52 protein-coding genes and 6 tRNA genes (1 of these 58 only partly in view) are annotated in these 55,287 nt (G+C 72.5%); 20 read left to right on the forward strand and 38 right to left on the reverse strand.

Going from position 1 to position 55,287, the window contains the following annotated elements; genetic code table 11:
• Positions 1-136: 136 nt before the first annotated feature.
• From ACIP5W_RS14465 to ACIP5W_RS14495, 7 genes are all read right to left on the reverse strand, one after another.
• Complete coding sequence (locus ACIP5W_RS14465; RefSeq protein WP_401471964.1) at positions 137-2,875, reverse strand: Tat pathway signal sequence domain protein; 2,739 nt, start codon at positions 2,873-2,875, stop codon at positions 137-139.
• A 103-nt stretch (positions 2,876-2,978) separates the two neighbouring features.
• Entirely contained in the window at positions 2,979-3,593 is a 615-nt protein-coding gene (locus tag ACIP5W_RS14470) for a hypothetical protein (protein ID WP_401471967.1), read from the reverse strand.
• A 10-nt stretch (positions 3,594-3,603) separates the two neighbouring features.
• On the reverse strand, positions 3,604-4,479 hold the full coding sequence (locus ACIP5W_RS14475; protein ID WP_401471970.1) for a carbohydrate ABC transporter permease: 876 nt from the start codon (positions 4,477-4,479) through the stop codon (positions 3,604-3,606).
• On the reverse strand, positions 4,476-5,432 hold the full coding sequence (locus tag ACIP5W_RS14480; protein ID WP_401471973.1) for a carbohydrate ABC transporter permease: 957 nt from the start codon (positions 5,430-5,432) through the stop codon (positions 4,476-4,478). The genes ACIP5W_RS14475 and ACIP5W_RS14480 overlap by 4 nt, the downstream gene beginning before the upstream one ends.
• Positions 5,433-5,446: 14 nt before the next feature.
• Positions 5,447-6,736 carry an extracellular solute-binding protein gene (locus ACIP5W_RS14485; RefSeq protein WP_401471976.1) on the reverse strand — a complete coding sequence of 430 codons (1,290 nt, stop codon included), beginning with the start codon at positions 6,734-6,736 and terminating at the stop codon, positions 5,447-5,449.
• 981 nt (positions 6,737-7,717) lie between these two features.
• Positions 7,718-7,789 (reverse strand) — tRNA-Val (locus ACIP5W_RS14490).
• Positions 7,790-7,867: 78 nt separating this feature from the next.
• Positions 7,868-8,326 carry a TIGR02611 family protein gene (locus tag ACIP5W_RS14495; RefSeq protein ID WP_401471979.1) on the reverse strand — a complete coding sequence of 153 codons (459 nt, stop codon included), beginning with the start codon at positions 8,324-8,326 and terminating at the stop codon, positions 7,868-7,870.
• Between the two features lie 191 nt (positions 8,327-8,517).
• Here ACIP5W_RS14495 and ACIP5W_RS14500 point away from each other — a divergent pair, with 191 nt between their 5' ends.
• Together ACIP5W_RS14500 and ACIP5W_RS14505 are read left to right on the forward strand one after the other, a co-directional pair.
• Positions 8,518-8,931: an SsgA family sporulation/cell division regulator gene (locus tag ACIP5W_RS14500; protein WP_004002642.1), complete on the forward strand. Its 414-nt coding sequence runs from the start codon at positions 8,518-8,520 to the stop codon at positions 8,929-8,931.
• Between the two features lie 275 nt (positions 8,932-9,206).
• Positions 9,207-9,767, forward strand: a complete 561-nt coding sequence (locus tag ACIP5W_RS14505; RefSeq protein WP_363089128.1) for a CGNR zinc finger domain-containing protein — start codon at positions 9,207-9,209, stop codon at positions 9,765-9,767.
• A gap of 61 nt (positions 9,768-9,828) precedes the next feature.
• On the opposite strand, the gene ACIP5W_RS14510 is transcribed toward ACIP5W_RS14505, so the two are convergent.
• Complete coding sequence (locus ACIP5W_RS14510; protein ID WP_401471982.1) at positions 9,829-9,981, reverse strand: hypothetical protein; 153 nt, start codon at positions 9,979-9,981, stop codon at positions 9,829-9,831.
• 223 nt (positions 9,982-10,204) lie between these two features.
• A complete protein-coding gene (locus ACIP5W_RS14515) occupies positions 10,205-10,651 on the reverse strand; it encodes a hypothetical protein (RefSeq protein WP_401471985.1) in 447 nt (148 codons plus the stop codon).
• Positions 10,652-10,886: 235 nt separating this feature from the next.
• On the opposite strand from ACIP5W_RS14515, the gene ACIP5W_RS14520 reads away from it, so the two are divergent.
• A complete protein-coding gene (locus ACIP5W_RS14520; protein WP_401471988.1) occupies positions 10,887-11,429 on the forward strand; it encodes a DsbA family protein in 543 nt (180 codons plus the stop codon).
• Between the two features lie 6 nt (positions 11,430-11,435).
• On the opposite strand, the gene ACIP5W_RS14525 is transcribed toward ACIP5W_RS14520, so the two are convergent.
• The 3 genes from ACIP5W_RS14525 to ACIP5W_RS14535 all read right to left on the reverse strand — a co-directional run bounded on the left by ACIP5W_RS14525 (position 11,436) and on the right by ACIP5W_RS14535 (position 14,192).
• A complete protein-coding gene (locus tag ACIP5W_RS14525; protein ID WP_401471991.1) occupies positions 11,436-12,254 on the reverse strand; it encodes a GNAT family N-acetyltransferase in 819 nt (272 codons plus the stop codon).
• 76 nt (positions 12,255-12,330) lie between these two features.
• Positions 12,331-13,152, reverse strand: coding sequence for an aminotransferase class IV (locus ACIP5W_RS14530; RefSeq protein WP_401471994.1), 822 nt, complete (start codon positions 13,150-13,152; stop codon positions 12,331-12,333).
• On the reverse strand, positions 13,149-14,192 hold the full coding sequence (locus tag ACIP5W_RS14535; protein WP_401471997.1) for a chorismate-binding protein: 1,044 nt from the start codon (positions 14,190-14,192) through the stop codon (positions 13,149-13,151). Before ACIP5W_RS14535 ends, ACIP5W_RS14530 begins: the two co-directional genes overlap by 4 nt.
• A 177-nt stretch (positions 14,193-14,369) precedes the next feature.
• Between ACIP5W_RS14535 and ACIP5W_RS14540 the strand changes: the two genes are divergently transcribed.
• The 5 genes from ACIP5W_RS14540 to ACIP5W_RS14560 all read left to right on the forward strand — a co-directional run bounded on the left by ACIP5W_RS14540 (position 14,370) and on the right by ACIP5W_RS14560 (position 14,826).
• Positions 14,370-14,442: transfer RNA gene (locus ACIP5W_RS14540), tRNA-Gly, on the forward strand.
• Positions 14,443-14,480: 38 nt separating this feature from the next.
• A tRNA-Cys gene (locus ACIP5W_RS14545) sits at positions 14,481-14,554 on the forward strand.
• A 1-nt stretch (position 14,555) separates the two neighbouring features.
• Positions 14,556-14,627, forward strand: a tRNA-Val gene (locus ACIP5W_RS14550).
• A 19-nt stretch (positions 14,628-14,646) separates the two neighbouring features.
• Positions 14,647-14,718, forward strand: a tRNA-Val gene (locus ACIP5W_RS14555).
• Positions 14,719-14,754: 36 nt separating this feature from the next.
• Positions 14,755-14,826 (forward strand) — tRNA-Val (locus ACIP5W_RS14560).
• 55 nt (positions 14,827-14,881) lie between these two features.
• On the opposite strand, the gene ACIP5W_RS14565 is transcribed toward ACIP5W_RS14560, so the two are convergent.
• The 3 genes from ACIP5W_RS14565 to ACIP5W_RS14575 form a co-directional block, all read right to left on the reverse strand.
• Positions 14,882-15,169: a zf-TFIIB domain-containing protein gene (locus ACIP5W_RS14565; RefSeq protein WP_401472000.1), complete on the reverse strand. Its 288-nt coding sequence runs from the start codon at positions 15,167-15,169 to the stop codon at positions 14,882-14,884.
• An 81-nt stretch (positions 15,170-15,250) separates the two neighbouring features.
• The gene (locus ACIP5W_RS14570; protein ID WP_401472003.1) at positions 15,251-16,201 is read right to left on the reverse strand and encodes a phosphotransferase family protein; all 951 of its coding nucleotides are present in this window, start codon (positions 16,199-16,201) and stop codon (positions 15,251-15,253) included.
• A 351-nt stretch (positions 16,202-16,552) separates the two neighbouring features.
• A complete protein-coding gene (locus ACIP5W_RS14575) occupies positions 16,553-16,735 on the reverse strand; it encodes a hypothetical protein (protein ID WP_363089137.1) in 183 nt (60 codons plus the stop codon).
• A gap of 597 nt (positions 16,736-17,332) precedes the next feature.
• On the opposite strand from ACIP5W_RS14575, the gene ACIP5W_RS14580 reads away from it, so the two are divergent.
• Positions 17,333-18,805: a protein kinase gene (locus ACIP5W_RS14580; RefSeq protein WP_401472619.1), complete on the forward strand. Its 1,473-nt coding sequence runs from the start codon at positions 17,333-17,335 to the stop codon at positions 18,803-18,805.
• Here the strand turns inward: ACIP5W_RS14580 and ACIP5W_RS14585 are convergent.
• The 8 genes from ACIP5W_RS14585 to ACIP5W_RS14620 all read right to left on the reverse strand — a co-directional run bounded on the left by ACIP5W_RS14585 (position 18,772) and on the right by ACIP5W_RS14620 (position 30,274).
• Positions 18,772-19,590: a TrmH family RNA methyltransferase gene (locus tag ACIP5W_RS14585; protein WP_401472007.1), complete on the reverse strand. Its 819-nt coding sequence runs from the start codon at positions 19,588-19,590 to the stop codon at positions 18,772-18,774. The genes ACIP5W_RS14580 and ACIP5W_RS14585 overlap by 34 nt on opposite strands.
• A 78-nt stretch (positions 19,591-19,668) precedes the next feature.
• Positions 19,669-20,901 carry a uroporphyrinogen-III C-methyltransferase gene (cobA, locus tag ACIP5W_RS14590; RefSeq protein WP_401472011.1) on the reverse strand — a complete coding sequence of 411 codons (1,233 nt, stop codon included), beginning with the start codon at positions 20,899-20,901 and terminating at the stop codon, positions 19,669-19,671.
• A 145-nt stretch (positions 20,902-21,046) separates the two neighbouring features.
• Positions 21,047-25,033, reverse strand: coding sequence for a nicotinate-nucleotide--dimethylbenzimidazole phosphoribosyltransferase (gene cobT, locus ACIP5W_RS14595; RefSeq protein WP_401472014.1), 3,987 nt, complete (start codon positions 25,031-25,033; stop codon positions 21,047-21,049).
• Positions 25,034-25,379: 346 nt separating this feature from the next.
• Complete coding sequence (gene cbiE, locus ACIP5W_RS14600; RefSeq protein ID WP_401472017.1) at positions 25,380-26,618, reverse strand: precorrin-6y C5,15-methyltransferase (decarboxylating) subunit CbiE; 1,239 nt, start codon at positions 26,616-26,618, stop codon at positions 25,380-25,382.
• A 94-nt stretch (positions 26,619-26,712) separates the two neighbouring features.
• Positions 26,713-27,351, reverse strand: coding sequence for a GNAT family N-acetyltransferase (locus ACIP5W_RS14605; protein WP_401472020.1), 639 nt, complete (start codon positions 27,349-27,351; stop codon positions 26,713-26,715).
• A 192-nt stretch (positions 27,352-27,543) separates the two neighbouring features.
• Complete coding sequence (locus ACIP5W_RS14610; protein ID WP_401472023.1) at positions 27,544-28,386, reverse strand: MetQ/NlpA family ABC transporter substrate-binding protein; 843 nt, start codon at positions 28,384-28,386, stop codon at positions 27,544-27,546.
• Between the two features lie 86 nt (positions 28,387-28,472).
• On the reverse strand, positions 28,473-29,225 hold the full coding sequence (locus ACIP5W_RS14615) for a methionine ABC transporter permease (RefSeq protein WP_401472026.1): 753 nt from the start codon (positions 29,223-29,225) through the stop codon (positions 28,473-28,475).
• A complete protein-coding gene (locus ACIP5W_RS14620; protein ID WP_401472029.1) occupies positions 29,222-30,274 on the reverse strand; it encodes a methionine ABC transporter ATP-binding protein in 1,053 nt (350 codons plus the stop codon). The genes ACIP5W_RS14615 and ACIP5W_RS14620 overlap by 4 nt, the downstream gene beginning before the upstream one ends.
• A 588-nt stretch (positions 30,275-30,862) precedes the next feature.
• Between ACIP5W_RS14620 and ACIP5W_RS14625 the strand changes: the two genes are divergently transcribed.
• Both ACIP5W_RS14625 and ACIP5W_RS14630 read left to right on the forward strand, forming a co-directional pair.
• Positions 30,863-31,222: a hypothetical protein gene (locus ACIP5W_RS14625; RefSeq protein WP_401472032.1), complete on the forward strand. Its 360-nt coding sequence runs from the start codon at positions 30,863-30,865 to the stop codon at positions 31,220-31,222.
• A gap of 1 nt (position 31,223) precedes the next feature.
• Positions 31,224-31,637 carry a hypothetical protein gene (locus ACIP5W_RS14630; protein ID WP_401472035.1) on the forward strand — a complete coding sequence of 138 codons (414 nt, stop codon included), beginning with the start codon at positions 31,224-31,226 and terminating at the stop codon, positions 31,635-31,637.
• An 11-nt stretch (positions 31,638-31,648) separates the two neighbouring features.
• On the opposite strand, the gene ACIP5W_RS14635 is transcribed toward ACIP5W_RS14630, so the two are convergent.
• The 3 genes from ACIP5W_RS14635 to ACIP5W_RS14645 all read right to left on the reverse strand — a co-directional run bounded on the left by ACIP5W_RS14635 (position 31,649) and on the right by ACIP5W_RS14645 (position 33,971).
• The gene (locus ACIP5W_RS14635) at positions 31,649-32,146 is read right to left on the reverse strand and encodes a GNAT family N-acetyltransferase (RefSeq protein WP_401472037.1); all 498 of its coding nucleotides are present in this window, start codon (positions 32,144-32,146) and stop codon (positions 31,649-31,651) included.
• Positions 32,147-32,191: 45 nt separating this feature from the next.
• Positions 32,192-32,707 (reverse strand): RNA polymerase sigma factor, encoded by a 516-nt coding sequence (locus ACIP5W_RS14640; protein ID WP_401472622.1) that lies wholly within the window; start codon positions 32,705-32,707, stop codon positions 32,192-32,194.
• 64 nt (positions 32,708-32,771) lie between these two features.
• The gene (locus ACIP5W_RS14645; RefSeq protein WP_401472040.1) at positions 32,772-33,971 is read right to left on the reverse strand and encodes a glycerophosphodiester phosphodiesterase; all 1,200 of its coding nucleotides are present in this window, start codon (positions 33,969-33,971) and stop codon (positions 32,772-32,774) included.
• A gap of 414 nt (positions 33,972-34,385) precedes the next feature.
• Between ACIP5W_RS14645 and ACIP5W_RS14650 the strand changes: the two genes are divergently transcribed.
• A complete protein-coding gene (locus ACIP5W_RS14650; RefSeq protein WP_401472625.1) occupies positions 34,386-35,057 on the forward strand; it encodes a lysophospholipid acyltransferase family protein in 672 nt (223 codons plus the stop codon).
• A 99-nt stretch (positions 35,058-35,156) separates the two neighbouring features.
• On the opposite strand, the gene ACIP5W_RS14655 is transcribed toward ACIP5W_RS14650, so the two are convergent.
• From ACIP5W_RS14655 to argH, 4 genes are all read right to left on the reverse strand, one after another.
• On the reverse strand, positions 35,157-36,680 hold the full coding sequence (locus tag ACIP5W_RS14655) for an MFS transporter (protein WP_401472043.1): 1,524 nt from the start codon (positions 36,678-36,680) through the stop codon (positions 35,157-35,159).
• The gene (locus ACIP5W_RS14660) at positions 36,677-37,228 is read right to left on the reverse strand and encodes a TetR/AcrR family transcriptional regulator (protein WP_401472046.1); all 552 of its coding nucleotides are present in this window, start codon (positions 37,226-37,228) and stop codon (positions 36,677-36,679) included. Before ACIP5W_RS14660 ends, ACIP5W_RS14655 begins: the two co-directional genes overlap by 4 nt.
• A gap of 81 nt (positions 37,229-37,309) precedes the next feature.
• Positions 37,310-38,281, reverse strand: a complete 972-nt coding sequence (locus ACIP5W_RS14665; RefSeq protein WP_401472049.1) for an aldo/keto reductase — start codon at positions 38,279-38,281, stop codon at positions 37,310-37,312.
• A gap of 76 nt (positions 38,282-38,357) precedes the next feature.
• Positions 38,358-39,785 carry an argininosuccinate lyase gene (gene argH / locus ACIP5W_RS14670; RefSeq protein WP_401472052.1) on the reverse strand — a complete coding sequence of 476 codons (1,428 nt, stop codon included), beginning with the start codon at positions 39,783-39,785 and terminating at the stop codon, positions 38,358-38,360.
• A 258-nt stretch (positions 39,786-40,043) separates the two neighbouring features.
• Between argH and ACIP5W_RS14675 the strand changes: the two genes are divergently transcribed.
• The 6 genes from ACIP5W_RS14675 to ACIP5W_RS14700 all read left to right on the forward strand — a co-directional run bounded on the left by ACIP5W_RS14675 (position 40,044) and on the right by ACIP5W_RS14700 (position 45,937).
• Positions 40,044-40,916: a hypothetical protein gene (locus ACIP5W_RS14675; protein WP_401472055.1), complete on the forward strand. Its 873-nt coding sequence runs from the start codon at positions 40,044-40,046 to the stop codon at positions 40,914-40,916.
• Between the two features lie 111 nt (positions 40,917-41,027).
• Positions 41,028-41,609 carry a pyridoxamine 5'-phosphate oxidase family protein gene (locus tag ACIP5W_RS14680; protein ID WP_401472058.1) on the forward strand — a complete coding sequence of 194 codons (582 nt, stop codon included), beginning with the start codon at positions 41,028-41,030 and terminating at the stop codon, positions 41,607-41,609.
• Between the two features lie 118 nt (positions 41,610-41,727).
• Positions 41,728-42,435, forward strand: a complete 708-nt coding sequence (locus ACIP5W_RS14685) for a L,D-transpeptidase (protein ID WP_401472061.1) — start codon at positions 41,728-41,730, stop codon at positions 42,433-42,435.
• A 171-nt stretch (positions 42,436-42,606) separates the two neighbouring features.
• Entirely contained in the window at positions 42,607-43,989 is a 1,383-nt protein-coding gene (locus ACIP5W_RS14690; protein ID WP_401472064.1) for a ferric reductase-like transmembrane domain-containing protein, read from the forward strand.
• Between the two features lie 57 nt (positions 43,990-44,046).
• The gene (locus ACIP5W_RS14695; protein WP_401472067.1) at positions 44,047-45,141 is read left to right on the forward strand and encodes an FMN-binding protein; all 1,095 of its coding nucleotides are present in this window, start codon (positions 44,047-44,049) and stop codon (positions 45,139-45,141) included.
• Between the two features lie 4 nt (positions 45,142-45,145).
• Positions 45,146-45,937 carry an FAD:protein FMN transferase gene (locus tag ACIP5W_RS14700; RefSeq protein WP_401472628.1) on the forward strand — a complete coding sequence of 264 codons (792 nt, stop codon included), beginning with the start codon at positions 45,146-45,148 and terminating at the stop codon, positions 45,935-45,937.
• A 205-nt stretch (positions 45,938-46,142) separates the two neighbouring features.
• Here ACIP5W_RS14700 and ACIP5W_RS14705 read toward each other — a convergent pair whose 3' ends face one another.
• The 5 genes from ACIP5W_RS14705 to argC are packed head-to-tail and all read right to left on the reverse strand — an operon-like array spanning position 46,143 to position 50,982.
• Complete coding sequence (locus ACIP5W_RS14705) at positions 46,143-46,685, reverse strand: arginine repressor (protein WP_401472070.1); 543 nt, start codon at positions 46,683-46,685, stop codon at positions 46,143-46,145.
• A 7-nt stretch (positions 46,686-46,692) separates the two neighbouring features.
• Positions 46,693-47,904, reverse strand: a complete 1,212-nt coding sequence (locus ACIP5W_RS14710; protein ID WP_401472073.1) for an acetylornithine transaminase — start codon at positions 47,902-47,904, stop codon at positions 46,693-46,695.
• Entirely contained in the window at positions 47,901-48,809 is a 909-nt protein-coding gene (gene argB, locus ACIP5W_RS14715; protein ID WP_401472076.1) for an acetylglutamate kinase, read from the reverse strand. Before argB ends, ACIP5W_RS14710 begins: the two co-directional genes overlap by 4 nt.
• On the reverse strand, positions 48,806-49,957 hold the full coding sequence (gene argJ / locus ACIP5W_RS14720; protein ID WP_401472079.1) for a bifunctional glutamate N-acetyltransferase/amino-acid acetyltransferase ArgJ: 1,152 nt from the start codon (positions 49,955-49,957) through the stop codon (positions 48,806-48,808). The genes argB and argJ overlap by 4 nt, the downstream gene beginning before the upstream one ends.
• Positions 49,954-50,982, reverse strand: a complete 1,029-nt coding sequence (gene argC, locus ACIP5W_RS14725; protein ID WP_401472082.1) for an N-acetyl-gamma-glutamyl-phosphate reductase — start codon at positions 50,980-50,982, stop codon at positions 49,954-49,956. The genes argJ and argC overlap by 4 nt, the downstream gene beginning before the upstream one ends.
• Before the next feature lie 223 nt (positions 50,983-51,205).
• On the opposite strand from argC, the gene ACIP5W_RS14730 reads away from it, so the two are divergent.
• Positions 51,206-52,084: a GyrI-like domain-containing protein gene (locus ACIP5W_RS14730; RefSeq protein ID WP_401472085.1), complete on the forward strand. Its 879-nt coding sequence runs from the start codon at positions 51,206-51,208 to the stop codon at positions 52,082-52,084.
• Positions 52,085-52,559: 475 nt separating this feature from the next.
• Entirely contained in the window at positions 52,560-53,003 is a 444-nt protein-coding gene (locus tag ACIP5W_RS14735) for a DUF6314 family protein (RefSeq protein ID WP_401472088.1), read from the forward strand.
• On the opposite strand, the gene ACIP5W_RS14740 is transcribed toward ACIP5W_RS14735, so the two are convergent.
• The 3 genes in view from ACIP5W_RS14740 to ACIP5W_RS14750 are tightly spaced (at most 31 nt apart) and all read right to left on the reverse strand, a layout consistent with a single transcriptional unit that may run on beyond the window.
• A complete protein-coding gene (locus ACIP5W_RS14740; RefSeq protein WP_401472091.1) occupies positions 52,985-53,578 on the reverse strand; it encodes a histidine phosphatase family protein in 594 nt (197 codons plus the stop codon). The two genes, ACIP5W_RS14735 and ACIP5W_RS14740, sit on opposite strands and share 19 nt — an antisense overlap.
• Positions 53,579-53,609: 31 nt before the next feature.
• Positions 53,610-54,071, reverse strand: coding sequence for a GNAT family N-acetyltransferase (locus ACIP5W_RS14745; protein WP_401472094.1), 462 nt, complete (start codon positions 54,069-54,071; stop codon positions 53,610-53,612).
• Positions 54,072-54,081: 10 nt separating this feature from the next.
• Positions 54,082-55,287: the 3' portion of a PLP-dependent aminotransferase family protein gene (locus tag ACIP5W_RS14750; protein ID WP_401472097.1), read on the reverse strand. It continues 258 nt past the right edge of the window; 1,206 of the gene's 1,464 nt are visible here — the last part of the coding sequence; the start codon falls outside the window, past its right edge — the gene reads right to left on this strand; its stop codon occupies positions 54,082-54,084.

A 55,287-nucleotide genomic window follows, 5' to 3' on the forward strand; every position in this document is an offset into this window, starting at 1 on the left:
CGTGCTCCCGGTGTGCCGGCCGGAAGTCCTCGTACTGGACGTACTCGGGCTTTCGGCCGGTGCGGCGAGAGGGCGTGCCGGGCGTCGCGACGGGGTGAACGCTGCCTGTTGCGGCGCTGGCTCCTGGGAGAACCGGTCACGACGGCATCCGGTCCCCGAGGAGTGCCAGGTTCTCGATGGCGGCGAGGCCGTAGAGCGCGGTGTCGTTGGTGGACACCCAGGCGGCCTCGCTGCCCGGCACCAGGGTGGCGGGCCCGCTCAGTGCCTCCGTCCGCCAGGGCGCGGACTCCTTGTAGCCGTCGGAGTTGTAGAACTTCTCCCAGGCCCGCTTGGCGAGTTTGTCGTCCCCGGTCTGGACGGCGGCGTACGCGTCGAGGCGGGAGTGGCCCTGGAACAGCAGCAGGGTGCCGAAGTTGGAGCCGTAGCGGGCCGCCTGCTCGGCCTTGGTGGCGTTGAAGTAGCGGCAGTAGTCGAAGTAGGCCTCGTCGAACTTCGGCATGTCCACGAGGTGGATCAGCTCGGCGCACAGCTCGTTGAGGCCGAAGACGGCCGAGAGGTGCGAGACGCCGACGGCGGGCTTCTCGGCGACGGCGAACTTCCCGGTGTCCAGGTCGTAGAGGCCGGTGCCCTGGACGAAGCCGTTGGGCTGGGCGGCGATCGTCTCCATCGTCGACAGCACGCGCGCCCTGGCCTTCTCCCATTTGGGGCCCTTGCGCTCCCACTCCGTGAGCCAGGCCGACACCAGGCCGCTCCAGTCCGTGCCGAAGCCGATCGACAGGGCGTGCCGGTCGGGGGTGTACGGCTCGGTGCGGATCTTGCGGATCGGGTCCAGGACGAGGAACGTCTCGTCGGAGTCGAAGTTGGCGTGCATGAGGTCGCCGACCCGCTCGTCCGCCGTGAGGAAGTAGTAGTAGCGGCGGTACGTCGTGTTGGCGATGCGCTGCTGTTTGGCGCTGTCGGCGTAGTGCTGGACGCCGTGCCGGGTGCCGAGGCCGGCCCACTGGCCGAGGTGGTACACGTCCACCTCGCCGGTGTGCCGGGTCATCGCCTCGGCGAAGCGGAAGATGTCCGACCGGCCGCTGCGCAGGTACGCGAACCAGAGCCAGAGGTCCGGCGACAGCTCGGAGTTGTCCCAGGCGTAGCCGCCGATGTCGTAACGCCACTGGTGCCGCACGGTGTCGTAGGTGTGCATGATGTCGCCGTAGTCCCAGAAGCCGTACCAGCGGCGCTGCTCCACCTGGTCCTTGTAGTAGGTGAAGAGGAAGTCGAGGTGGTCCTCGATCTTCGCCTTGGCGGGGGTGGAGCGGTCCGGCTCGGAGTAGAGGCCCGGACCGAAGACCTGGGCCTTGATGAGCTGCCTGGGCGGGGCGGCGAGCTGGGGCAGCACCCGGACGGCCTCGACCTGTTCGGCGAGCTGCGCGGGGGGAGGCGTCGACTCGTTCGCCCAGAAGAGGAGTTCGGAGGTGCGGGCGATGCCGTAGGGGGTGCCGAAGCCGGGCTCGTAGTCCTCGTAGGTGATGTTGAGGCCCTCGAGCTGTTCGGCGAAGGTGTCCTGCTCCATGCCGTCGTGGTAGAAGCGCAGGTCCATGGGCTGCGCCTCGGGCGACCAGAGCCAGAGGGTGACCTCGGCCGCCTCGGTCTGGGCGTCGCGGATGTCGAGCTGGGCGGGGAACTTCTCCCAGAAGTCCCGCAGTCCGAAGGAGAGTCCGCCGCTCGCCCCGCCGACGTACCCGAAGCCGGAGGCGCGCCTGCCGCCGCCGGCGCCGATCCAGCCGTGGCCCTTCTTGGTGCGCTTGCGCACGGTGAAGCCGTCGGCGGAGAGCTGGGAGAGGGTGTAGTCGCCCCATTCGGGGATGTACTGGAGCCGGGTGGTGACGCGCTGGTCCCAGGTGGCCGGGTCGGGCAGCTTCTCCCCCGCGTACTGGGCCGCCTGCACGGCCGCGCCCGGGTCGCGGCGCAGGCCGGTGATGCCCTTGACGGCCTCGCGCAGCAGCCCGGTGCCCTCGCCGCCGATGCGGATGTGACGGTCGTGGGCCGCGTCGCGCATCGGGACGGTGAAGCGCACGCCGAGGCCGCGGATGAAGTCGCCACTGGCCTTGCCGGGCTCCTGCGTACCGTCGTAGGTGATGGTGTGCACCATGCGGAAGGAGTCGGCGCCCGCGTAGAAGTAGAGGCGGATCGAGAAGGGCAGCCAACTGCGGCTGCCCTTGCGGTGCTTGCCGTCGATGCGGACGACGGCGCGGACCGGGCCCTCCTGCTCGACGGTGACGGCGTCGACGGCCCCGTCGAAGCGCTCGGTCTTGACGGCGCCCTGGTCCCCGTCCTCGATCTCCGGCTGCCGGATCAGCACCAGACGGCCGTTCCTGGCGATCTCGGTGGAGCCGCGGGTGACCGACTTGACGAGGGTGGCGCCGGACTTGCCGATCTTCACGGTGATGACACCGGTCGACACGTCGATGGTGCCGCCGCTCTTGTCGACGGTGACCTTCCTGGCGGGGGCGGCCGGTGCCCCGGCGGCCAGGGTGAGCTTGCCGTTGCCCGAGCTCACCGCGTGGGCGGTCCACTTGAGCGAGCCGTCCGGCCAGTAGGCGATCGGCCAGGACTGCACGGGGACGGCCTTGCCGTCGGCGTCCGTCAGCGCGAAGGTCTGGTCCTCCCGGTGGACGCCCATCGGCCAGGGCACACCGAGGGTGGAACCGGGGGCGGCGCCGAGGCCGCCGTCCTCCAGCCAGTCCAGGGTGACCGGGTCGGTGTCCGCGGGTGCCGTCGCGGGGGCGGCCTCGGCGTTCTTCGTCCCTAGCGCCCAGGAGAACTGTGCGGCGGCTCCGGCGACGGCCGCCGCCTTGAGGAGGGACCTGCGGGGGATGGGAGACATGGGATGCTGCCTTTCCTTCCGTGCGGAATGCAGGGGGTGGTCAGGGGCATGACAGATTGAGGTCCGGCGCCCGGGGCGCCGGCCCGGAGAGGGGCACCGCCCGTCAGCGGTGCCGGTGACGCTCCTCGACGGCGACGGCCGCCGCCGCGACGGCCCCCAGCACGGGGACCGCCAGCGGCGCGACGAACAGGGCGGACAGCGCCACGACGCCCAGCCCGCCGACGATCAGGAAGGACCCCGCGGGGTCGAGCACCGTCCGGCGTCCGGCGTCCGCGAGCAGGGCCCGCCAGGAGGCTCCCGGCGTCCAGACGGCCGCCGCCCGCAGCAGGGCCACGACCATCCCGATCAGCGCGAACAGACCGACGGCCCCGACGACCGGCCCGCCGGGCAGCCCGGCCCGCGCGGCCTGGACGTCCACCCAGACCGCTGCGCCCGCCGCCCACCCGGCGAGCCCGACGGCCCACCCGCGGCGCAGGGCGGCCCGGAAGTCCGCCACGAACTCCCGCAGGCCGCCGCCCTCATGACGCGTACGCCGTCGCAGATGCCGTGCGCCGGCGGCGAGGGCGGCGGGGTAGGTGACGACCCCGAGACAGGCCACGGCGATCCACACGCCGGTGAGCAGACACTCGGCGAACACCGCGAAGCGCTCGCCGGACACGGACTCCCTGCGCGGGCGCTCCTTGCGCGGGGCGCGCTCCTTCACGCGTGCTTGCGCCATGGTGACCGCCTCAGCCCTTCAGTCCGGACGTCGCCATACCGTCGATGAGATAGCGCTGGAAGGCCATGAAGAAGGCGATGACCGGCACCAGCGCCACCAGCGACATCGCGATCATGCTGCCGTAGTTGGAGATGCCCTCCTGGTCGCGGAACATCATCAGGCCGAGCGAGACGGTGTACTTCTCGGGGGTGTTGAGGTAGATCAACGGCCCCATGAAGTCGTTCCACGCGTTGATGAAGGTGAAGATGGCGCTGGTGATGAGGGCGGGCCGGCACAGCGGCAGCACGATGGACCAGTAGGTCCTCAGGTGGCCGCAGCCGTCGAGTTTGGCGGCCTCGTCCAGCTCGCGCGGCAGCCCGCGCATGAACTGCACCATCAGGAAGACGAAGAACGCCTCCGTGGCCAGGAACTTGCCCGCGACGAGCGGCACCAGCGTGTCGACGAGCTCCAGGTTGCGGAACATCACGTACTGCGGGATGAGCAGGACGTGATACGGCAGCAGCAACGTGCCGATCATCAGCGTGAACAGCAGGTTCCGGCCGGCGAACCGGATCTTGGCGAAGGCGTACGCGGTCAGCGAGCTGGACACCACGACACCGACCACGGCGAGAACCGCGTACATCAGCGAGTTGACGAAGAAGCTGCTGATGGAGATGCCGGAGATGCCGTCGGCGAGTCCGGAGAAGTTCGCCCAGACCGGCTCGGCGGGCAGCAGGTCGAGGCTGGCGATGATGTCCTTGCTCGGCTTGAACGAGGCTCCGACCACCCAGACCACGGGATACAGGACGACCGCGAGGATGACGAGAGCGCCCACGTGCCAGGCGATCGATCCGGTGCGCCGCCGCTCGTCCGCGGTACGCACGGCAGGGCTGGTGGCAGTGGTCACTTGGCGGCCTCCTCGTAGTGCACCCACTTCTTCTGCGACCAGAACAGGACCGCCGTGACGAGCGCCACCGCGACCACCAGCGTCCAGGCCATCGCGGAGGCGAAGCCCATCTGGGCCTCCTTGAAGCCCTTCTGGTAGAGGTAACAGGTGTAGACGAGCGTGGCGTCGGCGGGCCCGCACCGGGTGTCGGAGACGACGTACGCCGAGCCGAACACCTGGAACGCGTGGATGGACTCCAGCAGCACGTTGAAGAACAGCACCGGGGAGATCATCGGAAGCGTGATGTTCCAGAACCTGCGGAAGGGTCCGGCCCCGTCCACCTCGGCGGCCTCGTACAGCTCCCGCGGAACCTGCTTGAGGCCGGCCAGGAAGATGACCATGGGAGCACCGAACTGCCAGATGCTCAGGGCCACCAGGGCGTAGAGGACGTAGTCCGGGTTGCCGATCCAGCCGCCCACGTCGAGACCGAAGATCTTCTGCGTGCGGTCCACGACCGCGTCGTCCGAGAACAGCGCCCGCCACACGAAACCCACCGAGACGCTGGCGCCGATGAGCGAGGGCATGTAGAACGCGGCCCGGTACAGGCCCTGGCCGCGCCGCTTCTGCGCGAGCAGCAGCGCGACGCCGAGCGCGAGCAGCAGCTTCAGCGGAGTGGCCACGACGACGTACTTCAGCGTGACCTCCACCGACTTCTGCCAGCGCGGGTCCTCGAACATCGTCGTGAAGTTGTCCAGCCCCACCCACCGGGGCGGCGTGAACAGGTTGTAGCTGGTGAACGCGTAGTAGAGGGACGCGATCATCGGCCCCGCCGTGAGGAGCAGGAACCCCGCGATCCACGGCGACATGAAGAGGTAGCCGGCGAGGTTCTCGCGGCGCCGCCCGCGCCGCCCGGCGACGGGAGCGGCGGACCGCTTCCCGGCCGGGCGCGCGGGCGCTTCCTTGACGAGCGTCATGACGGTACGTCCCCTCAGCCCGCGAACGCGGCCTTGGCCTCGCTGAACAGCGCCTTGGCGGCGGCGGACGGCTTGGACTTGCCCTGGGCGACCTCACCGCCCAGCCGCAGGAACGCCGCCTCGATGACGTCGGCGCCGGACGGGTGCGGGGTGATCTTCCCGAGCACGCCGGCCGCGGCGACCTCCTCCTCGTACGCCTTGACACCCTTGTTGTTGTCGTCGGTGGGCGTGAACGCCTCGTACTGCTCGGTCGTGGCGAGGATGCCGCGGTCGTAGCCCATGATCTTGCCCACCTCGGGGTCGTGCACCATGAAGTCGATGAACTGCGCGGCCTCCTTGGGGTGCTTGGTCCCCGAGAAGGCGCTCAGCATCAGCGAACCGAGGTACTGACCGGTGTCCTTGCCGTTGGTGGTCGGGATCGGCGCGAGCCCGTAGTCCGACTCGCCCTCGCCCTGGTAGCGGATGGAGAAGTTGTCCCAGGTGAACTCGGACGCGGCGAGGCCCGCCGAGAGACCGGACTTCGGCTTGGCCTGCTCGATCTTCTTCGGATCGGCGACCAGCCCGGACTTCACACGCTTGTACCCGTCCTCCCACCACTGCGTCAGATCGTCCTCGGTGAATCCGAGGTCGGAGTCGGTGAAGAAGGCCTTGCCGTTCTGGCGCAGGTACAGGTCGTAGAGGTACATGATGCTGAAGTAGCCGGTGTCGCCGGCGATCTTCAGCTTGTCCTGGATCGTCTGGAGCGCGTCGAAGTACTCGTCCCAGGTCCAGCCGAACTTCGCCTCGACGCCCGCCTTCTTGAAGGCGTTGAGGTCGATGACGAGCGCCATGGTGTTGGCGCCGACCGGGACGCCGGTCTGCTTGCCGTCGACCTGACCGTTCGCCAGGACGCCGTTGCGGAAGTTCTCCAGGTTCAGATTCCCGGCGTCCGCCTGTGTCTTGAGATCCATCAGGACACCGCGCTTGTCGTACTTGCGCAGAAAACCGACCGCGTTCTGGAAAACGTCCGGCGGATTCCCACCGGAGGCCTGGGTCTGGAACTTCTCCCAGAACGCCTCGTAGTCGGTGAATTCAGGCTTGATCTTGATCTTCGGGAACTTCTTCTCGAAGAGTGCGATCGTCTTCTTGATCGCAATGGTGCGCGGCTCGCCGCCCCACCAAGCGTAACGGAGCGTCACCGTCCCGTCCGAGGAGGCGCCCCCGCTCCCTCCGCAGCCCGTGGTCGCGGCCAGGCCGAGCGTCGCCGCCGTGGCCCCCGCGACCTTCAGGATCGTTCGCCTCTCCACATTCCCGCTGGTTCCCACAGCCGGCCTCCTCGCAGCGTCGTTGCCGCTTGCATGAATCGTTTCAAGAAAGCGCTTGCTGGCACAAGGTACGAGTGGGCTGGGGGAGCGTCAATGATTCGGACAGGAATTTCTCGATCGGCGGCCGCGGGGCTTCGGGGCACCGTGGAGCCGACGCAGCGCCATCAGCAGGGCGAACGCGCAGGTCGGGCGCGCCCGTTCGGCCGACCGGACAGCAGTCGGCGGTTCGCGCGGCCACCGCGGGCGGCTGAAATGCGCCTGACACGGTGGGGTGGGACGGGAGGGGCGGCGGGAGGCGGGGCGGCGCCGGGGCGGGTGACCTGCTCGGGAGAGCGGAAGATCTCGGGACGTGCCGCTCGGGTGCCGCGGAGACGGGACCGGTCGGTGCCTGGTCCCGTGCGGACCGGGTTCTCGATCGATCCCTCCACGGAGAACGTGATGGATCCCGGCCGTCGCCCCGATCACTCGCCCGATCACCCGTCCGGTCGTCCGTCCGGTCGCCTGATCGCGGCCAGGACGGCAGATCCCCAGATCGGCGTTCCGACGCCGGAGCGCGGGACCATGGGCTGCTCCGCGGGCACCTCGATCTCGGACCGCACGATGCCGGCCGGCCACGCCAGGTCGATCCGCGGCGGCCGTCACGCCGACCTGTAGTGAACCCCCGCCCGAGGTCGCCCCGCGGAGGCTCCACACAGGACCATCGCGACGGGGCCGGCCGCTGGGAGCAGGTCACCGGAGGCAGGTCGCCGGGGGCCGGTCGCAAGGGCGCGGTAGCAGGAACCGGAAGGGCCGGCGCGAGCCGCGCCCGAGGTCAGCGGTCACGGGCCTGCCACCGCGACGGGGGCCGTCGGCGACCGTACGCCTCCGCGCACATCCGCGACGCGGGGCGTGCGGGCCTTCGCGGGCGGCGCGGCAGTCCGGGAGAGCCGCGCACACGACGGCGGCCCGTCTGCTCTGTCGCAGACGGGCCGCCGTGCCGGGTGGGCGATACTGGGTTCGAACCAGTGACCTCTTCGGTGTGAACGAAGCGCTCTCCCACTGAGCTAATCGCCCGGGCGCAGGAAGTACATTACCGCATGTCAGCGGGTCCCCGTGACCATGGTCGGGTCGCCCCCGCGCCTCGGCGGCGATTCACTGGTCCTTGATCTTCCAGGGCATCACGACCCCGAACTTCCACACGTAGAAGCCGACGACGGCCGCGATGATCACGAGTCCGATCGAGGTCAGGATGATGTTGCGGCGTCTGACCTTCGGGTCGAGGGCGCGCTGCGCCGCCTCGGTGACCTTGCGTTTGGTCCAGCGCAGCACCAGCTGGGCCCAGACGAACTCGGTCGCCCAGATCGCCATGCCGCCGAAGATCACGACCCAGCCGGGCCCGGGCAGCGGCAGCATGATGATGCCGGCGACCACGACCGCGAGACCGACGACGAAGATCCCGACCTGCCAGCTCAGGTGCAGGACCCGGCGGGCCTTGACGAACTGCGGAGCCCGGGAACCGAGGGCCTGTTCCTGCTGCTCCGCCGCCCCGTCCGACCTCGCGTCGTTCGCCGCCATGGCTACCTCGCCCGGAGCGTCACTCCCCGTATTCATACAGCCAAACCCTACCCGAGAGATTCGAGTCACCGTAATGGTGGTACTCCGCGATCATCCTCTGGGCCGGAAGAGTTACATAAACGCACGCAAACCACGCAGAGGGGTTTACAACGGCACCGTAGGTGGCATGTCGATTTCGCCGACGTGCGAATCCCCGAGCGCACACTGAGCGAAAGGCCCTGGCGCTTATGAACACCACGGTCAGCTGCGAGCTGCACCTGCGCCTCGTTGTGTCGAGCGAGTCCTCCCTGCCTGTCCCCGCAGGCCTGCGGTACGACACGGCCGACCCCTACGCCGTGCACGCCACCTTCCACACCGGAGCCGAGGAAACCGTCGAGTGGGTGTTCGCCCGCGACCTCCTCGCGGAGGGCCTGCACCGGCCCACGGGCACCGGCGATGTCCGAGTCTGGCCGTCGCGCAGCCACGGTCAGGGCGTCGTCTGCATCGCCCTGAGCTCCCCGGAGGGGGAAGCACTGCTCGAGGCCCCGGCGCGGGCCCTGGAATCCTTCCTGAAGCGGACGGACGCGGCCGTGCCCCCGGGCACGGAGCACCGTCACTTCGACCTCGATCAGGAGCTCTCGCACATCCTGGCGGAAAGCTAGGGAGAGGGCTCCCACTGAGCCGCCCGGCGCCGTCCACTCGGGGAGACGGCTCGGGCTCGGACAACAACCGCATAGGGCATGCGCCGACGCCGCGCCACGGTTCTCCGTGGGGCGGCGTCGGCGTGCGTGCCGGGCCCCGTGGCCGCCGCCCCCGTCCGCCGCGGACGGCTGCGCGATTCCGGCATCGACCGACCGGTGGCCCGACGGCCCGGTACGGCTACCATCGGCCAGCATCGGCGGGCGCCCGCCCGACCCTCCAGGCCAGGGAGCGAAACGTGCTGATCACCCACGACACCCGGTGTGCGCTCGATGCCGTGGTGGATCTGGTGAACACCGCACCGGAGGACGACACCACTCCGGACGGGCTGCCTGATGTCGCCACCCTCGGGGATTTCGTGCGAAAGCACGAGATCAGCGACGTCGGCGTGCTCTCCGAGTTCGATCTGTCCGCGGTGCGCAAGGTCCGGGGGCGGTTCGCCCGGATCTTCGCGGCTCCGGACCCCCGCGCCGCCGCCGCGCTCATCAACGAGCTGGTCGCCGCCGCGGGCACCACCCCCCGGCTCACCGACCACGACGGCTACGACTGGCATGTGCACTACTTCGCCCCCGGCGCCTCGATCGCGGACCATCTCGCGGCGGACTGCGGGATGGCCCTGGCCTTCTTCGTGGTGGCCGGGGAGCAGGAGCGGCTGCGGCGCTGCGAGGCCCCGGACTGCCGTCGCGCCTTCGTCGACCTCTCCCGCAACCGGTCACGCCGGTACTGCGACAGCCGCACCTGCGGCAACCGCCTGCATGTGGCCGCCTACCGGGCGCGCCGCAAGGAGGCGGCGGGCTGAGGCCCCCGCCCTCGACGCCGACGCGGCCCCGGCGGGTGGCGCCGGGGACCGCAGGTACGGCTCAGAGCAGCAGCAGGTCGTGCAGCGAGGCCATGAGCAGCAGACACCCGATCACCGCCAGGAAGATCATCAGCGGTGGCTGGGAAAGGGCGAAGAGGCACCCGCGCGGCTCTTCCTGAGGGGGCGCGGCATCACTCTGTGTCGTGTCCAGCATCTCGCGGGCGATGATGACGCAGGCGGTGTGCCGTACGCGATCAGCGTGCCCGGATTGAGCGGTTGTTCGCTGAATTCCGTGATGTCGGTTTCCGGCTGTGATCACTTCCGCGCGCGTGCGGCCCGACTGTGTCGTTTCCGCCGAGGGGCGGTCCTGGCGTGCGAGACCCCGTCAGTCGCGGTGACGCACTGGCGCCGGGCCGTCACCGGCCACCGGCACCGCTTCATATGCCGTGCTTCTTGAGGATGGCCTCGATGTCGCTGAAGTCGTCCGAGGGAGTCGCCCGGGGCGCGGCGGCGGGGCGGGAGGCGGGCCGGGCGCCCTGGCCCAGCGAGGGAGCCGACGCGGTCGGCGACACGGCGCCGGTCGGTGCGGAGCGCGCCGCCGCCCTGCGCTCCTTGCGGGTGCCGCCACCCCTGCGGCGCTCGACCACGCGGGTCGTCGCGAACAGTGCCCAGGCGGCGCCGAGGACGCCGAAGCCGGCCCAGGCCGTCGGGCTGAAGGCGGTGTCGGCGGCCCACTCGACGATCCCGGTCATCACCAGGCCGAGGGGCACCAGCGCGTAGGCCGCTGTACGGGCCGCCGCCAGGAAATGCCTGCGGTACGCCGTGACGGCCGCGATGCCCAGGCCGGCCGCGGCGACGGCGGAACACACGGTCTCGGCAATCATCCGGTCCTCCAGACACGGGACACTCGGGCAGAGGCGGTACGGCTCCGCACCGCCGCGGGGGCGGCGCTTCGCTCCTCCATCGTGCACCTGCGAGTGGCCCCCGGGCCATGCCTCAGCCGGACATCAGGGACATCTCCGGGTCGGCTCCTCCCCAGGTGCCGGTGGACGTCGTACGCCGCGGCGGTGGGGGCCGTCCGGCTTGGGGGGCCGGGGCGTGGGCTGGAAGACTGGGGGCATGAGCCACTCCTCCCCCGCGGCCGTCCCGGCGCCCGATTCCGCCCGTCCCGCCGTCGTCCTCGACATCTGGTGCGAGCTCCAGTGCCCGGACTGCCGTACCGCCCTGGCCGATCTCCGCGCCCTGCGCGAGCGCTACGGCGACCGGCTGGAGCCGCGACTGCGGCACTTCCCGCTGGAGAAGCACCGGCACGCCTTCGCCGCGGCCCAGGCCGCCGAGGAGGCCGCGGCGCAGGGGCGGGGCTGGCCGTACGTGGAGGCGGTGCTGGCGCGGGTCGAGGAACTGGACCGTGGGGGAGAACCCTTCCTGGTCGAGGTGGCGCGGGAACTGGGTCTGGACGCCGAGGAGTTCGACACGGCGCTCATCGACGGGCGGCACATCCTGATCGTCGACGCCGACCAGGCCGAGGGCAAGGCGATCGGTGTCACCGGCACGCCGACGTACGTCATCGGCGGCGAGCGCCTCGACGGCGGCAAGAGCCAGGAGGGGCTCCGCGAGCGCGTCGAGGAGATCGCGGACCGGTTGCTGGCCGGGCAGGGCTGAGGCGTCTCAGAGCAGCTGCTTGTAGAGGGAGTACCCCACCGGCACGTAGCCGAGTGAGTCGTAGAGGCGCTCGGCGGGCGTGTTCCCCTCGAAGACGTTGAGGCCGATGACGGGCTTGCCGGCGGCGATCGACTGGGCCTCGGCCAGCAGCATCAGGGTGCGGCCGTGGCCCCGGCCGCGGAAGGGCTCGTCGGTCTGGACGTCGAACACGAAGGCCTTGTCGCCGGCGAAGGACATCCACAGCGTGCCGACCCGGCTGCCCTCGTGCTCCAGGACGCTGAACAGCATGTCCTCGGTGGCCACGCCCCGCGGCAGCTGGTCGTCCCGCCGGGACTTGGCCCAGGCCTCCTCCTCGGGGACACCGCGGTCGATCCACTCCCGCGCGTACTCCACGACGCCCCGCCGGCGCCAGGGCCCGAACTCGGCCTCGGTCATGGGTCTGGCCCGGCTGCCGTGGGGCAGCCGGGGCGCTGCGGTGCCGAGCGGCTTCTCCATCCCGCGGTTGCGGTGGACGTACCCGAGCGCGTGCGCCAGCCGCAGGGCGGCCGCGGCCTCGGCGGGCACCCGGATCTCGATCCTCCGGCACCCCCAGCCGCGCGCCACCTCCTCGGCGGCGAGCGCGGCGACCGCACCCCGGCCACGCCCGCGGTCGGTCTCCTCGACGCGCAGATCGTCGATGCGGGCGACCGCCGGACCGAAGTCGGGATGGGTCGAGAGGTGGACCGCACCCACGGGGCGGCTGTTCACGCACACCTGGAAGCGACGGGACAGTGCCCCGTCGGCGCTGCGCTGGAGCGGCTCGGTCGGCCGCAGGGTCGTGGTCATCACGGGTGTTCTACCCGCTGCCGCGCCTGGAGTCAGCCGAATGACCGGGGCGGGCGGGGAAGGTGCCGGCAGGGGCTCAGGGGTCCAGGTCGTCGGCCGCCCGTTCGTCGAAGACGCGCATCGCCTTGGCGGTCACGGACCCCGCGGCGCCCGGCAGTTCGCGGCCGTCGACGCGGTGCACGGCCTGGACGTCCCGCAGGGTGGAGGTGAGGAAGACCTCGTCGGCGCGCTCCAGCACGTCCAGCGGCAGGTCGGTCTCCTTGGCGCCGGTCCACTCGACGGCCAACTCACGGGTGATGCCCGCAAGGCAGCCGGAGGCGAGCGGCGGGGTGTGGATCTCGCCGTCCAGGACGACGAAGACGTTCGATCCGGTGCCCTCGCAGAGCCGACCGGCCGTGTTGCCGAACAGCGCCTCGGTGGCGCCGTGCCGGTGGGCGCGGGCCAGGGCGACGACGTTCTCGGCGTACGACGTCGTCTTCAGGCCGGTGAGGGCACCGCGCTCGTTGCGGGTCCAGGGGACCGTGATCGCGGCCGTGGAGTCGGGGCGGCGGCCGGTCTCGCCGAGGGCGACGACGAGGGTCGGCCCGTGCTCGCCGCGGTCGGAACCGAGCGGCCCGTGGCCTCCGGTGTAGGTGATGCGGAGCCGGCCGAGCGGCATCGGGTTCGCGGCCAGGACGGCGGCGCAGGCGCGGCGGACCTCGTCGAGGTCGGGGTCGGGCAGGCCGAGACCGCGCGCGGAGCGGGTCAGCCGGTCGAGGTGCCTGGTGAGCGCGAACGTCCCGCCGTCCACCGCCTTCACGGTCTCGAAGATGCCGTCGCCCACGGTCAGGCCGTGGTCGAAGACGGAGACACGGGCGGACTCGCTGTCCTGCAGCCCGCCGTCGAGCCAGATCTTCACGTCAGTCCCTCTCCACTCACCTCGTACGCTCCCGACGCTACCGCGAGCAGTCGGGACGCCTTCAGCTCGGTCTCCCGCCACTCCGCCTCGGGGTCGGAGCCCCAGGTGATGCCGGCTCCGGTGCCGAAGCGCAGGACGTCGGCCTCGCGGTCGATCCAGAAGGTGCGTATGCCGACGGCCAGCTCGCCGGTGCCCCGGTCGGCGTCGACCCAGCCGACGCCGCCGCAGTACGGGCCGCGCGGTGCCGTCTCCAGTTCGTCGATGATCCGCAGGGCACTGGACTTGGGGGCGCCGGTGACCGAGCCCGGCGGGAACGCGGCGGCGAGCAACTCGGGCCAGCCGGCGTCCTCGCGCAGCTCGCCGCGGACCGTGGACACGAGGTGGACCAGGCCCGGGTGCTTCTCCACGGCGCACAGGTCGGGCACGGTCACGCTGCCGGTGGCGCAGACCCGGCCGAAGTCGTTGCGGACCAGGTCCACGATCATCACGTTCTCGGTGTGGTCCTTCTCGAGGAGGTCCGCCTCGGTGCGTCCGGTCCCCTTGATGGGCCCGGACTCCACGACCCGCCCGTCCCGCCGCAGGAACAGCTCCGGGGACGCGGTGGCGATCTCGACCCCGTGCTCCGGCAGCCGAATCGTTCCGGCATACGGTGCCGGGTTGCCGCGGGCGAGCAGGGCCGTCAACGCGTCCGGGTCGGCGCCGCGGGGCAGCGGCGCGGACAGCACCCGGCACAGGTTCGCCTGGTAGACCTCGCCGGCCGCGATGCAGGCACGGATCCGGCGCACCCCGGCCGTGTACGCCGCGCGATCCAGGGACGACGTCCAGTCACCGGCCGCGGGCCCCCGCCACTCCCCCGGCACCGGAGCGGGCACCGGCTCGACCCGTACGTCGGCGAAACGGGCGCAGACCAGACGGCCCTCGAAATCGGCGGACACGGCCCAGAAACCGGTGGAGTCCAGGGCCTGAGGGTCTTCCGTGACGTCGAGGAGGCCGGTGGCGACGCGGTCGCCGAAGCGGGCGAGAGGAGGGAGGTCGAGCACGGTGTCGAGTCTAGGGCGGGTGTCCCGGAGGTGGCCCGGCGATGTCCCGGCGGTGGCCCGGGCGGGTGCCCGGCGGGGCGCAGCGCAGCACGCTGCACAAACGCGTTTTTGTACTGGCCCCGGAATCCGCTAGAGTTCAACTCGTCGCCGGGCCGCGGGAGCGGACCGAAACGACAGGCGGACGTAGCTCAGTTGGTAGAGCGCAACCTTGCCAAGGTTGAGGTCGCGAGTTCGAGCCTCGTCGTCCGCTCGAAGGAAGAAGGGGGCTTCCCGGCCCCCTACACTCCTGGTGGAGTGGCCGAGAGGCGAGGCAACGGCCTGCAAAGCCGTCTACACGGGTTCAAATCCCGTCTCCACCTCCAAGGACGATTAGCTCAGCGGGAGAGCGCTTCCCTGACACGGAAGAGGTCACTGGTTCAATCCCAGTATCGTCCACTGGATCTTCGGATCCCCCGCGCGATTAGCTCAGCGGGAGAGCGCTTCCCTGACACGGAAGAGGTCACTGGTTCAATCCCAGTATCGCGCACGCAGCATCCGCGGCCCCCGGCCGTGATCACCCCGAGGACGATTAGCTCAGCGGGAGAGCGCTTCCCTGACACGGAAGAGGTCACTGGTTCAATCCCAGTATCGTCCACACACCGGAGCCCCCGGCCGCCCAGCGCGGTCGGGGGCTCCTTCGTGTGCGCGGCTCAGCTGGAGAAGAGCATGTGCCCGAAGCTCTTGTGGCGCTTGTGCCCGTAGTGACCGCCGTGGCCGCCGTGCGGGGCGCCCCAGGCGGGAGCGGCCGGGGCGGCGGGGTACGCCTGCGGGGCGGGCGGGGGCGGCGGGGCCTGCTGGGTCCACTGGGACTCCACGCGGGTCAGCGCCTCCAGCTCGCCGTAGTCGAGGAAGATTCCCCTGCAGTTGCTGCACTGCTCGATCTGGACGCCGTTGCGGTTGTACGTGTGCATCGGGGCGTGGCACTTCGGACACTGCATGTTTCGGCTCAACTCCTCGCCGGTCGGTCCTGCTTCGTCTGTCACCAGGACAGACTCTGTCCCGCTGCGGTCGGTTGCACCCTACTTCGCGGAGTGCGGCACCGACGGGGCAGATGCCGACGGTGCCGGTGCCGGACCCATGCGCGCGCAGGCGTCGACGAGGGACCGCTCGATCTCGTCCGGCTCCCTGCCCCCGGCGAGGGCCTTGGTGAGGGCACGGGCGGCGGTCTGGACGGTGAGGGCACGGGCCGGGACGTCGAGGACGGGCCAGGGGTCGCCCTCGGCGGGGACGGCGGGGCCGCCCGCCTGCCGGTAGGCGGTCAGGAAACGGGTCCACTCCTCGGGCGGGAGCAGCCCGCAGGCGTACCAGGCGGCGGGGCGGGCCAGGTCCCAGGCGGGGACTCCGACGCCCAGGTCGTCGATGTCGATGAGGCGCCACGGGCCGTCGGGGGCAGGGTGGCGGACCAGCTGCCCGAGGTGGAGGTCTCCGTGGCAGACGGTGGTGTCATCGGGCATCGGGCCCTCGCCGCGGGCCCAGGCGGGCAGGCGGGTCCAGGCGCTCAGGACGGGACCGGCCTCGGGAGGGCCCCCCGCTTCACGGAGGCGGGCCACGGCACGGGCGGCCTTGGCCGGCCCGCGCATCGGAGGCAGCGGGATCGGCGCGGGGGTGCGGTGGAGGCGGGCGAGGAGGCTGCCGGCGGCTTCCCAGGGGGCGGCGTCCGGGTCCTGCGGGTCCACGGGGGCGCCGTACGGCCAGAAAGTGACGAGCCGGGTGTCGAGGACGGTGGGCGTCGGGGTGAGCGGGGGCAGGAAGACGTCGGGGAGGCGGGTGGCGGTGATGAGGCGGGGGACGAGGGCGGCGTGGTCGGTGTCCGGGGCGTGGGCCTTGGCGACGGTGTCGGCGTGGCGGACGACGGTGGCGTCGGGGCGGTCGGCGAGGGTGGCCGCGCCGCAGGGACAGGCGGGGGTGCGGGTGTGCGCGTGGGCTCGGGCGCGGGAGGTGAGTCCGGCGAGCAGGGGGTGGGTGGGCACGGGGCTCCCTGGGGCGGTGCGGGTCTGCTCCGCAGGGTACGGGGGCGGGGTGTCGGAGGACGGTGCCGCTGCGGGGCGAGGGGGGTTTCGCCCCCGCCGCGCCTTCCCCTCCCGCCCCGGGGGGGCTGCGCCCCCGGACCCCCGCTTCGGCCCGAACGGCCTCGCCCTCAAGCTCTCCCGGAGGGCGCGCCCCCGGACGGGCTGAGTGCGCCGGGGGCTTCTGAAAGGGCAATGCCGGCGCAGCTCCCCAGCTGCGCCGGCATTTTTGCCGTCCGCCGCACCCCCGTCCCCACGGGGTTTCATGGATGGATGTCCCCGCCCGGACCGCTCTTCCGGGCCTGGGGTCGCCGCTCAGCGCCCCAGCATCACACCCACGGACGACGCCTGTGTGGCCACTGTCTCCCAGCCGTCGAAGACGACGAGGAGCAGGACCGCCAGGGGGAGGGCCATGACCGTCGCCACCAGGGGGTGGCGGCGGCCCGTACGGCGGGGTCGCGCGGTGCGGAGGTGCGTCCGCGGTGCCGTGTGGGCCATGGTCCCTCTCCTGACCGTTCTCCGTTGTCCTTGGCGAGCAGCGGGTGTCTGACCTCGGGGGACGAGTGCTGCACCCGCCGCTCGACCTCAAATCTAGGCGTGCGGCGGGCGTCGGGCGTCATGCCCTCGTACCGATTGCCGGGCCTCCCGGAGGATGAGCCGTGACCTGCGGAGTACTCCCCTGGGTGGAGACGGGGTCCCGGGTCTCGGGGTCTTCCCGGAGGGGGTGCCCGGTGCGGGCCGGTTTTCCCCAACTGTCCTCACCGGGTGACTTCGCTCACTTCCACCACCCCTGCGCGCCCCCCGGTCCCCACCCGGCGGCCCGCTCGACCGGCCACCTCGTCATGGGTTCGCGTCGTCCCGCCGGCGTCGACGGCGCTCTCCGCCCGGTCGGCCCGCACGGGTTCAATCCCCCTTGCGCGACTGGTGGTTGTGATCACGGGAAAAGCGAAGTGAGCCTGTCCGCCGGGTCTCTGACCACTCTTCACGTCCCCCGCCCGGCACGGACAATCGGTGGGACCGAGAGGGCGCGGCCTCTGCGCGCGAGCGGCCGTGGAAACGTAAGCTGTGCCACGTCACACGGACCGGGCAGCGGGGATGAACATGGCGATGATGCGCCTGAGGCGCGAGGACCCGCGCGTCGTCGGCTCGTTCAAGCTTCACCGACGGCTCGGCGCGGGCGGGATGGGCGTCGTCTACCTGGGCTCCGACAAGAAGGGGCAGCGGGTCGCGCTGAAGGTGATCCGGCCCGATCTGGCCGAGGACCAGGAGTTCCGGTCGCGGTTCGCGCGTGAGGTGTCGGCGGCACGGCGGATCCGGGGCGGGTGCACCGCCCGGCTGGTCGCGGCGGACCTGGACGCCGACCGGCCGTGGTTCGCCACCCAGTACGTGCCCGGCCCCTCGCTGCACGACAAGGTCGCCGACGACGGTCCCGTCGGAGCGGCCGAGCTGGCGTCGATCGGGGCCGCCCTGTCGGAGGGGCTCGTCGCCGTTCACGAGGCCGGGGTCGTGCACCGGGACCTGAAGCCCTCGAACATCCTGCTCTCCCCCAAGGGCCCGCGGATCATCGACTTCGGCATCGCCTGGGCGACGGGTGCCTCCACGCTCACGCACGTCGGTACGGCGGTCGGCTCCCCCGGGTTCCTCGCGCCGGAGCAGGTGCGCGGTGCGCTCGTCACCCCGGCCACCGACGTCTTCTCGCTCGGCGCCACCCTCGCGTACGCCTCGACCGCCGACTCCCCCTTCGGGCACGGCAGTTCCGAGGTGATGCTGTACCGGGTGGTGCACGAGGAGCCCCATCTGCACGGCGTACCCGACGCCCTGGCCCCGCTGATCCGGGCCTGTCTGGCGAAGGACCCGCAGGAGCGGCCCAGCACGCTCGATCTCTCGCTGCGGCTGAAGGAGATCGCGGCCCGTGAGGCCCACGGTCCGGCCGAGGTCCGGCCGCCCGCACCGCGTGCGGGTGAGGCCGACCGGGCCACCGGGCGGCTGACCGACACCGGCTACCCGGAGCGCACGCTGCGGCAGCCCGGTCCGCCGCCGTCCCGCGGCGGGGTGCCGTCCTCGCGCGGGGCCGCGCCGCCCAGGGGCGGGACGCCCTCGCGCGGCGGCAGCGCCTCGCGCGGCGGCGGCACCCCCTCGTCCCGTTCGGGGGCCCGGCCGACCCCGGCGTCCCGCAACACGGGCTCCTCCCGCAACACGGGCTCCTCGCGGAACACGGGCTCCTCCCGCAACACCCGTTCCGGCAGCGGCAGCAGACCCGCGCCGCGCAGCGGGACCGGCCGGCGGACATCGCGCGCCACGGGCACCGGGCTGCGGCCCGCCAATCCACGGCTGCTGCGGCAGCGGCTGTTCGTCTTCGTCGTGGTGACGCTGCTCGTGGCGCTCGGCATCGCGGTCGTCCAGGGCTGTCAGGGCCCGGCCCGGGGGCTCGGCGACGAGAACGACGTCGTACGGCACCGGCACCAGGCGCAGGCGGACGTGCGGGAGGCCGGTGGCGGACCCGGTAGGTGGTCGCCCGCGAGGGCGGACGGGGCCTACGCCGACGGGCGGCCCGTCGCGACGGCGTAGAAGGCGACGGCGGCAGCGGCGCCCACGTTGAGGGAGTCGACGCCGTGGGACATGGGGATGCGGACCCATTCGTCGGCGGCGACCAGGGCCTGGGTGGAGAGGCCGTCGCCCTCCGCGCCGAGCATGAGCGCGACCCGGTCCATGGTGTGGGGCGCCGCCTCGTCCAGGCTGCCGGCCTTCTCGTCGGGGGTGAGGGCGAGCAGCGTGAAGCCGGCCTCGCGGACCGAGTCCAGGCCCTTGGGCCAGGTGTCCAGGCGGGCGTACGGCACGGAGAAGACCGCCCCCATCGAGACCTTCACGCTGCGGCGGTAGAGGGGGTCGGCGCAGTCCGGGGAGAGCAGGACCGCGTCCATGCCGAGGGCCGCCGCGGAGCGGAAGATCGCGCCGATGTTGGTGTGGTCGTTGACCGATTCCATGATCACGACGCGGCGGGCGGTGTGCAGGAGTTCCGCCGCGGCCGGGAGCGGCTTGCGCTGCATGGAGGCCAGGGCGCCCCGGTGCACGTGGTAGCCGGTGACCCGCTCGGCGAGCTCCGGGCTGACGGCGTAGACCGGGGCCGGGAGCTCGTCGACGACGTCGCGCATGACGTCGACCCACTTGGCGGACAGCAGCATCGAGCGCATCTCGTAGCCGGATTCCTTGGCCCGTCTGATGACCTTCTCGCCCTCGGCGATGAACAGGCCCTCGGCGGGCTCGCGTCGGCGGCGCAGCTCCACGTCGGTGAGGCCGGTGTAGTCGCGCAGGCGCGGGTCGTCGGGATCCTCGATGGTGATGAGATCGGCCACAGCGGTGATACTGCCTTGTCCTGAGTGCGGTGCCAACGGCTTGGCAGGGGTCTGTTACCGGGGGTTACGTACCGGCGGTCACGCCGGGGCCGGCAGGCCGACGCCGACGACCTCGCCGATGACGATGACCGCGGGGGGTCTGACCTCCTGGGTGCGGACCGTCTCGGCGACCGTCGTCAGGGTGGCGTCGACGCGGCGCTGGGCCGCCGTCGTGCCCTCCTGGACGAGCGCGACCGGGGTGTCGGCCGGCTTGCCGTGCGCCATCAGCGTCTGAGCGATCTTCCCTATCTTGTCGACGCCCATCAGGATCACCAGCGTGCCGGTGAGCTTGGCGAGGGAGGGCCAGTCGACCAGGGAACGCTCGTCGTCGGGGGCGACATGGCCGCTGACCACGGTGAACTCATGGGCGACCCCGCGGTGGGTGACCGGAATGCCGGCCGCACCGGGGACGGAGATCGAGCTGGAGATGCCGGGAACCACCGTGCAGGCGATGCCGGCCTCGGCAAGGGCCTGGAGTTCCTCCATGCCGCGGCCGAAGACGTACGGGTCGCCGCCCTTGAGCCGGACGACCGACTTGCCCTGCTTGGCGTGCTCGATCAGCGCGTTGTTGATGGCCTCCTGAGCCATGTACCGCCCGTACGGAATCTTCGCGGCGTCGATCACCTCGACGTGCGGCGGGAGTTCGGCGAGGAGGTCGCGCGGGCCGAGGCGGTCCGCGATGACGACGTCCGCCTCGGCGAGGAGGCGGCGGCCGCGGACCGTGATCAGGTCGGGGTCGCCGGGGCCGCCGCCGACGAGGGCGACGCCGGGGGTGCGGGTGCGGTGGTGGGGCGCGACCAGGGTGCCGTCGCGCAGGCCCTCGACGACCGCGTCGCGGATGGCCGCGGTGCGCCGGGGGTCGCGGCCCTTGGCGTCCGTGGTCAGCACGGCGACGGTGACGCCCTCGCTGTGGCCCGTCGCGGGGGTCCAGGCGGTGGCCTCGTCGGCGTTGTCGGAGCGCACGCACCACACGCGGTGGCGCTCCGCCTCGGCGGAGGCGGCGGCGTTGGCGTCGGGGTCGCTGGTGGCGATCAGGGCGTACCAGGCGTCGGCGAGGTCACCGAGGGTGTAGACCCGCCGCTCCCAGGTGATCTCACCCGCGTCCGCCATCGCCTCGACGGAGGGGGTCGCCTCCGGGGACACGAGGAGGACGTCCGCGCCCGCGGCGATCAGGGCCGGCAGACGTCGCTGGGCGACCTGGCCGCCGCCGAGGACGACCACACGGCGGCCGGTGAGGCGGAGGCCTACGGGGTAGGCGGGGTGTTCGGCCATGAGGGGCGGCTCCTCGAACGGGCGGAGGCGGGCGCTGCGGCTCTGGAGCGGCCCTGACGTGCGCATTTTAAAGGTGCGTTCAGCGTACGGCGGGGCCGGGGCCGGGGGCATGCAGGAGCGCATGCCCGCCGACCCCGGGGGCGCCCTACTTCTCGGTCACTCCCGCCGAGTCGAAGGTCGCCACCTCGTGCATCGCCCGTGCCGTGCTCTGGACCAGCGGAAGGGCCAGCAGGGCGCCGGTGCCCTCGCCCAGGCGGAGGTCGAGGTCGACCAGGGGGCGCAGACCCAGCTTGTTGAGGGCGGCGACGTGGCCGGGTTCGGCGCTGCGGTGGCCCGCGATGCAGGCCGCGAGGACCTCGGGGGCGATCGCGCGGGCGACCAGTGCGGCGGCGCCGGCGCTCACCCCGTCCAGGATCACGGGCGTGCGCAGGGACGCGCCGCCCAGCAGGAGGCCGACCATCGCCGCGTGTTCGAAGCCGCCGACGGCAGCGAGGACCCCGATGGGGTCGGCCGGGTCGGGCTGGTGGAGTTCCAGGGCGCGGCGGACGACCTCGGTCTTGCGGGCGAGGGTCTCGTCGTTGATGCCGGTGCCGCGGCCGGTGACCTCGGCCGGGTCGGCGCCGGTGAAGACCGAGATGAGGGCCGCGGAGGCCGTCGTGTTGGCGATGCCCATCTCGCCCGTGAGGAGGGCCTTGTTGCCGGCCGCCACCAGGTCGCGGGCGGTCTCGATGCCGACCTCGACGGCCTGCTTGGCCTCCTCGCGGGACATCGCGGGGCCGGTCGTCATGTCGGACGTGCCCGCGCGGACCTTGCGGGGCAGCAGGCCGGGGGTGGCCGGGAGGTCGGCCACGACGCCGACGTCCACGATGCAGACCTCGGCGCCCACCTGGTTCGCGAAGGCGTTGCAGACCGCGCCGCCGCCGAGGAAGTTGGCCACCATCTGCGCGGTGACCTCCTGCGGCCAGGGGGTGACGCCCTGGGCGTGCACCCCGTGGTCGCCGGCGAAGATCGCGACGGCCGCGGGCTCCGGGATCGGCGGCGGGCACTGGCGGGACAGCCCGGACAGCTGCGCGGAGATGATCTCCAGCATGCCGAGCGCGCCGGCCGGCTTCGTCATGCGCTTCTGCCGTTCCCAGGCCTCGCCGAGCGCCTTGGCGTCCAGCGGGCGGATCCCGGCGACGGTCTCGGCGAGCAGGTCGTGCGGGTCCTCGCCGGGCAGCGCGCGGCGGCCGTACGTCTCCTCGTGGACGACCCACGACAGGGGACGGCGCTTGGCCCAGCCGGCCTGCATCAGCTCGGGCTCCTCCGGGAACTCGTCGACGTACCCGACGCAGAGGTAGGCGACGACGTCGAGGTGCTCGGGCAGGCCGAGGGCGCGGACCATCTCGCGCTCGTCGAAGAAGCTGACCCAGCCGACGCCGAGGCCCTCGGCGCGGGCCGCCAGCCACAGGTTCTCCACGGCGAGCGCGGAGGAGTACGGCGCCATCTGCGGCTGGGTGTGGCGGCCGAGGGTGTGGCGGCCGCCCCGGGTCGGGTCGGCGGTGACGACGATGTTCACCGGCGTGTCGAGGATGGCCTCGATCTTCAGTTCCTTGAACTGCTTGGCCCGGCCCTTGGGCAGGGACTTCGCGTAGGCGTCCCGCTGCCGCATCGCCAGCTCGTGCATCGCGCGCCGGGTCTCGGCGGAGCGGATCACGACGAAGTCCCAGGGCTGCGAGTGGCCGACGGAGGGCGCGTGGTGGGCGGCCTCCAGGACGCGCAGCAGCACCTCGTGCGGGATGGGGTCGCTGCGGAAGCCGTTGCGGATGTCCCGGCGCTCGCGCATGACCTTCAGGACGGCCTCGCGCTCGGCGTCGTCGTACGCGGGGGCGGCGGGGCCGGTGGACTCCCGTACGTCTTCCACTGCGGCCGTGCTCTCTTCCTGGTCGGCGGCCCTGGTGTCCGGGTCCTCCGGGTCCTCCGAGTTCTGCGCGGCCTGCGGGCCGGGCTCCTGCACGGGGTCGGCCTCCACGACGGCGGGGTCCGGGGCGGCGGGGTCCGCTTCGCGGGGGGCGGGGAGGTCCGCCGACGGGGCGACGGCGGGGGGCGGGGCCGGAGACGCCTCGGCCACGGCTGCCTCGGGCGCCGCTGCCTCGGGCGTGGCTCCCGGGGTCACCGGCTCGTCGGCGGGGAGCACGAGGGCGTGCGGCGGGGTGGGAGCGAGGTGCGGGGTGGTCGGCACCGTGCCCTCCACCGGCACGAACTGGCCCAGCGGCTGGGACTGCGGGGAAGGGGCGGGCTCGGCAGGCCGGAGGGCGGACACGGCGGGGGCGGCAGGCGTCGGGTCCGCCTGTGGTGCGTCCTGGGCCGTCGCCACGACGGGGCCGGAGGCGTCCGGGAGCCGGGACGCGGGATCCTCCGTGAGGTGGACGGGGTCCTGCGGGTGCTCCTGCTGCGGGGCCGGGCCGGGGTGGACGTCCTGCGCTGGCTGGGCGAGGAAGGCGTCCAGGGCGGACTCGCCGGGCTGGGGGTGCTGGACGCTCGGGGCGGGCTCGGCGGTCGGTTCCGTCTCGGCGCGCTCCGGGGCCGACTGCTCGGGCTCCGGCTGCTGGGCCGCCTGGTGGCCCGGCAGCTGGACAGGGGCAGGCTCGGTGAGGACGGCCTCGGGGGCGGGCGCCGGGGTCTCGCCGGCGGGGGGAACCGGGCCGGGCACGACGACGTCCGGTGCCGGGGTGGGGGCTTCCGGCTCGGGCGCGGCGGTCACCGGCTCGGGCGCGGCGGCCACCGGCTCGGGCAGCGGCGTGGCCGCTTCCGGCGCGGGCTCGGCTGTCTCCGGGGCGGCGGGCGCCTCGGGGGCGGCGGGCGCGTGCTCGGGCACCTGGCCCTGGCCAGGAGCGGGCACGGCTCCGGCTGCCTGGGGAGCGTCCGGGGTCGGGTCGGCCTGGGGCTCCTGCGCGGGATCCGGCGCGACGACGGCCTCGGGCGTCTGGGGAGCTTCCGGAGCCTGCGGAGCGACGGGCACGGCGGCTTCCGGGACCTGAGGAGCGACGGCTTCGGCGGCTTCCGGAACCTGAGGAGCGACGGCTTCGGCGGCTTCCGGAACCTGCGGAGCGACGGCTTCGGCGGTTTCCGGGACCTGAGGAGTCGGCGCGACCTCGGCGGCGGGTGCCTCGGGAGTCGCGGTGGGCGCCGGAGCACCGGGCGCCCGGACGGCCTCGGGGGCCGCCGGCACCTCCGCGGGCGCCTCGGCCGCCTCGACGGGCGGCGCCGCCTCGTCGGCGGGGACCGCGTCCGCGTCGGGGGCCCGGGAAGCGTCGGGCCCCTGGGGAGCCTCGGGCGCCGAGGCGTCCGGCGCGGGCCCGGTCACCTGTGCCACCGGCTCCGGGCCCGGTCCGGGCACGGCGTCGGCGGTCCGGGCCGGGTCCGCCGGCTGCGGCACCGGGGCCGTGGGCACGGCCGCGCCGGCGTGCGGGGGCTCGGCCGTCTCCGGTGTCCGGTGCGTCCGCGTGAGGTCCTCGGGCTGCGGCGCGCCCGTCTCCGAGGCCAGGCGGGCCATGACCGCCTGGGCCGCGCCCCGCTGCTCGGGCTGCTGCCGGGCAGCCGGGGCAACCGTTTCCACGGGGGTCGCCCCCGGGGCGACCGGCGCCTGGACGGCAGGCTGCGCGCCCCACGGCGCCGCGCCCTGCGGAGGCATGTCGCGCAGGTGCGGGACGTCGAGGTACTCCGGCCCGGAGGCGGGCGTGCCCGGGTGGCGTACCGGTGCGCCCGCGGGGCCGCGGTCGGCGAGGGAGCGGACCGGGCTCGCGGAGGTGTCGGGGATGGGCGGGCCGAGGTGCAGGGGGCGGCGCGGTGCCGCGGGCGGCGCCGACGGGTTCGGGAGGCGGACGGCACCGAGGTCGACGGAGCCGGTGTCACGGCCCGCCGTCTCGTGCGGGCCGGGTTCGTGCACCGCCTCGACCACGGGCTCCGGCGCGGGCGGCGCCACCTCGTTGCCCCAGGCGCTCTGGGCGCCGGGCAGCAGCAACAGGTCTTCGTCCTGGGCGGTGGTCTCGGAGAGGTAGGTGTACGCGCCGGGCGCGGGGACGCCCTGCTGATCCACCATGCCTGCGTTCTCCGGCAGTCCCTCGCCCGGAACCTGGCCGGTGTCGGTCATGCGTACCCCTCGCCCATCGGTTAGTGCTCCTACGACCAGCTCACCCGGAACGGCGCACCGACCGCCCCGTAGTGAAGAACGAGCGTCCGCGCCCAGCGGCACGAACGACCCGCCCGGAAAAGACGACAAAGCCATTCAGTGGCATTGTCGCGGCCGTTGCCGCGTCGCGACAGCTTGATCCGCGACGCTCCGCTGTGGACTGCGCCACGTTGCGCGCCCTCAGGTTCTGCCGTACCACACCCACCCCGAAACAGACGCGTTTCCCGGACATCGGCCGACGAAAAGCCGGGTGCCCGAATGCGGTACGACGATCGGCCAGCCTACCGCGCGCGGTGGGACGACAGGATCACGGGGAGGACGGACCGGGTCGGTCCGAACGGTCCGGCAGAACCCCGCTGAGCAGGAACGCGACACTCCGCTCGGTCTCCGTCCAGGCCCGCGTGTCGAGTTCGACGGACTGGACGAGCGCGCACTGGACGCGGTAGCCGTGCTCGGTCAGGTCGCGGCCGACGAGTTCGGCGGCGTCGCGGGTCATGGCGTGGGTGACGATGCGCTGCGGGCGGCGGTCGGCGACCGCCGAGACGACGGCCGCTCCCCCGCCGCCGACGCGGACGACGTCCGGTTCGGGCAGGTCCTCCAGGACGTGCGGGGCGGTGCCGCGGACGATCTGGAGCTGGACGCCGAAGCGGCGCGCGGCGGCGTCGGTGCGGGCGCACGCCTCCAGGGCGCGGTCGACGGCGATGACGGCCGCCCCGGCCCGCGCGGCCTCGGTGGCGAAGGCGCCGCTGCCGCAGCCGATGTCCCAGACGAGGTCGCCCACCCGCGGTCCGAGCCGGGCGAGTTGGGCCGCCCGCAGCAGCTCCGCCTCCCCTTCGCCCAGTCCGCCGCCGTACTCCCCGGCGGGCAGGGTCCAGCCGCGGGGGCCGGTGCCCGGGTCTCGCCCGGCGATCCAGCCGCCGTCGCCCGCCGGCGGCGCGCCGGTGGTGCCGCCGATGACGATGACGACGTTGGGGTCGCGCCAGGTGTGGTCGGCGGCCTTCTCGGAGGTGACGACGCTGACCTGTTCGCGGTCGGTGCCGAGTTCCTCGCAGACGACGAAGGTGCGGTGGACACCCTCCATGAGCAGTCCCAGCTCGGCGGGGCCGGCACCGGGTGAGGTGAGGACGGCGACCTTGGGATGGGCCCGGCACACGTTCACCGCCCGGCGCAGGGTGCGTCGGTGTGCGACGACCACCTGGGCGTCGTCCCAGGGCATGCTGGCGCGGGCGAACGCGGCGGCGACGGAGGATACGCCCGGGACGACCTCGACCTCCAGGCCGAACTCGGGTGCGCGCAGGGTCCGTACGACACCGAAGAAGCCGGGGTCGCCGTCGGCGAGGACGACGGCCGTGCCGCGGTGGCCGGCGATGCGGCGGGCGGCGAGGGCGACGCTGCCGAGGCGGATGCGTTCGGCGGCGGGGGGCACCTCGGGCAGTGCCAGGTGGTGGGCGGCACCGGCCACCAGGGTGGCGGCGCCCAGGGCCGAACGGGCGGCGGCGGTCAGCGGCGAGCCGTCCCAGCCGATCACCGTGACACGGTCGGCCATCGTCGTCTGTCTCCCGTGGGTCTGCGCGGCTGGCGGGGCTCCGTGAGAGTACCTGGTCGCGCGGGGCGGGCGGCGGCGGCGCCGCGCCCCGGGGTCAGTTCCAGTCGCCGTACGACGGGTAGCCGCCGCTCTCCGTGAGGTGCTCCCCCGCGCCCTCGATGTCCTCCGGGAGGAGGCTCCACACGATGAAGTCGGTGCGCGCCTCGCTCCAGGTGCCGTCGTCGGCGCGCACACGCGCTATGCAGGCGCCGCGCAGGACGCCCTCGCTGATACAGCCGATCTTCTGCGCGACCTGCTGCGAGGCGGTGTTGTCGGCGGCCGTGCGCAGCTCGATGCGTTCGAGTTTCTGGTCGGTGAGCAGCCACTGGGCGGTGGCGAGCGCCGCCTCGGAGGCGTAGCCCTCGCCGCGGGCCCAGGGGGCGATGATGTACGACAGTTCGGTGGACCGTACGTGCCAGTTGGTCCTGCCGAGCTGGATGACGCCGACGAGCCGCTGGGTGAGGAACTCGGTGACGGCGAGGTCGAGTCCGCGTCCGCAGGCGCGTTCGGCGGGGGCGTACTCGGTGATCCAGGCGCGGGCGTTCTCGGCGGTGAAGGGCTGGGGGACGGAGGTCCAGGCCGTGACCTGTTCGTCGTTCATCATCTCGGCCAGTGCGGGCACGTCGTCCTCGTCGAGGGGACGCAGCACCAACCGCTCCGTGCTGATGGAGATGTTGGGGAAGGTGCTCGTCATGCGCCGCTCCGTAACCTTCGAAACCGTCAGGGTCCGACCTGGTTGGCCGTCAGGCCCGCTGAACTGCTCAGCATGCAGCATGAAAGCACCGGGTCGCACCACGGGGTCCGCACCGGCCGACGGTGCGGACCCCGTGATGAACTTGTTCGTGTACGTCAGGACTTGACCGGCGGAACGGAGCCCGGACCCGCGTCAGAAGGACGCGATGACGGAACCGGCGTACTTGTCCTCGATGAACTTCTTGACCTCGGCAGAGGTGAGGAGCTTCGCGAGCTTCTGCACGCGCGGGTCGTCCTCGTTGCCCTCCTTGACGGCGAGGAAGTTGCCGTAGGGGTTGTCCGTCGCGGACTCCAGGACGAGGGCGTCCTTCGAGGGCTTCAGGTCGGCCTCGATGGCGTAGTTGCCGTTGATGACGGCGGCGTCCACGTCGTCCAGGGAGCGCGGGGTCTGGGCCGCCTCCAGCTCCTTGAACTTGAGGTTCTTCGGGTTCTTGCTGATGTCGGCGGGGGTCGCCGAGTTGCCCGCGCCGTCCTTGAGCGTGATGAGGCCGTTCGCGGCGAGCAGCTTCAGGGCGCGTGCCTCGTTGACGGTGTCGTTCGGAACGGCGACGGTCGCACCGCTCTTGAGGTCGTCGACGCTCTTGAACTTGTTGGAGTAGAGGCCGAGCGGCTCCAGGTGGACGGTGACGACGGGCACGATGTGGGTGCCGTTCTTCTTGTTGAAGTCGTCGAGGTAGGGCTGGTTCTGGAAGTAGTTGGCGCCCACCGAGCCGTCTTCCGTCGCCGTGTTCGGCGTGACGTAGTCGGTGAACTCCTTGACCTCCAGGTCGAGGCCCGCGTCCTTGGCCAGCTCGTCCTTGACGAAGGTGAGGATCTCGGCGTGCGGGACGGGGCTCGCGGCGACGATCAGCGGGCCGCTCGTGTCGACGGAGCCGGAGCCGGAGCCGGAGTCCTTGTCCGAGCCGCACGCGCCGAGCCCGAGGGTGAGGGCTCCGACGGCGAGGACAGCGGTGGTGATCTTGGCGGTGTTACGCACGAAAAGTGCCTTTCCTGAGGTGGTGCGTCCCCGCGGTGGGTGTGCGGGGGGAACAGAGGGGGGTGGTGTGGGCGGGGCGGGTGCGGTCAGCTCTTCCTGACGGCGTCGGTGGCGACCGTGCCGGGGAGGACGCCGCGCAGCGGCCTGAAGAGGAGCAGCGGGCCGCCCCTGCCGGTGCGCCGGTGCAGGGAGCGGGCCGCGAAGTCGCCGCCGAACTGGAGCAGGGAGATGACGACGGCCAGGATGGCGACGGTGATCCACATCAGGCCGGTGTCGAAGCGCTGGTAGCCGTAGCGGATCGCGATGTCGCCCAGGCCGCCCGCACCGACGGTGCCCGCCATGGCGGAGTAGCCGATGAGGGCGACGACGGTCGTGGTGGTGCCGGAGATCAGGGACGGCAGCGCCTCGGGGACGAGGACACTGCGGACGATCTTCCAGGTGCTGCCGCCCATGGACTGCACGGCTTCCACGAGTCCGCTGTCGACCTCCCGGACGGACATCTCCACCAGGCGGGCGAAGAAGGGGATCGCGCCGATGGCGAGCGGCACGATGGCGGCCTCGCGGCCGATGGTCGTTCCGGTCACCCAGCGGGTGAAGGTCATCAGCGCGACCATCAGGATGATGAACGGCATCGAGCGGGCGATGTTCACGACCTGCCCGATCACCTTGTTGGCGACGATGTTCTGCAGCAGGCCGCCCCGGTCGGTGAGGACCAGGAGGATGCCGAGCGGAAGGCCGCCCACGACGGCGATCAGCGTGGACCAGCCCACCATGTAGAGGGTGTCCCAACATGCCTGCTCCAGCAGGGGCTGCATCGCCGAGAATTCAGCCCAGGTCACTTGGCACCGTCCTTCACCGGCTGGGGCCGCTCGTCGGCGGTGCCCGGCACGTCGATCTGGAGACCCTGTTCGCGCAGGAAGCCGATCGGCACCACGTTGTCCTCGTAGCGGCCGGGCAGTTCGATGCGCATCCGCCCGACCTGGAGGCCGCCGACGGTGTCGATGGCCGCGCCCAGGATCGAGATGTCGATGTTGTAGGTGCGCGACAGCTGGGAGATGACCGGCTGGGTCGCGGCCTCGCCCTGGAAGGTGACGTCGAGGACGGTCCGGTCGCCGCCGGTCGCCTCGCCGCCCACCGGGAAGAGCGCGGCGGCCAGCTGGGAGCCCGGCGTGGCGAGCAGCTCGCCGACGGTGCCGGACTCGACGACGCGGCCGCGCTCCATGAGCGCCGCGGAGTCGCAGACCGACTTCACCACGCCCATCTCGTGGGTGATGAGCAGGACCGTCAGGCCCAGCTGTCGGTTCAGGTCGCGCAGCAGCTGGAGGATCGAGCGGGTGGTCTCCGGGTCGAGGGCGCTGGTGGCCTCGTCGGAGAGCAGCACCTTGGGGTCGCCGGCGAGGGCGCGGGCGATGCCGACGCGCTGCTTCTGGCCGCCGGAGAGCTGGGCGGGGTAGGCGCCCGCCTTGTCGGCGAGACCGACGAGGTCGAGCAGTTCGAGCGCCTTGCGGGAACGTTCCTTCCCCGATTTTCCGAGGATTTCCAGCGGCAGCTCGACGTTGTCCCGCACAGTGCGCGACGACAGCAGGTTGAAGTGCTGGAAGACCATGCCGATACGGCTGCGCGCCTCGCGCAGTTCCCGGCCGGCGCGCGGGCCGCGGCCGGCGAGGGCGGTGAGGTCCTGGCCGGCGACGGTGACCGTGCCGGAGGTGGGGCGCTCCAGGAGGTTGACGCAGCGGATCAGCGAGGACTTGCCGGCGCCGGACTGGCCGATGACGCCGTACACCTCACCTTCGCGGACGTGCAGGTCGACGCCGTCGAGGGCGGTGACCTCACGGCCGCGCGAGCGGTCGGCCCCGTAGATTTTCGTCAGGCCCGTGGTGGTGATCACGTGGGTTTCCGTCACTGTCGAGTGCGCGGGCGTGGGTGTGCCCGGGCACGGATGCATTCGGTCAGGGACGCGACACGGTTCTCGCGATGGCGATGGAACCGGGGGAGAACATGTGCGCGATGGGTCTCCCCGCGCCGTCCAGGCAGCGGGGGGTGCCTCGTCACGTACTCGGGGCGTACGGACGTGCCACGGCGTCTCGCTTCGGGGCGCGAGCTCGGGGTGGTGCGGGGGCCCTCTAGAAGGCGCACATTCGACACGTACAACGAGCACCGGGCGTCATGGTCGCCTCGGTCGCAAGGGTGCGGCTGCTCGTCGTGGTCATGCGATCAGTAAAGCAGACCTACGGTCCTGACAAAGCCCGGTCGTCCACATGCTGGACAAGCGTGGACAGCGCGTCCACGCGAACGGAGCCATCCGCTCCCCCACCCCTGACCAGTGCGGACAAGCAGGACAGGGTCTTCTCGCCCCGGCCGGACCCGGCTCCGCGGTCGGGGCGGGCTGTGGCCAACGCCACGGTCGCCGGCCGGGTCCGGCTCGCGGCGCGGGCCCGGCCGCGGGGGCCGCATACGGCCGTAATAAGGTCACTGCATGCTGGATGCCCTGACACTGACGACCGGTGTCGCCGCGCTGCTGCTCGCCGCCTGGTGCGGCTGGGCGGCCTACCGTGACCAGCCGACGAAGGACTGGCACTTCATCGGGATGGCCGTGGTCTCGGTGCTGGCGCTGGTCCAGCTGGTCGTCGGGATCGTGCTGCTGGCACGGGGCGAGGACCCGGCGCAGGGCACGACGATCTTCGTGGCGTATCTGCTGGGCGCGTTCGCGTGCGTTCCGGCGGCGGGGTTCATGTCGCTGGCGGAGCGGACCCGGTGGGGTTCGGTGACGGTCGCGGCCGGCGGGGTCGTGCTCGCCGTCCTGGAGGTGCGCCTCCACGACATCTGGGGAGGCTGAGGTGACGGCCGTCAAGGAGAAGCCGGCGCGGCTGATCGGCGGGCCCGGTCTGCTGCTGGTCTGGTTCTACGGCGTGATGGTGGTCGGCGCGGTGTCGCGGTCGGCGTACCAGATCGCGACGGAGTTCGACCGGGCGCCGCTCGCGTACGCGCTGTCCGCGGTGGCCGGTCTGGTGTACGGCTTCATCACGTACTCGCTGGTACGGGGCGGGGAGACGGCGCGCAGGGCGGCGCAGGTGTGCTGCGCCGCCGAGCTGGCGGGTGTGCTGGCCGTGGGCACCTGGACCCTGGTGGACCCGGACGCCTTCCCGGACTCGACCGTGTGGTCGGACTACGGGATGGGTTATGTGTTCATCCCGGTACTGCTGCCCCTGACCGCTCTCTTCTGGCTGCGGAAGGCGCGGCGGGCGGGCTGAGTCCGGGCCTGTCAGGCCGTGGCGGCGAACTCGTCCGCCGACTTCTCCAGGACGATCATCGGGACGCCGTCCGAGCCCTGGGACGTGCCCACCGTCCGGTAGCCGACCCGGCGGTACAGGCGGAGGTTGCTTTCGCTGCGGTGGCCGGTGAAGAGGCGGAACCTGGTGGCGCCGCGCTCCTCGGCAAGCGCCGATTCGGCCGCGCGCAGCAGCCTCGCGCCGATGCCGTGCCCCTGGAGGCGGGGGTGGACGCAGAGCCTGCCGATGGAGGCCGCGCCGTCCTCGGTGACCGTGCCGCGCACCGAGCCGACGACCTCCTCGCCGAGCCGCGCCACGTAGACGCAGTCGGAGGCCAGCTCCTGCCGGACGGAGTCGAGGGTCTGCACGAGGGGGGCGATGCGGTAGTTGCCGTACAGCGCCGCCTCGCCCTGGAAGCACAGGTATTGAAGCCTGAAGATCTGCTCGGCATCCTGCTCGGTCCCCACCGAGATGATCACGCTCATGCCCATGTGCGCACGCCTCCCGCTCACCTGATCGCCTGTGGTCCTACACTCCTATCCCCGCACTCCACGGGCCGCAACCTCCGGTCGGAGCAGACGCCGCAGACATGCCAGACATCTGGAACGTTCCGGTCCGAGACTTCCCTGTGAGATACCCAACTCCCCCGCGATCTCGCGGTACGTGAGGTCCTGCGGCGACAGCAGGACGTCCAGGAGCCGGGAGCACCGGGCGGGCAGCCGGCGCACGGCCTCGCGCAGCGCGCGGTGGCGGGCGGCGGTGAGGGCGATCTGCTCGGGGCCGCGTTCGCCGTCGTCGGCGAGGTCGGCCGGGTCGGCCGGGTAAGGCCGTTCCCGCCGGGCGGTACGACGGGTGCGCCGGGACTCGGCGCGGACCGCACGGCGCAGCCAGCCCTGCGGGTCGAGGGGCGGGCCGTCGGTGGCGAGGTGCTCCAGGAGGCGCAGCCAGACGGCCTGTTCGAGGTCGGCGGGCTCGGTCCCGGTGGCGTGCGCCTCGGCGTCGGCCTCCGCCGTGAGCAGCGGGCGCAGGGCGGCGAGCATGTCGTACGTCATGTGCGGCACGACGCGGCCGCCCGGGGACGGGTTGCCCGGGCGGTCGGTTGTCACCCCGACGGGGTCAGGAGCCGTTGACGAAGTCCTCGCGGGCGAGGCGGCCCGTGTCCGGCTGGTCGGTGAAGACACCGTCGATCCCGGTGGCGAAGTAGGCCTTGTACGCGCCGAACACGTCGCCGTAGGCGTCCGGGCCGGTGCCCTTGCGGAAGTTCGCGGGCAGGAAGGGGTTCTCGTTGCGCATCGTGTACGGGTGCAGGATCAGGCCGGCCGCGTGGGCGTCCTCCACCAGGGTGGTCGGCGTGGTGAGGTTGCCGGCCGCGTCCTTGGGGACGACCAGGTCGAGGGTGGGGCCGATCCCCTGGGCGTAGCCGGCGATCTCGCGCAGGCCCTCGCGGGTGACCAGGTCGGCGACCGTGCGCGGGTCGCCGGTCTCGACGAAGTCCCAGGGGCGGGTCGTGGCGCCGGAGAGCAGGACGACGAGCGGGTTGCCGACCATCCTGTCCAGGCGCTGGATGCTGGTCGGCTCGAAGGACTGGAGGATGACGGGCGCGTTCCCGCCGTCCTTGCCGTGCCTGCGCAGCAGCCTGGCGACGCGCTCCTCCAGGTTCAGGCCGAGCTTGCGGAAGTAGGTGGGGTGCTTCAGCTCGGGGTAGATCCAGACCTGCTTGCCGCGCTTGCGGGTCTGCTCGTCCTGCCAGCGCAGGACCTCCTCGAAGGTGGGGATCTCCCAGCGGCCGTTGTAGAGGGTGTTGTGGGGGCGGTTGGCGGGGATGCGCTCGCTCGCGCGGAGCGTCTTCAGCTCGGCGAGCGTGAAGTCCTCGGTGAACCAGCCGGTGGTGGAGACGCCGTCGAGGAGCTTGGTGGTCCGGCGGTCGGCGAACTCGGGGTGGCTCGCGACGTCCGTGGTGCCGCCGATCTCCGGCTCGTGGCGGCAGACGAGGTGACCGTCCCTGGTGGGGACGAGGTCGCCGGCCTCGACGACGTCGGCGCCGAGGTCGAGGGCGAGCTGATAGGAGCCGAAGGTGTGCTCGGGACGGTATCCGCTGGCGCCGCGGTGGCCGATGATCGTCGGCACGGGGAGGCTGCGGATGCCCTTGCCGGCGGGCCGCGCCCCGGTCGCGCCCGCGGTGCCGGCGAGGCCCAGGGCCGTTCCGGCGGCGCCGAGCGCGACGGCCGCGCCGAGGAACGCCCGCCGTCCGGTTCCGCCCGCGTGGGGGCTCGAGTTCTGCGACTCCTGCGAATCCTGCGAATCCTGAGTCACCATGGGGGTCCTCCTGCCGTCGGCTCGTCCCGTGCGCGCCGATCGTAGGTGCGTGGACATGACCGCCGGGAGACCTCGGCCGGAACACCCGGCTGACGGTGGATGGCGCGTGCCGTACGACGACATGACGGGTCGTCCGATTCGGTGGCGCGGGGCGGGGTACGCGGTCGGTACCGGCCGAGGCCGCACCCGGCCACCGGCACGGAGGCCGTGGGAACCTCACGGGCCTGCGGGGCGCGATGTCCGTCACATCGTTGTGTCCGTGTGTCGGGCCCGCGGCGGACCGGCCGTGCAGGTAAACGTAGGTCAACAGTGCGTAAGACCTCGGTGAACCCGATGTGCGCCGCCCCCGGCGGCGCGAGTATCGTCCTCACCTGCACAGACTCATACCGTTATCCCTTGACATCGGAGGGCCCGTTGTCCCGCTTCGCGCTCATCAAGGCAGTGCTCGGACCGGTCATGCGCCTGATGTTCCGCCCCCGGGTCGAGGGCGTGGAGCACATCCCGGGCGACGGTCCGGTCATCCTGGCCGGCAACCACCTGACCTTCATCGACTCGATGATCCTGCCGCTGGTCTGCGACCGGCAGGTCTTCTTCATCGGCAAGGACGAGTACGTCACCGGCGAGAGCCTCAAGGGCCGGCTGATGGCCTGGTTCTTCATCGGCGTCGGCATGATCCCGGTCGACCGCGACGGCGGCCGCGGAGGCGTGGCGGCGCTGATGACCGGGCGGCGGGTGCTGGAGGAGGGCAAGGTCTTCGGGATCTACCCCGAGGGAACGCGGTCTCCCGACGGCCGCCTGTACCGGGGGCGTACCGGTATCGCCCGTCTGACGCTGATGACGGGTGCGCCCGTCGTCCCCTTCGCGATGATCGGCACGGACAAGTTGCAGCCGGGCGGGGCGGGGATGCCCCGGCCCGGACGGGTCACCGTACGGTTCGGCGAGGCCATGGAGTTCTCCCGGTACGAGGGGATGGACCGGGACCGGTACGTGCTGCGCGCGGTGACGGACTCCGTGATGGCGGAGGTCATGCGGCTGTCCGGGCAGGAGTACGTGGACATGTACGCCACGAAGGCGAAGGCCGCCTGAGGACGCGCGGCCGGGCGCGGCTGCCCCGCGGGCGGCCGCGCCCTCGCTGCGGAGCAGCGGCTCGGCACGGCTCCGTGACTCGGCACGGCTCCGCGGCTCTCAGGGCCGGCTGTCCAGCCGCTGGCCCCGGAGCATGAACCACGCTGCCGCCGCCGTCGCCAGGAGCACCGCCGCGCCCACGCCCGCCGCGTTCGTGAGGCCGTCGACGAAGGCCCCGCGCGCCGACGCCAGCAGTTCCCGGGCCGTGGCCGCGGGCAGGCCCGAGGCCGCCTCCACCGCCCCGCCCAGCGATTCGTGTGCTCCCGCGGGCGTGCCCGGCGGGGACGGGAAGCCGCGGTAGACGCCCGTCACGATCGAGCCCAGGACGGCGATGCCGAGAGCCGCGCCCAGTTCGTACGCCGTCTCCGAGACCGCGGACGCCGAGCCGGCCTCCTCCTTGGGCACCGAGGACAGGATCACGTCGGCCGTGACGGTGAACGAGAAGCCCGCGCCCACGCCGACGACCAACAGGGACGCTCCCAGCAGCGGATAGCCGGTGCTCTCGTCGATCACCGTGAGGGCGGCCAGCGCCAGCCCGATCGCCGCGAGGCCGCCGGAGACGACCGCCCGGACCGAGAAGCGCCGGGCCGCGTGGCCGGCGAGCAGACCGGCCGCCACCGCGCCGACCGCGGCGGGCAGTTCGGCGAGTCCTGCCTCCAACGGGCTCCTGCCCTGCACCAGTTGCAGGTACTGGGAGAGGAAGAAGACCAGGCCGGACAGGCCGAGGACGGTCAGCAGGTCGGCCAGGACCGCGCCGCTGAAGCCGCGGTTGCGGAACAGGCGCATGTCCAGCAGCGGTACCGGCAGCGTCAGTTGGCGGCGGACGAAGCCGTACAGCGCCGCCGCGCCCAGCAGGGCGGCGCCGGCCGTGGTCCGGGTGAGGCCGTGGGCGGCGGCCTCCTTGACGGCGTAGACGAGCCCGATCACGCCGACGAGGGAGAGCGCCACGCCGGCCAGGTCCCACGGGCCCGGGTTCGGGTTGCGGGACTCGGGCAGGGTCCGGACGCCGACGACGACGAGGACCGCCATCACGGGCAGGTTGATGAGGAAGACCGAGCCCCACCAGAAGTGCTCGAGGAGGAAGCCGCCGACGATCGGACCGACCGCCGTGCCGGCGGAGGCCGTGGCGCCCCAGATGCCCACGGCCAGGCTCCGCTCGCGCGGGTCGTGGAAGAGGTTGCGGATCAGAGCGAGGGTGGCGGGCATCAGGGTCGCGCCGGCGACGCCGAGGAGCGCTCGGGCGGCGATCATCATCTCGGGTGTCGTCGCGTACGCGTTCAGCACGGATATCGCGCCGAAGGCGGTGGCGCCGACGAGCAGGACGCGCTTGCGGCCGATCCGGTCGCCCAGGCTGCCCATCGAGACCAGCAGACCGGCGATGACGAAGGAGTACACGTCGCCGATCCACAGGAGCTGGGTTCCCGAGGGCTCGAGGTCCTCGCTGATGTACGGGGTCGCCAGGCCGAGGACGGTGGCGTCGACGGCCACCAGCAGCACGGCGAACACGAGGACGGAGAGCGCGAGCCAGCGGCCGGGGCGCTTCACCGCCTCGTCCGGGGTCGCCTGCTGCAGCGTGCCGGTCATGGTTCCTCTCTCCTCAGTGCGCCGCCGAGCAGCAGCTCGACGACCATGTGGGTGAAGTCGTTGCGGGCGACGCGGCCTTCCGCGACCGCCCAGGCGCCGGAGGCCAGCAGGCCGTACAGGGCCTCGGTGAGCCAGGCCGGCGTCAGGTCGATGCGGAACTCGCCGTCGGCCTGGCCGCGCCGGAACAGGGCAGCGACGCGGTCGTCGATCCTGGCCCAGCCCTCGTTCTGCTCCTCTCCCTCGAACAGCTGGTTCTCGCTGTAGAGGAAGGCCAGCAGGGCGGCCGCGGGTTCGATCTCGCGGACCACGCGGCGGACGGCCCCGCTCGCCGGGCCGTCGTCGGGGCGGGCCCGGTCCAGGGCGGCCTCGCACTCCTGGATGCCGAGCGCCTCCAGCGCCCGTACCAGCGCGTCGCGTCCGGCGAACTGCCGGTGCAGGGTGGCCCTGCTGATCCCTGCGGCCCTGGCGACCTCGTCCATGGTCGCGGTGGATCTGCGGGTCAGCAGGGCCGCGGCACTGCGCAGCACATGGTCACGATCGACAGCCATGAGACAACTCTAACCCACATGAGACACAAACGTCTCATCGGCGACATGCGCATCTCGCGCGGTGCCTTCCGGGCCGATTCCTCAGTGCCAGGGCAGTCGGCCGCGCCGCTCCCAGTAGGCGGCCGGCTCCTCCGCCAGGACGGCGAGCCGGGCCAGGCGGTCCTCGTCGAGGTCGACGACGGCCGCGTGCAGGTTGGAGGAGAGCTGCGCGAGCGTCGCGGCGCCGGACAGGACGACCCCGGCCCACGGCTGCCGCAGGATCGCCGCGAGGGCGACCGCGTCACAGCCGAGCCCGGTCTCCTCGGCCACCGCCCTGAGGACGTCCGGTGCGTGCGGCCCGGCGAGACGGCCGTTGGCCATGCCCTCCTTGACGATCACCGTGAGTCCGGCGTCGTGGGCCTCGGCGAGGGCCGGACCGGCCGAGGTCTCCAGGACGTTGTACGTGGACTGGACGGTACGGAAGAGGGGGGTGCCGTCGACCTCGACGGCGAGGGCGGCGCGGACGGCGTCGGCCTGGGCGGGACCGCTGGTGGAGAAGCCGACGGTGAGGCCCTCGGCCGCGGCCTCGGCCAGCCTGGCGTGGAGTTCCCTGTCGGTGAGGGCCGGGCTGTCCGGGGTGACCGAGTGGATCTGGTAGAGGTCGAGACGGTCGCCGAGCAGGCGGGCCGTCTCGGCGCGCTGCCGCTCGTACGTCGCGAGGGTGTGGTCCTTGACCTCGTGCAGCTCGGCGTCGGTGGTCCACTCGGCGGTGTAGGTGTAGCCCCACTTGCTGCCGACGACGACGTCGGCCGCGTCGGGGCGGGCCGCCAGCCAGTCGGCGAGGAACTCCTCGGAGCGGCCGTAGGAGCGGGCCGCGTCGACGTAGCGGACGCCCTGGGCGTAGGCGGCGTCGAGGAGTTCGTGGGTGCGGGCGCGCAGCGTCTCGACGCCGCGGTCGTCCCCGAGGTCGCGGTCCCGGCCGAGGTTGATGTAGCCGGGACGGCCGACCGCGGCGAGCCCCAGGCCGATGTGGCAGGTGGGGGTCGTCGCTGCGGCGAGGCGGGCGAAGGGCATCGCGGGCTCCGTTCGGTCGGCTCCGGTACGGCCGGCGACAAACGTAACCCGCGACGCCCCGATGACGGTGGAGCCGCTACTTCTTGGCGTCCGCCCACTGGCGCTGGACGGCCACGTCCGCCTTCACCTCGGCGAGCTGGACGGCGACCGCGCTGGGCGCCGTACCGCCGCGGCCGTTGCGGGAGGCGAGGGCACCGGGGACGTTGAGGACGGAGCGCACCTCGGGGGTGAGGTGGGCGGAGATCTTCGCGAACTGCTCGTCGGTCAGCTCGTCCAGTTCCTTGCCCTCGGCCTCTGCGGCCTTCACGCACTCACCGGCGACCTCGTGCGCCACCCGGAACGGCACGCCCTGCTTGACCAGCCACTCGGCGACGTCGGTGGCGAGGGAGAAGCCGGCCGGGGCCAGTTCCTCCATGCGCTCGCGGTGGACGGTGAGGGTGGCGATCATGCCGGTGAAGGCGGGGAGCAGGACCTCCAGCTGCTCGCAGGAGTCGAAGACGGGCTCCTTGTCCTCCTGGAGGTCGCGGTTGTACGCGAGGGGCAGGGCCTTGAGGGTGGCCAGGAGACCGGTCAGGTTGCCGATCAGACGGCCGCTCTTGCCGCGCGCCAGCTCCGCGATGTCCGGGTTCTTCTTCTGCGGCATGATCGACGAACCCGTGGAGAACGCGTCGTGCAGGGTCACGAAGGAGAACTCCTTCGTGTTCCAGATGATGATCTCCTCGGCGATCCGGGAGAGGTTCACGCCAATCATCGCGGTGATGAAGGCGAACTCGGCGACGAAGTCGCGGGAGGCCGTGCCGTCGATCGAGTTGCCGACACTGCCGTGCTCGAAGCCGAGGTCCGCGGCGACCGCCTCGGGGTCGAGGCCGAGCGAGGAACCGGCGAGCGCTCCCGAGCCGTACGGCGAGACGGCCGTGCGCTCGTCCCACTGGCGCAGCCGCTCCGCGTCCCGGGACAGAGGCTGTACGTGCGCGAGGAGGTGGTGGGCGAAGAGGACCGGCTGGGCGTGCTGGAGGTGGGTGCGGCCGGGCATCGCCACGTCCGGGTGGGCCTCCGCCAGGCCGATCAGGGCGTCCTGGAGATCGGCGACGAGGCCGCCGATGATCCGGGCGTGGTCGCGCAGGTACATCCGGAAGAGGGTGGCGACCTGGTCGTTGCGGGAGCGCCCGGCGCGGAGCTTGCCGCCGAGGTCGGGGCCGAGGATCTCCAGCAGGCCCCGCTCCAGGGCGGTGTGGATGTCCTCGTCGGCGACGGTGCCGACCAGGGCCCCCGAGGCCACGTCCGCCGCCAGCCGGTCCAGGCCCGCGAGCATGGCCGTCAGCTCGTCGCCGGTGAGCAGGCCCGCCTTGTGGAGCACGCGCGCGTGGGCACGGGAACCGGCGATGTCGTAGGGCGCGAGCCGCCAGTCGAAGTGGACGGACGCGGACAGTTTCGCCAGGGCCTCGGCGGGTCCGTCGGCGAACCGGCCGCCCCAGAGCCGTACGTCACCGCTGTTGCTGCTCACTTGCGTTGCTCCTAGAGGGGATGTGGGCGAACTCAGGTCTTCGCAGGCCGACCGATGCCCTTCACGGGCCGACTGATGCATGAGTATGCAGTGTTCTGCATGATTCGTCAATCGAGCCGACGGCGGGTCCGGTCACCCGTCGGCCTCGCGGATGTTTTTGAAACGCCTTTGAACAACGACAACCGCTTACCCGTACTCACCGCTGGACGCAGGCGCCGCGTTCGACCCACCCACTCCTGACCCAAGTGAGGCATCCGCATGTCCAGGGCTCTTCCGAAGTACAACAAGCGCCGTGTGGCGGTCATCGGCGGCGCCGCCGCTCTGGCACTGACCGGCGCGGTGGTCGTGAACTCCGCCCTCGCCGGGGAGACGTCCAAGAGCAGCGGCTCGAACGCCCGGACGCTCGCCTCGCCCGGAACGATCAGCTGCCCGGACGTGGCCTCCCGGCTGCCCGCGGTCCCCGCCACCGCCAAGGCCGAGGTGGACCGCAACCTCGCCCTGCTCAACACCCAGATCGCCGAGGCCAACAAGCGCCTCGTCGACACCGTCGGCCAGGGCGGCCCCAACTTCGTCCAGAACGCCATCCTCGGCCCCCTCAAGGACAAGCGCGTCGCCACCGTCAACCGCATCGCGACCGCCATCGGCCGCACCGCCGCCAAGCCCCAGGGCCTCGACGCCCTCGCGCCCTGCGCCCTCAACGGCGGCGGCGCGGCGGCACCCGGTCAGCAAGCCGGGAACAACGGAAACGCGGGCAACGCCGGAAACAACGGGAACGCCGGGAACAACGGAAACGCCGGAAACGCGGGGAACAACGGAAACGCGGGCAACGCCGGCGCCGCCGGAACGATCAGCTGCCCGGACGTGGCCTCCCGGCTGCCCGCGGTCCCCGCCACCGCCAAGGCCGAGGTGGACCGCAACCTCGCCCTGCTCAACACCCAGATCGCCGAGGCCAACAAGCGCCTCGTCGACACCGTCGGCCAGGGCGGCCCCAACTTCGTCCAGAACGCCATCCTCGGCCCCCTCAAGGACAAGCGCGTCGCCACCGTCAACCGCATCGCGACCGCCATCGGCCGCACCGCCGCCAAGCCCCAGGGCCTCGACGCCCTCGCGCCCTGCACGTTGAACAAGTGACGTGACAGGCGCGGTGGCCGCCCCGAGGAACGCCGGCCGGGGCGGCCGCCGCGGCGCCCGATCACGAAATCACTCAGACGTACGAACGGCTTTCCCGAATAATCATTGGCCATGGGAAAGACCTATGAACGCATCGACGGCCAGCTCCGCACGTTCATCGAGGAGCAGCCCCTCTTCTTCACCGCGACCGCGCCGCTGTCCGGCGACGGCACGGTGAACCTCTCCCCCAAGGGCCTGAAGGGGTCGTTCGCCGTCCTCGACGAACACACCGTCGCCTACCTGGACTTCGCCGGCTCCAACGCCGAGACGATCGCGCATCTGCGGGAGAACGGCCGGATCACCCTGATGTGGTGCGCGTTCCAGGGGCCGCCGAACATCGTGCGGGTGCACGGCCGCGGCGAACCGGTCTTCCGCGGCGACCCCCGCTTCACGGAGCTCCTCGCCCACTTCCCCGACATCGACCCGACCCGGCACGGGCTGCGGGCGGTCGTCGTCGTGCACGCCGAACTGGTCCGGGACACCTGCGGATACGCGGTGCCCTTCATGACGTACGACGAGGACCGGGATCTGCACGAAAAGCGGTTCGCGCGCGAGGACGACGAGTCGCTCAGCGCGTACTTCGCGAAGAAGGAACACGTGGCGACGAGCATGGACGGCCTCCCGGGACTCCCACTGCCCCTGCGTCCGGTCTGACGCGGAGGGGCACGGTGCCAGGACCGGCGCTTCGCCCACGGGGCGACGCGACGGCGGTGCCGCGCACGGTCGGCCCACCCGGCCTGCCGGGGCGGCCGCCGCCGCTTAGCGTCTGAGCATGCGCCGTCGTGCCCTCGCCACCGCCCTCGCCTGTGCGTCCCTGCCGCTGCTCGGGGCGGCTCCGGGCACCGGCGGGTCACCCCCGCTCCCCGCGCGGATGGCGGACACGGGCGGCGGCACCCAGCTGATCACCGCCGTCGCCCCGAGGACCGGTGCCACGACGGGCACCCTCGCCTGGTGGGACCTGCGAGGCGGCCGGTGGGTGCGGGCCGGTTCCGCACCGGCCCGGTTCGGCGCGAACGGGCTGGTCGAGGGAGCCGTACGCCGGCAGGGCACCGACACGACACCGACCGGGCTGTACGACCTGCCGTTCGCGTTCGGCGTCCAGGCGCCGCCCCGCGGGACGACGTACGCCCACCGGCGCGTGCGCGAGGACTCCTGGTGGTGTCAGGACAACGCGTCCCGCTCCTACAACCGGTGGAGCGAACCGCGGGCGGCCGACTGCCGTGCCGCCGAGTCCGAGCACCTGATCGACTTCCGGACGCAGTACGCGCACGCCCTGGTGATCGGGTTCAACTACCGCGAGCCGGTGCGCGGTCGCGGGGCGGGGATCTTCCTCCACGTCGACGGGCGTGGCGCGACGGCAGGTTGTGTGTCGGTTCCGGTGGACGCGATGCGCCGGGTCCTGGCGTGGGCCCGCCCGCGGGAGCGGCCGCACATCGCGATCGGGACGGACGGCGGAGGGACGGCGATCACCCGCTACTGAAACCGCTGCCGGGCCCGCTGCCGGGCGCCGGTGCCGGGCGCGGGTGCCGGGCGCCGGTACGGACAGCCGTTCCGCGGGCGCCGTCGAGCGGCGGACGACTCGGTGCGAAGCTGAACACTGTGCGACCGTGACCCGTATCTGTGGGCCAAGGGTCCGCACCACGGAGGAACAGTGACCACGACGATCGCCGGCGGCCGTGCCGCCCGCCGCCAGACGATGCGCCGCATCCGTCCGCGCCGCTCCCCGGCCGTCCCGCTGCTGTTCGCCGTCTGGGCGGGCGCCGCGGGTGTGCTGTGGCTGTGGTGGGACAACACCGCGTCCATCGCGGACACCAACGGCAAGATCCTCAACGCCGGCCGGATCACGGGCCTGCTCGCCGGATACCTGATGGCCCTCGTCGTCCTCCAGATGGCCCGGGTGCCCGCACTGGAGCGCCGGGTCGGCTCGGACCGGGTCGCCCGCTGGCACGCGATGACCGGCCGCTACACGCTCAGCCTCACCTTCGTGCACGTCTTCCTCATCATGTGGGGGTACGCGCTCCAGTCCGGCAGGTCGCTCGGCGACATCGTGCAGCAGACGATCGACTCCGTGAACCAGCTGCCCGACATGGGCAAGGCGGCCATCGGCACCTCCCTGCTGGTGGTCATCGGCCTGGCGTCGATCGGCCCGGTGCGCCGCAGGATGCCGTACGACACCTGGTACCACGTCCACCTCCTGACATACGCCGCGGTGTTCCTGACGTTCTGGCACCAGCTCACCACCGGCAACGACTTCGCCGTCCAACCCGCCGCGAAGACCGTCTGGTACGCGCTGTACGGATCGGTCACCGCGCTGGTCGTCTGGTACCGCGTCCTCACCCCGATCCGGCTGAACCTGCGCCACCGCATGTACGTCGAAGCGGTCATCGAGGAGACGCCCGGCATCGTGTCGGTGCTGATCGGCGGACGCAGGCTGCACCGGATCGGCGCGGAGGCCGGACAGTTCTTCCGGTGGCGGTTCATGGCACCGGGCATGCGGTTCAGCTCCCACCCGTACTCGCTGTCGGCGGCGCCCCGCCCCGAACTGCTGCGCATCACCGTCAAGGCGATCGGCGACCACAGTTCCGCGCTGCGCGGCCTGAAGCCCGGCGTGAAGGTGTGGGCCGAGGGCCCCTACGGCGCGATGACGGCGTCCCGGCGCAGCCAGGGCAAGGTACTGCTGGTGGCCGGCGGCGTCGGCATCACGCCGATGCGGGCGCTGTTCGAGACGCTGCCCGGCGCGGCCGGCGACATCACGCTCCTCTACCGGGCCAACAGCACACAGGACCTGGCGCTGTGGGACGAGCTGGCGAAGATCGCCGACGAGCGGGGGGCACGGCTGATGTACGCCGTCAACAGCCCCGACGGGGAACGCCCCGACATCTCGGCGGAGTCCCTGCAGCGCAAGCTGCCGGACATCGGGGAGCACGACGTCTTCATGTGCGGGCCGGCCGGCTTCGCCCAGAACGTGTACGAGGCACTGCGCGACGCCGGAGTGCCCGCCCGCCGCATCCACCACGAGTCGTTCGAGATGTGAGCGACGGACGTCCACGGATCCGCGGCAGGCAACGGGAAGCGACGGGAATCAGGAACGATGAAGAAGAACCACCCTCTGCGGCGCGTCGTACTCGCGGGCGCGGCCACCGTGTCCGGGATCGTGCTGCTGCTGTCACTGAAGCCGGCCTCGGACCCCGGCTCCTCCCAGGCCGCCGGCGCGGCGGCCCAGGAGGCCGCCCGGGGCGGGGCCGCGGCGGCCGCGTCCGGGGCGATCACCGGTGACGCGGCACAGACGCAGTACGGCGCGGTGCAGGTACGCCTGACCGTCGGCAACGGCAGGATCACCAAGGCGGAGACGGTCCAGGCACCCAAGGGCGGGCAGAGCGACCGGATCACCGCCGACGCCGTCCCCAAACTCAACCAGGCCGCGGTCACCGCGCAGAGCGCCGACATCGACGCGGTCTCCGGCGCCACCTTCACCAGCGCCGGCTACAAGAAGTCCCTCCAGTCGGCGATCGACAAGATGAAGGCGGGCGCGGGGGCCTCCCAGGGGGCGGCGGGCGCCGCCCAGGTGTCCGGCACCTTCGACGGGGACGCCGCGCAGACGCAGTACGGGGCCGTGCAGGTGCGGATCACCGTCAGCAGGAACCAGATCACCAAGGCGGAGGCGGTCCAGGCACCCAAGGGCGGGCAGAGCGACCGGATCACCGCCGACGCCGTCCCCGAGCTCAACCAGGCGGTCGTCACCAAGCAGAGCCCCGACATCGACGCCGTCTCCGGCGCCACCTACACCAGCGCCGGCTACAAGAAGTCCCTCCAGTCGGCGATCGACAAGGCCAACGCCAGCGCGGGGGCGCAGCAGGATTCCGGGGCCCAGCAGGGGTCGAAGGCGCCGGAGGCCTCGGGGAACGGGCAGGCGGGCGGCACCTTCACCGGGGAGGCCGCGCAGACGCAGTACGGCACCGTGCAGGTCCGGATCACGGTCAGCGGCGGCAGGATCACCAAGGCGGAGGCGGTCCAGGCACCCAAGGGCGGGCAGAGCGACCGGATCACCGCCGACGCCGTCCCCGAGCTCAACCAGGCCGCCGTGGCCGCCGGCGACGCCGACATCGACGCCGTCTCCGGCGCCACCTACACCAGCGCCGGCTACAGGGAGTCCCTCCAGTCGGCGCTGGACCAGGCCGGTGGCTGACACGATGGCCGAGTCGTCGCAGGCGCCCGCCGTGGTGCGGCACGCGGAAGAGGTCATGGGGACCGTCTTCTCCTTCGACGTCCGCGGCGGGGAACCCGGGGCGGTGCGGGCGGCCCTCGACGAGGCGGTGGCCGGTCTGCACCGGGTGAACGAGGTGTTCAGCACCTACCGGGAGGACAGTCAGGTCTCCCGGCTGGCGCGCGGCGAGCTGACCGTCGAGGAGTGCGGCCCCGAGGTGGCCGAGGTGCTGGAGCTGGGCACGGAGGCGGAGCGGACCAGCGAGGGCTGGTTCAGCATGCGCTACCAGGACGGCCGGCTCGACCCCACCGGGATCGTCAAGGGGTGGGCGGCCGAGCGCGCGGCGCGGGTGATCGCCGCGGCGGGGGTGAACGGGGTGAGCGTCAACGGCGGCGGCGACGTGCAGTTGCTGGGCGTGCCCGGTCCCGGCCGGCCCTGGCGGGTCGGGGTGTCGGATCCGCTGCGGCCCGGTGGGCTGGCGGCGGTGGTCTCGGCGGCGGGGGCGGACGAACTGGCGGTGGCCACGTCGGGGACGGTGGAGCGGGGGGCGCACATCATCGACCCGCGCACGGGGCGGCCGGCGGTGACCGACCTGGTCGCCGTGACCGTCGTCGCACCGCGGCTGACCTGGGCGGACTGCTGGGCCACGGCCGCCTTCGCGATGGGGTCGCGGGAGGGGCTGCGGTGGCTGGAGTCGCTTCCCGACGTGGAGGCTCTGCTGATCACGGCCGGGGACGAGGTGCGGTGCACGGGGGGTCTGGCGCGTCGGCTGGGCTGAACGCCGTTCGCCCCGGCCGTTGGCCGGGGGCGGGGGTCGTGCGGCCCGGCGCCGGCATGTGCCGCCTGCGCCCGCCCGGGCCGCCCCGGGCGGCAGGCATGCCCGCGGACGGCGGCCGGTGACGGCACGGGTGACCGCGACACCCCGCGGGCGCGACCGGCCCCCGCTCACCCGCAGGCGAAGGGCCGGCCGGACCGGCGGGGCCTCACGTGTTCTGGGCCAGCCTCAGCAGGTGGTCCGCCAGGGCCTGGCCGCCCGTCGGATCCCGGCTGATGAGCAGCAGGGTGTCGTCGCCGGCGATCGTGCCGAGGATGTCGTGCAGTTCGGCCTGGTCGATCGCCGAGGCGAGGAACTGGGCCGCACCCGGCGGCGTACGCAGGACCACGAGGTTCGCGGAGGCCTCGGCGGAGATGAGCAGTTCCTGCGACAGCCGCCGCATCCGCTCCTCCTTCGCCGACCCTCCCAGCGGGACCCGCGGGGTACGGAATCCGCCCTCGCTGGGCACCGCGTAGATCAGGTCGCCGTCGTTGTTGCGGATCTTCACCGCGTTCAGCTCGTCCAGGTCGCGGGAGAGCGTCGCCTGGGTGACGCTCAGCCCGTCGTCGGCGAGCAGTTTCGCCAGCTGGCTCTGCGAGCGCACGGGCTGCCGGTTGAGGATGTCCACGATCCGGCGGTGGCGGGCGGTGCGGGTCTGCGGCACGGCGGGCCCGTTGGCCGCCTGCTGCTCGTGGTCCTGCGCCTGGCTCATCGTCGTCTCATTCCCCGGATCGTCCGTCCCCGTGCACTGCCTGGAGGATGCCGGGCAGCGCTGCGAGCAGCGCGTCCGCCTCGTCGTCGCCGAGGTTCAGCGGTGGCATCAGCCGTACGACGTCGGGGGCGGGCGCGTTGACCAGGAAACCGGCCTCCTGAGCCGCCTGGCGCACATGGGGCGCGAGCGGCTCGGTGAGCACGATACCCAGGAGGAGCCCCGCGCCCCGGACATAATCGATCAACGGGTGGCCGAGACCCTCGATTCCGTTCCGCAGCCGCTCGCTCTGCCGCTTGACGTTCTCCAGCAGCCCCTCGTTCTCGATGGTGTCGAGGACGGCGAGTCCGGCGGCGCAGGCGACGGGGTTGCCGCCGAACGTCGTGCCGTGCTGGCCGGGCCGCAGGAGTTCGGCGGCCCGGCCGAAGGCGACCGTGGCGCCGAGCGGCAGTCCGCCGCCGAGCTGCTTGGCGAGGGTGACCACGTCGGGCAGGACGCCCTCGTGGGCCTGGTACTCGAACCAGTGCCCGGTCCGGCCGATGCCGGTCTGCACCTCGTCGAGGACGAGGAGGGCCCCGGTGGCGGCGGTGATGGCGCGGGCGGCCTTGAGGTAGCCGGCGGGCGGGACGACGACGCCCAGCTCGCCCTGGATCGGCTCGAGGACGACGAGCGCGGTCTCCTCGGTGACGGCGGCGGCCAGCGCCTGTGCGTCACCGAAGGGGACGTGGGTGACGTCGCCGGGCAGCGGCAGGAAGGGGTCGCGCTTGCCGGGCTGCCCGGTGAGCGCGAGGGCGCCCATCGTACGGCCGTGGAAGGCGCCCTCGGTGGCCACGACGTGGGTGCGCCCGGTCAGCCGGCCGATCTTGAAGGCGGCCTCGTTGGCCTCGGCGCCGGAGTTGCAGAAGAAGACCCTGCCCTCCCGGCCGAAGTGCTGCAGGAGCCGTTCGGCGAGGGCCACGGTCGGTTCGGCCAGGAAGAAGTTGGAGATGTGGCCGAGGGAGCCGATCTGCCGGGTCACGGCCTCGACGACGGCCGGGTGGGCGTGGCCGAGGGCGTTGGTCGCGATGCCGCCGACGAAGTCGAGGTAGCCGTTGCCGTCGGCGTCCCAGAGCCGGGTGCCCTCGCCGCGGACCAGGGGCAGCAGCGGGGTGCCGTAGTTGTTCATGAGCGCGCCCTGCCAGCGCGCGGTCAGTTCCTCGTTGCCCGTGACGGCGTTGCTCATGACGACTCCCCCTCTTTCTCGTCGGGCACGACCATCGTGCCGATGCCCTCGTCGGTGAAGATCTCCAGCAGGATCGAGTGCTGGACGCGTCCGTCGATGACGCGGGCGGTGGTGACGCCGCCTCGGACGGCGTGCAGGCAGCCCTCCATCTTCGGCACCATGCCGGAGGACAACTCCGGCAGGAGTTTCTCCAGTTGGGAGGCGGTGAGGCGGCTGATCACCTCGTCCGAGTTCGGCCAGTCCTCGTAGAGACCCTCGACGTCCGTGAGGACCATGAGGGTCTCGGCGCCCAGAGCAGCAGCGAGTGCCGCAGCCGCCGTATCAGCATTGACGTTGTAGACATGTCCGTCGTCCTGGCTACGGGCGATCGAGGAGACGACCGGGATGCGGCCGTCGGCGAGCAGTGCCTCGATCGCGCCCGTGTCGATCGCGGTGATCTCGCCCACCCGCCCGATGTCGACCAGTTCCCCGTCGATCTCGGGCTGGTGCTTGACTGCGGTGATGGTGTGCGCGTCCTCGCCGGTGAGCCCGACGGCGAGCGGGCCGTGCCGGTTGAGCAGTCCGACCAGTTCGCGCTGGACCTGGCCGGCCAGCACCATCCGTACGACGTCCATGGCGTCCTCGGTGGTGACGCGCAGGCCGGCCTTGAACTCGCTGACGATGCCGTGCCGGTCGAGGGCGGCGCTGATCTGCGGGCCGCCGCCGTGCACGACGACGGGCTTGAGGCCGGCGTGGTGCAGGAAGACGACGTCCTGCGCGAAGGCGGCCTTCAGGTCCTCGTCGATCATGGCGTTGCCGCCGAACTTGATGACGACCGTCTTGCCGTTGTGCCGGGTCAGCCAGGGCAGCGCCTCGATGAGGATCTGGGCCTTGGGCAGGGCGGTGTGCTTGCGGGTGGTGCTCATGAGGAGTAGGCGCTGTTCTCGTGGACGTAGTCGGCGGTGAGGTCGTTGGTCCAGATGGTGGCGGTCTCGGTGCCGGCCGCGAGGTCGGCTGTGATGTGGACCTCGCGGTAGCGCATGTCGACCTTGTCGCGGTCCTCGCCGACGCCGCCGTTCTTGCACACCCAGACGCCGTTGATGGCGACGTTCAGCCGGTCGGGCTCGAAGGCGGCCCCGGTGGTGCCGATCGCGGAGAGCACGCGGCCCCAGTTGGGGTCCTCGCCGTGGATGGCGCACTTGAGGAGGTTGTTGCGGGCGATGGAGCGGCCCACCTCGACGGCGTCGTCCTCGCTCGCGGCGCCCACGACCTCGATCCTGATGTCCTTGCTGGCGCCCTCGGCGTCGCGGATGAGCTGCTGGCCCAGGTCGTCGCAGACGGTGCGGACGGCCTCGGCGAACTCGGCGTACTCGGGGGTGACTTCGGCGGAGCCGGAGGCGAGCAGCAGCACGGTGTCGTTGGTCGACATGCAGCCGTCGGAGTCGACGCGGTCGAAGGTGACCCGGGTGGCGGCGCGCAGCGCCCGGTCCAGGGTCCCGCTGTCCACGTCGGCGTCGGTGGTCAGGACGACGAGCATGGTGGCCAGGCCGGGGGCGAGCATGCCCGCGCCCTTGGCCATGCCGCCCACGGTCCAGCCGTTCTTCGTCACGACGGACGTCTTGTGGACGGTGTCGGTGGTCTTGATGGCGATGGCGGCCTTCTCGCCGCCGTGCTCGCTGAGCGCCTCGGCGGCCTTCTCGACCCCGGGGAGCAGCTTGTCCATCGGGAGGAGGACGCCGATCAGTCCGGTGGAGGCGACGGCGACCTCGCCGGCGCCCAGGCCGAGGACCTCGGCGGTCTTCTCGGCGGTGGCGTGCGTGTCCTGGAAGCCCTTCGGTCCCGTGCAGGCGTTGGCGCCGCCGGAGTTGAGGATCACGGCGGACAGGGCGCCGCTCCTGAGGACCTGCTCGGACCACAGCACCGGCGCGGCCTTGACGCGGTTGGAGGTGAAGACGCCCGCGGCGGCGCGGCGGGGCCCGGTGTTGACCACGAGGGCCAGGTCCGGGTTGCCGTTCTCCTTGATCCCGGCGGCGATGCCCGCCGCCGTGAATCCCTTGGCTGCCGTGACGCTCACGGTGCGACTCCGATCGTGGAAAGTCCCAGTGCCTCGGGGAACCCGAGGGCGATGTTCATGCTCTGGACGGCACCGCCCGCGGTGCCCTTGGTCAGGTTGTCGATGGCGCTGATCGCGATGATGCGGCCCGCCGCCTCGTCGAGGGCGACCTGCACCTGAACGGCGTTGGAACCCTGGACGGACGCCGTGGCGGGCCACCGTCCCTCGGGCAGCAGGTGCACGAAGGGCTCGTCGGCGAAGGCCTTCTCGTAGGCCGCGCGCACGGACTCGGCGGTGACGCCCTTTTTGGCGGCGGCGCTGCACGTGGCGAGGATGCCGCGGGACATCGGCGCGAGGGTCGGCGTGAAGGAGACGGAGATCCGCTCCCCCGCCGCCGCGCTGAGGTTCTGGATCATCTCGGGCGTGTGCCGGTGCCCGCCGCCGACGCCGTACGGCGACATCGACCCCATGACCTCGCTGCCGAGCAGGTGCGGCTTGGCCGCCTTGCCCGCGCCGGAGGTGCCGGAGGCGGCGACGATCACGGCCTGGGCCTCGGCCAGGCCGGCGGCGTACGCCGGGAACAGGGCGAGGGAGACGGCCGTGGGGTAGCAGCCGGGCACCGCGATGCGCTTGGACCCCTCCAGCGCGACGCGGCCGCCCGGCAGTTCGGGGAGGCCGTAGGGCCAGGTCCCGGCGTGCGGGGAGCCGTAGAACCGCTCCCAGTCGGCCGGGTCCGCGAGCCGGAAGTCGGCGCCCATGTCGACCACGAGGACGTCCGGGCCGAGCTGTTCGGCGACGGCGGCGGACTGTCCGTGCGGGAGGGCGAGGAAGACGACATCGTGTCCGGCGAGCACCTCCGGGGTGGTCTCCTGGAGCACGTGGCCGGCGAGGGGCAGGAGGTGCAGCTGGAGGGCTCCCAGCCTCTGTCCCGCGTTGGAGTTGCCGGTGAGGGCGCCGATCTCGATCTCGGGGTGCGCGAGGAGCAGGCGCAGCACCTCGCCGCCCGCATACCCGCTCGCTCCGGCCACTGCCGCACGTACCGCCATGTCCACCCTCCTCTTGGATGGCATGACTATACGTCGCTATGCACGTTTATACAATCTGTTCGAGGTGGGGCGGGCCGGTGATCCTGGAAAGGAAGACCGTACGCCGCCCCGCCCGGCCCGCCGGAGCGGTGGCCGCACCCGATCCGATCGGGCACAGGATGTCGGGTCCGGCGGAATGCCTGCCGCCTAGCGTGGTGACCGTCAAGAGGAAGGACACACCGGAGTGCTGGAGCGGCTCAACCAGGCCATGGAACACATAGAGCGTCACCTCGGCCGGCCCCTCGACGTGGCGGAGCTGGCACGTACCGCGGCCACCTCGGAGTACCACCTGCGCAGGATGTTCTCCGCGCTCGCGGGCATGCCGCTGTCGGAGTACGTCCGGCGCCGCCGGCTCACCGTCGCGGGCGCCGAGGTGCTCGCACGGCGTGAGTCACTGCTGGAGATCGCGGTCCGCTACGGCTACGGCTCGGGCGAGGCGTTCGCCCGGGCGTTCCGCGCCATGCACGGGGTCGGGCCGGGCGAGGCCCGGCGCATCGGCGCCCCGCTCGTCTCCCAGCCCCGGCTGACCTTCCGCCTCACCGTCGAGGGGAGCAGCAGCATGCGGTACCGCGTGGTGGACAAGCCGGCCTTCACCGTCGTCGGCCTCAAGGCCCGGGTGCCACTGGTGCACTCGGGACCGAACCAGGCGATCATCGACTTCGTCCGCAGGATCGCACCGCGGAGGCTGGAGGAACTGGAGAAGCTGTCGGACCAGGACCCGCGGGGCGTCGTCGCGGTCTGCGACGACCTGGACCCCAGCCGCGCCGAAGGCACCGAACTCGACTACTACCAGGGGGTGATCACCTCGGCGACACCGACGGCAGCCCCCGGGGACGCGACCGTCCTGCCCGTCCCGGCCGGGACCTGGGCGGTCTTCACCACCTCCGGGCCGGCTCCGCGGGCCATCCAGGACCTGTGGCGGGACGTGTTCACGGAGTGGTTCCCGTCCAACCCGTACCGCGGCCGCCCCGGCCCGGAGATCCTGCGCACCCTCCTGTCACCGGACAAGACCGAAGCCGACGCCGAGCTGTGGCTTCCGGTGGAGCGGGAAGAACGGGTCTGAAGGAGGCGCCCGGCCCGTGGGCGCCGCGGTAGGAGCGCTCCAGCCGGCCGCACGGGCCGGCTGAAGCACCCGGTCGGGCTTTTCCCCGGGCCGGACCTCACCCCGGATCGGCGTCAGGGATGTCCTGCCGCCACGGCTCTCATCGCTGCCCGGTCCGCAGGAACATGACCGAGTTCGCCGGGAAGGCGTACGTGAACCTGCCGGCCACGCCGGTGAAGGGGGACGTCACCGGCGCGACCGGGGTCGCGGTCTCCGGGGCGCCCGCGTCCGGCGCGGCGGCCGGCGTGGTCGCGTGGGCCTCGGTGGAGACCCCGGCGCCGCCGGGGCCGACGGCCGTCCGGGCTTCGGCCGTCCGGACGTCGGCGGAACAGGCGTCGGCGGAACGGGCGTCGGCGACCTTTTCGAACGGCAGGATGGAGGGACGGAGCGCGTCAATGGGTCGCGCAGCGACGGACGGGACGGAGGTCGGCGCGCGATGGGCGAGTTCTGGCCGGTGCCGGACGCCATGGCGTTCCTCGCCGGACGCTGGCGGGTCGGGCGGTCGGTGCGGGATCTGGCGAGCGGTGAGGCGGGGCGCTTCGAGGGCACGACGGTCTTCGGCCCGCTGGAGGGCGGCGGCCTGCTGCACGAGGAGTCGGGCACGTTCGTCTGGCGGGGCGTGCCGCGGCCCGCCGGGCGGATCCTGCGTTTCCTGCCCGGGCGGGTGCCGGGCACGGCCGACGTGACGTTCGCCGACGGGCGGCCCTTCCACGACCTCGACCTGAGGAGCGGGCGGCACGTGACCGGCCACCCGTGCGCCGCGGACCTCTACCGGGGCGAGTTCACCGTCCGGGACGCCGGCCGCTGGCGGACGATCTGGCGGGTGCGCGGCCCCGCGAAGGACCTGGTCCTCACCACCGACTACGCGCGCGAGGCCTGAACGACGCTCCCCTCGAAGCGCAGGTTCCACCGTCCGCCGCGCCCGGTGACGGTGGTCGTCGACAGCGGGCGCACATCGAGGTTCCAGTACGTCGACGGCGGCGCCTTGAGCGCGTAGACCAGGGCGGCCCGGATCACGCTCGGCTCGGCGACGGCCACGATCCGGCAGCCGTCCTCCACGGGCCGGGTGTCGAGCCAGCCGCCCACCCGGGAGATGAACGCCAGCAGCGGTTCACCGCCGTGCGGAGTGGCCCGCGGGTCGGCCAGCCAGGCGTCCACCGCCTCCGGTTCCCGGGCCATCGCCTCCCCCAGGGTGAATCCACGCCAGCGCCCCATGTCGCAGTCCCGCAGGGCGAGCTGCACGAGCGGCGCGTAGCCGAGCGCGTCGCCGGTGGCACGGCTGCGCGGGGTCGGCGAGCAGTAGCGCAGCTCGGCCGCCGCCAGCGGCAGGAGATCGCCGGCCGCCCGCTGCACCTCGTCCCAGCCCGCCTGGTCCAGCGGGCGGTCGTCCTCGAAACGCTCGGCGAGCAGCGCGGAGCCGCGCGCCGCGGCGACGAACGTGACCCGGAGTGCCATGCGGTGATGGTCGGACGCGCGAGTGGGCGGGTCAAGAGTCGCCGTGTGAAGACTTCTCGAAAATCAGCGCCATCCAGTGGTCGGGCCGCTCCAGCGCCTCGAAGCCGATCTTCCCGTAGACGCCGTGCGCGTCGTGGGTGGCGAGCAGGACGCGGCGCAGGCCGTACGGGCGCAGGTGGTCGCGGACGGCCGCGGCGAGCGAGGTCCCGATGCCCTTCCCCCGCACCGCGGGATCCACGTACACGTCGCACAGCCAGGCGAAGGTGGCCAGGTCCGTCACCACGCGCGCGTAGGCGACCTGCTCCCCGGACACCGCCTCGTACACGCCGAAGTTCAGCGACCCGGCGACGGCCCGCTCCTGCTTCTCGCGCTCCCGGCCGAGCGCCCAGTAGGCGTCGGTCGACAGCCAGCGGTGCACCCGTGCGACGTCGATCCGGTCGGTGTCGGCGGAGATCTCGTAGCCCTCGGCGAGGGGCGGGGTGGAGGTCGTCATGAGGGGACCCTCACAGACGGGGTGTCCGGTGTCGAACCGTTTCCGCGAGCACCTCGTCGCGGGCCGACCGCAGCCGCCGTACCCCCTCGGCGATCTCCTCGGTCCCGGTGGCGGCCGCGAAGCTCAGGCGGACGTGCGGGGCCGGGGGTTCGGCGCTGAAGTAGGGGCGGCCGGGGGTCACGGCGACGCCCGCGCGCAGTGCCGCGGCCGTGAACGCCGGTTCCTGCGTGCCGTCGGGCAGGCGCAACCAGAGGTGGTAGCCGCCGGACGGGACGTGCGGGAGGACGAGTTCCGGCAGGTGCAGGGCGAGGGCGGTGGTCAGGGTGTCGCGCCGGGTCCGCAGCTCGGCCGCGACCGCCCGCAGATGGCGCGGCCAGGCGGGCGAGCCGACGAGTTCGAGCGCCGCCTCCTGGAGGGGGCGGGGCACGAAGAAGGTGTCGACGACCTGGATGGCACGCAGGCGTTCCAGGACCGGGCCGCGCGCGGCCAGGGCACTGACCCGGAAGCTCGGCGAGGTCGCCTTGGTGAGCGAGCCGACGTACACGACGACGCCGTCGGGGTCGTCGGCGGCGAGCGGGCGGGGCAGCGGCCCGGCGTCCTCGTGCGCGAGCCGCCGTACGAAGTCGTCCTCCACGACGAAGGCGCCCGCCTCGCGGGCGATGCGCAGCACCTCACCGCGGCGGTCCGGGGCAAGAACGGCACCGGTCGGGTTCTGGAACAGCGGCTGGCAGACGAAGACCCGGGCGCCGGTCGCGCGGAAGGCGTCGGCGAGCAGTTCGGGCTTGACGCCGTCGGGGTCGACGGGCACCGGCACCGGCCGCAGTCCCGCCGAGCGGGCGATCGCCAGCATGCCCGGATAGGTCGGCGACTCGACGAGCACCGGGGCGCCGGGCGGGGCCAGCGCCCGCAGGGCGGTGGTGAGCGCGGTCTGGCCGCCGGCGCTGACGAGCACCTCGGCGGCGGTGACGGCGCCGCCGATGGCGCGCGCGAACCACTCGCGCAGCTCCGGCAGGCCATCGAGGGGCGGCCGCCCCCAGGCGCCGGGGCGTCGCGCGGCCCGCGCCAGGGCCGCCGACATGGCGCGCTCCGGTTGCAGGGAGGGGTGCAGGTAGCCGCCGCTGAACTCGACGACGCCGGGCGGCGGGGCCGCGAGGGAGACGGTCACGCCGGAGGCGTCCACCGAGCGGGGCACGAGGTCGGCACCCTCCGCGCTCAG

Origin of the sequence: Streptomyces sp. NPDC088766 (assembly GCF_044750845.1) — a bacterium.
GTDB lineage: Bacteria > Actinomycetota > Actinomycetes > Streptomycetales > Streptomycetaceae > Streptomyces.

Excerpts from the sequence above, each read along its gene's own strand:
- ACIP5W_RS14680 (WP_401472058.1), top strand. The coding sequence starts at position 41,028 with ATGGGAAAGACCTATGAACGCATCGACGGCCAGCTCCGCACGTTCATC.
- cobT (WP_401472014.1), bottom strand. The coding sequence starts at position 25,033 with ATGACCGACACCGGCCAGGTTCCGGGCGAGGGACTGCCGGAGAACGCA.
- cobA (WP_401472011.1), bottom strand. The coding sequence starts at position 20,901 with ATGGCCGAACACCCCGCCTACCCCGTAGGCCTCCGCCTCACCGGCCGC.
- ACIP5W_RS14465 (WP_401471964.1), bottom strand. The coding sequence starts at position 2,875 with ATGTCTCCCATCCCCCGCAGGTCCCTCCTCAAGGCGGCGGCCGTCGCC.
- ACIP5W_RS14660 (WP_401472046.1), bottom strand. The coding sequence starts at position 37,228 with ATGGCTGTCGATCGTGACCATGTGCTGCGCAGTGCCGCGGCCCTGCTG.
- ACIP5W_RS14510 (WP_401471982.1), bottom strand. The coding sequence starts at position 9,981 with ATGCTGGACACGACACAGAGTGATGCCGCGCCCCCTCAGGAAGAGCCG.
- ACIP5W_RS14710 (WP_401472073.1), bottom strand. The coding sequence starts at position 47,904 with ATGAGCAACGCCGTCACGGGCAACGAGGAACTGACCGCGCGCTGGCAG.
- ACIP5W_RS14495 (WP_401471979.1), bottom strand. The coding sequence starts at position 8,326 with ATGAATACGGGGAGTGACGCTCCGGGCGAGGTAGCCATGGCGGCGAAC.
- ACIP5W_RS14580 (WP_401472619.1), top strand. The coding sequence starts at position 17,333 with ATGAACATGGCGATGATGCGCCTGAGGCGCGAGGACCCGCGCGTCGTC.
- ACIP5W_RS14635 (WP_401472037.1), bottom strand. The coding sequence starts at position 32,146 with ATGGGCATGAGCGTGATCATCTCGGTGGGGACCGAGCAGGATGCCGAG.
- ACIP5W_RS14500 (WP_004002642.1), top strand. The coding sequence starts at position 8,518 with ATGAACACCACGGTCAGCTGCGAGCTGCACCTGCGCCTCGTTGTGTCG.
- ACIP5W_RS14685 (WP_401472061.1), top strand. The coding sequence starts at position 41,728 with ATGCGCCGTCGTGCCCTCGCCACCGCCCTCGCCTGTGCGTCCCTGCCG.
- ACIP5W_RS14645 (WP_401472040.1), bottom strand. The coding sequence starts at position 33,971 with ATGGTGACTCAGGATTCGCAGGATTCGCAGGAGTCGCAGAACTCGAGC.
- ACIP5W_RS14625 (WP_401472032.1), top strand. The coding sequence starts at position 30,863 with ATGCTGGATGCCCTGACACTGACGACCGGTGTCGCCGCGCTGCTGCTC.
- ACIP5W_RS14470 (WP_401471967.1), bottom strand. The coding sequence starts at position 3,593 with ATGGCGCAAGCACGCGTGAAGGAGCGCGCCCCGCGCAAGGAGCGCCCG.
- ACIP5W_RS14520 (WP_401471988.1), top strand. The coding sequence starts at position 10,887 with ATGAGCCACTCCTCCCCCGCGGCCGTCCCGGCGCCCGATTCCGCCCGT.
- ACIP5W_RS14565 (WP_401472000.1), bottom strand. The coding sequence starts at position 15,169 with ATGCAGTGTCCGAAGTGCCACGCCCCGATGCACACGTACAACCGCAAC.
- ACIP5W_RS14605 (WP_401472020.1), bottom strand. The coding sequence starts at position 27,351 with ATGACGAGCACCTTCCCCAACATCTCCATCAGCACGGAGCGGTTGGTG.
- argB (WP_401472076.1), bottom strand. The coding sequence starts at position 48,809 with ATGAGCACCACCCGCAAGCACACCGCCCTGCCCAAGGCCCAGATCCTC.
- ACIP5W_RS14640 (WP_401472622.1), bottom strand. The coding sequence starts at position 32,707 with ATGACGTACGACATGCTCGCCGCCCTGCGCCCGCTGCTCACGGCGGAG.
- ACIP5W_RS14480 (WP_401471973.1), bottom strand. The coding sequence starts at position 5,432 with ATGACGCTCGTCAAGGAAGCGCCCGCGCGCCCGGCCGGGAAGCGGTCC.
- ACIP5W_RS14745 (WP_401472094.1), bottom strand. The coding sequence starts at position 54,071 with ATGACGACCTCCACCCCGCCCCTCGCCGAGGGCTACGAGATCTCCGCC.
- ACIP5W_RS14525 (WP_401471991.1), bottom strand. The coding sequence starts at position 12,254 with ATGACCACGACCCTGCGGCCGACCGAGCCGCTCCAGCGCAGCGCCGAC.
- ACIP5W_RS14700 (WP_401472628.1), top strand. The coding sequence starts at position 45,146 with ATGGCCGAGTCGTCGCAGGCGCCCGCCGTGGTGCGGCACGCGGAAGAG.
- ACIP5W_RS14740 (WP_401472091.1), bottom strand. The coding sequence starts at position 53,578 with ATGGCACTCCGGGTCACGTTCGTCGCCGCGGCGCGCGGCTCCGCGCTG.
- ACIP5W_RS14735 (WP_401472088.1), top strand. The coding sequence starts at position 52,560 with ATGGGCGAGTTCTGGCCGGTGCCGGACGCCATGGCGTTCCTCGCCGGA.
- ACIP5W_RS14575 (WP_363089137.1), bottom strand. The coding sequence starts at position 16,735 with ATGGCCCACACGGCACCGCGGACGCACCTCCGCACCGCGCGACCCCGC.
- ACIP5W_RS14675 (WP_401472055.1), top strand. The coding sequence starts at position 40,044 with ATGTCCAGGGCTCTTCCGAAGTACAACAAGCGCCGTGTGGCGGTCATC.
- argC (WP_401472082.1), bottom strand. The coding sequence starts at position 50,982 with ATGGCGGTACGTGCGGCAGTGGCCGGAGCGAGCGGGTATGCGGGCGGC.
- cbiE (WP_401472017.1), bottom strand. The coding sequence starts at position 26,618 with ATGGCCGACCGTGTCACGGTGATCGGCTGGGACGGCTCGCCGCTGACC.
- ACIP5W_RS14515 (WP_401471985.1), bottom strand. The coding sequence starts at position 10,651 with ATGATTGCCGAGACCGTGTGTTCCGCCGTCGCCGCGGCCGGCCTGGGC.
- ACIP5W_RS14695 (WP_401472067.1), top strand. The coding sequence starts at position 44,047 with ATGAAGAAGAACCACCCTCTGCGGCGCGTCGTACTCGCGGGCGCGGCC.
- ACIP5W_RS14665 (WP_401472049.1), bottom strand. The coding sequence starts at position 38,281 with ATGCCCTTCGCCCGCCTCGCCGCAGCGACGACCCCCACCTGCCACATC.
- ACIP5W_RS14655 (WP_401472043.1), bottom strand. The coding sequence starts at position 36,680 with ATGACCGGCACGCTGCAGCAGGCGACCCCGGACGAGGCGGTGAAGCGC.
- ACIP5W_RS14705 (WP_401472070.1), bottom strand. The coding sequence starts at position 46,685 with ATGAGCCAGGCGCAGGACCACGAGCAGCAGGCGGCCAACGGGCCCGCC.